The organism is Candidatus Limnocylindrales bacterium, assembly GCA_035571835.1.
Lineage (GTDB): Bacteria > Desulfobacterota > Binatia > UBA1149 > CAITLU01 > DATNBU01.
Map to the genome: position 1 here is coordinate 1 of DATNBU010000027.1, position 57671 is coordinate 57671.

The following is a 57671-nucleotide window of genomic DNA, read 5'->3' on the forward strand; positions in this document are numbered from 1 at the left end:
GCCGCGCGTCCGGCGGGATCTGTGACCTTGCGGAAGTCTGCGACGGCGCAGCCGATGCTTGCCCGGCCGATGCGAAGAGCACGGCCGAGTGCCGCGCGTCCGCCGGCATCTGCGACCTGGCGGAAGTCTGCGACGGCGCGGCCGACGCTTGCCCGAGCGACTCCAAAAGCACCGCCGAGTGCCGCAGCGCTGGTGGGGTTTGCGACGTCGCGGAGGATTGTGACGGCATCGTGAATGGCTGTCCTGCGGACGAATTCGCGTCGTCGACACTGACCTGCCGCGAGTCGTCCACGGTCTGCGACCAGGCCGAAACCTGCACGGGTGCAGGTGCGGATTGTCCCGAGGATGGATTCGCATCGTCGGCGACGGTCTGTCGCGCCGCGATCTCGATCTGTGATGCTGAAGAAAACTGTACCGGTGCCAGTGTCGTATGCCCGGCCGACGCGGCGGCCTCGACCGCCACGGTCTGCCGCAATGCGACCGGCGCCTGCGACGCAACGGAGACCTGCGACGGCGCCGGCTCCTGCCCGGTCGACGGTTTTGCTTCGTCGAGCACGCCGTGTGGCAGCAATACCGAAACCGAGTGCAATCACGCCGACACGTGCGACGGCGCCGGCACCTGTCAACTCAATCTCGAGGCGCCGGCAACTCCATGCGGAAGCAGCATGGACGATTCCTGTACCAATCCGGATACGTGCGATGGTTCGGGAAGCTGCCAGGCGAACAACGAGATCAATGGAACCTCGTGTGATGACGGTGCGTCCTGCAATGGAAGCGATACCTGCGCATCCGGCGCATGCACCGTCCATGCGGGCGATCCATGCGCCGGACCGGACGGAGACAGCAATTGCAGCGAAAGCTGCGACGAGGCTACCGATACATGCACGGCGGCCGACCTGAACGGCAGCACCTGCAACAGCGGCGACGGATGCACGACCGGCGAGACCTGCACGGCCGGCGTCTGCGGTGGCGGCGACTCGAGCGGATGCACGGACCTCTGCGGCGACGCGCCCGCGAGCGGCTGCTTCGTCGCAGGCAAGTTCGGATTCAAAGTGAAGGATGCCGGCGACCCGGCCAAGAACCAGGTCAAATGGAAGTGGAAGAAGGGCGCACCGGTCGATCCCGCCAACCTCGGAACACCGGTATCGACGACGCGCTACGCACTGTGCATCTACGACAGGACGGGTAACATTCCGACGACGGTCGGCTCGTACGACCTGCCGGCCAACGCGATGTGGATCCCGAAAACCGGAGCGATCAGCTACAAGGACAAGAGTGGAACCCGGGACGGCTTCACCCAGGTCAAGGGCAAGGCGAGCCTCGAGGCGGGCAAGTCCTCGATGCAGGCGAAGCTGGCGACGTCGAATCTGACGCTGCCGCCGGCGCTCAACGGGACAAACTACTTCGACGTGGACCCGACGCTCACCGTGCAACTCGTCAACAGCCTGGGTGCGTGCTGGACCACGGACTTCACGGAGCCGGTCAAGAAGAACACCGCGGTGCAGTTCTCGGCAGTCGGCCCATAGCCTGAATCAAACGCCGAGCTGCGCTGCGGCATCGAGCGCTAAGACGAGGCCGGGTACGAACGCGGGTCCGTTCGTACCCGGCACTTCGGTGTGGACGGATCGGACGGCATCGATGCCAACTCCGGCCGGCATGACGAACACAGACCGGTTCTCGCTCAGCGTCTACGGCTAGTCGGCGTTCATGACGGTGGCGCCCGGCAAGATGCGCGGCGACAACGTTAGGGTGACCGGCGGCGTCGCGCCATAACTGGCGTCAGGGTTCTGTAGTCGTTGCCGCGAGCTCGCGGAATCGTGATACGGGAAGATGCAGCACGGCCGAACGCGCGAGCGCGCGTTCGGCCGTTGCTGTTTGCAGGTGATTGAAGGCTTGGCTCAGTGGAAGTAGGCCCGATACCTCTTCGACTGGTTCTTCTTCGGGATGCCGAACTCGGTTGTCCAGCACGCACCGTCGGTGCTGAGGAACTGCGCGATGACGCTCGGATCCGAGTCGAACATCGTGCTGCCCACCGGATCGGGCAGCGCCAGGTAGCTGCCCTGGGCTTTCAGCCGGATCTTCGATCGATTCGGCTTCGACGATGACTGCACGGTGACCCGGCGCATGCCGTCGAAATAGCCCTGGCGGTCCACGTAGCGAAGCTTTCCGGTGCCGCCGCCCGGCTTCCAGAACGTATTCATCGGCGGAATGTTCAGCGACGTCGCGAGCCGCGGATCACCGCCGAGCTGGTCGAAGATGCAGAGCGAGTATCCGGTCGTCGTGCCGGGATTTCCGAAATCCGCGAGCGTGAACGGATCGCCCATCCGCCAGGTCCAGCGGATCGCATCCTTGCGAGTGATGAACCAGTCGTTGACGACCAGAAGGCCGGCCCCGCTCTGATAGCACGTTCCGGGATCGCGAACGTCGGGCGCGTTGACGCAGCCGGTCTCGGTGTCGCAACTGTCGGCGGTGCAGAGGCTGTCGTCGTCGCAGTCGAGCGGTGAGCCCGCGATGCAGTTTCCGCCGAAGCAGTGATCGACGCTGGTGCACGCGTTGCCGTCGCTGCAGACGCTTCCGTTCGAAAGGCCGACGTTCGGCGGACAGGTGGGCGCCGACCCGGAGCACACCTCCGGCGCGTCGCACGCGGCCGCCACCGGGCGGCACACGGTGGCCGATCCTGCGAAACCGTTGACGGGGCAGGCTGCGCTCGCACCGGTACAGTGCTCCGCGACGTCACAGATCTGCGTCGCGTCCCTGCATTCGAGAGTCGACGGCTGGAACGAATCGGACGGGCACGCGGCGCTACTGCCGGTGCAGGTTTCTTCCGCGTCGCAGACGTCGGCCGATTCCCGGCACGCCACGTCCGATGCCTTGAAGTCGTCGTTCGGGCACGCCGGGCTGGTACCGTCGCATGCTTCCGGCGTGTCGCAGATGTCTGCGGACGGACGACACTCGGTCGCAATCGCGACGACATCGTCGGCCGGACAGTCGACCGACGCTCCGGTGCAGTTCTCGACGACGTCGCAGCTTCCGGCGGACGATCGGCAGACGGTCGTCGACGGCTGAAAGCCGATGGCCGGGCAGTCCGCGCTCGTGCCGGTGCACAGTCCGTCGGCTTCGCACACGCCCGACGAGCCGCGGCACAGGACCGTCGATGCCTGGTAGGAATCCTCGGGACACAGCGAAGAAGTCCCGGTGCAGGTCTCTTCGATATCGCAGTTGCCGGCCGACGGCCGGCACGTGGTGGCCGACGACTCGTAGTCGTCGCCCGGACAGTCGGCGGTCAGTCCGTCGCAGCTCTCTGCGATGTCGCAGTTGCTCACCGAGCCGCGGCACTCGGCCGTCGAGAACGAATTGGACGGGCACGTCGGACTGGTTCCGTCGCATTCTTCGGCGGTGTCACAGACGCCTGCCGACGGGCGACACTCGGTCGCGATCGCCAGTACATCGTCGGCCGGACAGTCGACCGATGCTCCGGTGCAGCTCTCGACCACATCGCAGCTTCCGGCCGAGGGTCGACAGACGGTCGTCGACGGCTGGAAGCCGGTGGCCGGACAATCCGCGCTCGTGCCGGTGCACTGCGCGTCGGCTTCGCAAACGCCCGCCGAACCGCGGCAAACGACCGTCGACGCCTGGTAGGAATCCTCGGGACACTCCGACGATGTTCCGGTGCAGACTTCGTCGATGTCGCAGTTGCCCGCCGACGTCCGGCACGTGGTCGCCGACGACGCGTAGTCGTCGCCCGGACAGTCGGCCGTCACTCCGTCGCAGCTCTCGGCAACGTCGCAGATGCTCACCGAGCTGCGGCACTCCGCCGTCGAGAACGAATCGGACGGGCAGCCGGCGGAGCTCCCCGTGCAGCTCTCGGCGAGATCGCAGTCGCCGGCCGCGGGCCGGCACGGCGTCGTCGAAGCTTCGAACGAATTCTCCGGACAGACTCCCGTCGCGCCGTCGCAGAATTCGGCCGTATCGCAGACGTCCGTCGAAGCGCGGCACGCGGTGCTGGAAGGCTCGACGGAATCGGCGGGGCAGCTCGCTGTCGAGCCGGTGCAGTTCTCGACCACGTCGCACGAGCCCGTCGATGCGCGGCATTCGGTCGACGACGGAACGAACGCGTTCTCCGGGCAGTCGGCCGTCGATCCGTCGCACGTCTCGGCTACGTCGCATTCGCCTTCGGAATCCCTGCACGTCGAAGTCAGGAACGAATCGGAAGGACATTCCGGCGTGGACCCGGTGCAGCTTTCTGCGGTGTCACAGACTCCGGCGACCGGCCGGCACACCGTCGTCGAAGGCTCGAGAACCTCCGCCGGGCAGGCCTCGCCCGGATTGCCGGAGCAGACTTCGACCGGATCGCAGGCGCCCGTGCTGGTGCGGCACGGCGTTTCAGCAGGCGAGAACACGTCGGATGGGCAGGTCGCGCTGGTGCCGCTGCAGGTTTCGTCGGGGTCACAAAGGTCGCCCGAGCCCTCGCGGCAGATGGTGCCGGTCTCGTCGAACAGGCAGGTCGACGGATTGCAGCAGTCGCCGAACGGCGTTTCACAGTCCTCGCCGGCGTCGAGGTTGCCGTCGCCGCATTCTCCCACGCCGGTTCCTTCGGCGGCACCGATGTCGCACGTCACGTCCACGGGGCGCGTCACGCCGCGCTGGTCGAGCAGCGTGCAGCGCCTGAGCGAACCGGTGATCCCGCCATCGAAAGGAAGCGCCGGGTTGCCGGCGTCGAGCACGGGGCTGCCGACCGCAGGCAGCATCGTCGTGGTGTTGCCGCCGTTGTTGGCCGGCGCCGTCAGCATCGGATCGAGCGGCGTGGCCGCCGTGCCGACCTGGTTGCCGTTGACGCCGTTGGCGAACGTCAGACAGTTGCCGGACGCCACCGTGCCGCCGACGCCGATGAAGTTGTAGCCGTTGCTGATCACGTCCGAGGTCTGGCCCGTCGAGCAATCCGGATGAATGTTGGATGTGGAGAGATCGAAATTGCCGGCGATGATGCTGTTGGAGACGATGATGTCGCCGTTCTGGCGGCGAATGCCGCCGCCGTCGCCGTTGTTGTTCGCGTCCGAGTCGGCGGTGTTGCCGGTGATCGTGACGTTGTTCATCGTGAGCGTGCCGCTGCCGTTCTTGTGGATCGCTCCTCCGCCGGCCGTCGCGGTGTTGCCATAGAATGTGGAGTTGGTGAGCAGGATATCGGAGGCGGATTCGCGAAGTGCGCCGCCCTCGGCGCCGGTCGCGGTGGCGGCGTTGTTCGAGAACGTGCAGCCGGAGATCGTGCTCGAAACCGTTCCTGCGCCGATGCGCAGCGCGCCGCCTTCGGTGTTGGCCCTGTTTCCGTCGAACGTACAGTCCGTGATCGTCAGGACGTCGGCCTGGATGCTCAGCGCACCGCCGTCCGAGCCGCTGCCGTTGGTGAGATTGTCGAGGAAGTCCACGCGCGTGAACGTGCCGGAATCGACGTTCTGGCCGAGTCGGAAGCCGCCGCCGGAGCCGCGCGCAAAGTTGTCCTCGACGGTGCAGTCCGTGATCGCGAACGAGTTGCTGCCGCTTGCGAGAATACTGCCGGCGCCACCCGACGAACCGCCGCCGAACGCCTGATTTCCGCGAAAGACCGAATTGGTGATGGTGACGGTGAACGCGCCGGCCGTCACGTGCAGGCCTCCGCCATCGCCGGTGGTGCGGTTGTCCTCGAACACGCAGTCGTGGATGCCGAGCGCTTCGCCGTTCGCCGGGTTGAATATCAGGCCGGCGCCGTTCGAGATTCCGCCGCCGTTGCGAATGGTCAGGTTTCCGAGCGTGAGGCTGCCGGCCGAGACGTTGAACAGACGGTACGTCGCCGTGCTGACCGCCGCGTTTGCGCGGATGGTCGTCGTCGCGGCACTTGCCCCGTTCAGCGTCAGATCGTTGTCCGGCAGCGTGATGTCCGCGACCGCGATCTCGGTGCCGACCGTGGAGAGGTCATAGGTTCCGGCGGGAATCACGATCGTGTCGTTGCCGAGCACGCCCGACGGCACGCACGCGTCGACCTGCACATCGCCGTTGGCCGTGGCGACGGCTTCGCGCAGTGAGCAATCGCCGTCGCTGTTGATCTCGTCGCCGGTGGTGTTGACGGTCAGCGTCGCTGCGCCGGAATCGCCGGCTGCCAGAGCAGCCGCCAGCAGCCAGGCGCACAGCGCCCGGTACGTCATCCCCTTGCCGTCGGACATTCGTCGAAATGCGGACATACCGGACTCCTTGCTCGGCGTTTCACTCACGGCGCGCTGGCCTTGAATTGCGTGGTCGTGTTCTTCTTGACGCCGTCGGGCGCGAATTCGCTGGTCCAGCAGGCACCGGCCGAGTTCACGAGCTCGACGACGAGAGAGTTGGCGTGGAGGAAATGTTCTGCGTCGACGGGCGCCGGAAGGTCGAGAGGGATGCCCGCGGCCTTGAGCTTTGCGGAAGACTTTCCGTCGGTATCGCCGGCCTTGACCTGCGCCTGCGACACCCCGTCCGACGCCGCCGACTTGTCGACGTATTTCACGGACGTGGGCTTCGTGGTCCACGGCGGCGTCCCCGGTGGGATCTGCATCGACGCGACGAGAGACGGCGCGCCGCCGTCGGCGTCGTACACGCACAGTGCGTACGTCGTCGTCGAGCCCGGCGTCCCGAGCTCGGTGGCGGGATACGACTGGCCCTTCTGCCAGCCCCACTTCAAGCCGTCCTTGGTATCGTCGGCGTTATCCTTCATCGAGAATTTCGCTTTCGCGGCAACGAAACAGCCGGTAACGATCGGCACCGCGTCGTTCACGCAGCCGTCGACGGCGTCGCAACTGTCGGTGGTGCACAGATTGTCGTCGTCGCAATCGTCCGCGGCGCCGCCGCCGCAGGTGCCCGCCGTACACGTCTCTCCGACCGTACAGATGTCGGCGTCGTTGCAGGCGCTGCCATTCGGATCGTTGCCGGTGCACGCGTCCGCGGTCTCGTCGCAGGTTTCGGAGCAGTCGGCATCGCCGTCGACGCCCGGACATGGATCGCCCGCATGGCTGGTGCAGGTACCGGAAGCGCACGTGTCCGAACCGTTGCAGAAGGCATCGTCGTCGCACGGCGTGCCGTTGTTCTCGTTGTGCGTCAGGCAGGTGCCCGAGCTGTTGCAGCTATCCGGATTGTCGCAGCTGGTGTCGGCCGGATCGCCGCACGGCGTGGCGTTCGGCTTGAAGCTGTTGGCCGGGCAGGATGCGGCGCTGCCGGTGCAGTTTTCGGTAACGTCGCAGTCTCCGGCCGACGGACGGCACACGGTCGAGCTCGAAGCGAGCACGTTCGCGGGGCAGCTCGCGTTCGAGCCGGTGCAGTGCTCCGGCGACGGATCGCAGATGCCCGCCGACGGGCGGCACACGGTAGTACTCGACGAGAGAACGTTGGCCGGACACGTCGCGGTCGTGCCCGTGCATCGTTCCGGCCCCGGATCGCAGACACCGGCGGTCGCGCGGCACACGGTCGCACTCGACGAGAGAACGTTCGCCGGGCACGTTGCAGTCGACCCGGTGCAGTTTTCCGGAGACGGATCGCAGATGCCGGCGGACGCGCGGCAGAGCGTCGCGCTCGACGACACTACGTCGCTCGGACAGTCGGCAGTCGAGCCGGTGCAGTTTTCCGGCGACGGGTCGCAGATACCGGCGGATGCGCGGCACAGGGTGGCACTGGAGGAAAGCACGTCGCTCGGGCAGTCGGCAGTCGAGCCGGTGCAGCTTTCCGGCGACGGGTCGCAGACGCCGGCCGACTCGCGACACAGCGTGGCGCTCGATGACATCACGTCAGCCGGGCAGTCGGCGGTCGAGCCCGTACAGCTCTCCGGCGACGGATCGCAGACGCCTGCCGACTCGCGGCACAACGTCTCGCTCGACGACAGCACATCGGCCGGACAGTCGGCGGTCGAGCCGGTGCAGCTCTCCGGTGACGGATCGCAGACGCCGGCCGATGCGCGGCACAGCGTATCGCTCGGCGACAGCACGTCGGCCGGGCAGGCGGCGTCCGAGCCGGTGCAGCTCTCGGGTGATGGATCGCAGACGCCCGCCGAGGCGCGGCACAACGTATCGCTCGGCGACAGCACGTCGGCCGGGCATTCGGCGTCCGCGCCGGTGCAGTTCTCGGGTGACGGATCGCAGATGCCAGCGGACGCGCGACACACCGTTGCGCTCGATGCCAGCACGTCGCTCGGGCAGTCGGCGTCTGCACCGGTGCAGTTCTCCGGCGACGGATCGCAGACGCCGGCAGACTCGCGGCAGAGCGTTGTGCTCGACGACAGCACGTCGGCCGGACAGTCGGCGTCTGATCCCGTGCAGCTCTCCGGCGACGGATCGCAGACGCCGGCAGAGGCGCGGCACAACGTATCGCTCGGCGAGAGCACGTCGGCGGGACAGTCGGCGTCCGAGCCTGTGCAGCTCTCCGGCGACGGATCGCAGATGCCGGCGGACGCGCGGCACAACGTGTTGCTCGACGACAGCACGTCGGCCGGACAGTCGGCGTCCGAGCCCGTGCAGTTCTCCGGCGACGGGTCGCAGACGCCGGCGGACGCGCGGCACAACGTGTTGCTCGATGACAGGACGTCAGCCGGACAGTCGGCGTCCGATCCCGTGCAGCTCTCCGGCGACGGATCGCAGACGCCGGCGGACGCGCGGCACAACGTGTTGCTCGATGACAGCACGTCGGCGGGACAGTCGGCGTCCGAGCCGGTGCAGCTCTCCGGCGACGGATCGCAGACGCCGGCGGATGCGCGGCAGAGCGTTGCGCTCGATGCGAGCACGTCGGCCGGGCATTCGGCGTCAGCGCCGGTGCAGTTCTCCGGGGACGGATCGCAGACGCCGGCGGACGCGCGGCACAACGTGTTGCTCGATGACAGCACGTCGGCGGGGCAGTCGGCGTCCGAGCCCGTGCAGTTCTCCGGCGACGGGTCGCAGACGCCGGCGGACGCGCGGCACAACGTGTTGCTCGATGACAGGACGTCAGCCGGACAGTCGGCGTCTGATCCCGTGCAGCTCTCCGGCGACGGATCGCAGACGCCGGCGGACGCGCGGCACGGCGTTGCGCTCGAGGACAGCACGTCGGCCGGACAGTCGGCTTCCGAACCAGTGCAGTTCTCCGGGGACGGATCGCAGATCCCGGCGGACGCGCGGCACAGCGTGTTGCTCGATGACAGGACGTCGGCCGGACAGTCGGCGTCCGAGCCCGTGCAGTTCTCCGGCGACGGGTCGCAGACGCCCGCCGACGCGCGGCACAACGTTGCACTCGACGATAGCGTGTCGGCCGGACACGTCGCGGTCGAACCGGTGCAGTTCTCCGGCGACGGATCGCAGACACCGGCAGAGGCGCGGCAAAGTGTTGCACTCGACGACAGCACATCGGTCGGGCAAGTCGCGGTCGATCCCGTGCAGCTCTCCGGTGACGGATCGCAGACGCCTGCAGACGCGCGGCACAGCGTTGCGGAGGGCGACAGCACGTCGGCCGGGCACGTCGCGGTCGACCCCGTGCAGTTCTCGGGCGACGGGTCGCAGACGCCTGCAGACGCGCGGCACAACGTTGCGCTCGAGGAGACGACGTCGGCCGGGCACGTCGCGGTCGATCCCGTGCAGTTTTCCGGTGACGGATCGCAGACGCCGGCGGACGCGCGGCACAGCGTTGCGCTCGATGCCAGCACGTCGGCCGGGCATGTCGCGGTCGATCCGGTGCAGTTTTCGGCTGACGGGTCGCAGACGCCGGCGGACGCGCGGCACACGGTTGCGGAGGACGACAGTGTGTCGGCAGGGCACGTCGCGGTCGACCCGGTGCAGTTTTCCGGCGACGGGTCGCAGACGCCCGCCGATGCGCGGCACACGGTCGCGCTGGACGACAGCACGTCGGCCGGACACGTTGCCGACGATCCCGTGCACGTCTCCGGCGACGGGTCGCAGACACCGGCAGAAGTGCGGCACGTCGTCGCGGCCGTCTTGAACTTGCACGTCGTCTCGTCGCAGCACCCGCCGAACGGCGTCTCGCACTGCTCGCTGCCGCTGAGCACGCCGTCGCCGCACACGCCTTCGACCGCACCGATGTCACAAACCGTCGTAACCGGGCGCGTCACGCCGCGCTGGTCGGTCGACTCGCAGTGCCTGAGCGAGCCCGAGAGCGCACCGTCGGCCGTTCCCGGGTTGCCGTTGTTCAGCACGGGGCTGCCCGCGAGCGGCAGGATCGTCTGGGTCGCGCCGCCGTTGTCGGCGAGGCCGGCTGCGAGCTGAGGCGAAAGCGGACTTGCGGCCGAGCCGATGCGGTCGCCGTCCTCGCCCCCGGCATCGTTCGCGAAGTTCGTGCAGGCGCCGGCATCCTCGACGCCGACCAGGTTGTAACCCTGCGTGACGACCTTGGTGGTGTCGTCGGTCGAGCAGTCCGGGTGTTTGGTCGACGCCGATGCGTCGGTATTGCCGGCGATGATCGAGTTGGCGACGTTGAGCACGGCGCCTTCACGGCGGATTCCGCCACCGTCGCCGGCCGTGCCGCCGTCGACGTCCGCCGTATTGCCCGTCATCGTGACGTTGTTCAGGTTGACGGTGCCGCCGAGCGCGCCGTTCACCATCAGACCGCCGGCGTCCTCGTCGGCCGTGTTGCTGCTCAGCGTGGCATTCTTCAGGCTGACGCTGCCGCCGGAGGCCACGCTGACCCATGCGCCGCCGCCGTTGCGGTTGGCTGCGTTGCCGGTGATCGTGCTGCTCGTGATGGTTACGGCAGCGGTTCCCGAGATCGAGTTGTAAATGCCGCCGCCATCGACACTCGCGGTGTTTCCACTGATCGTCGTATTGCTGATCGTGAAGGATGCGCCGGTACCTTCGTTGTCGATGCCGCCGCCGTTGCCGCCGCCGGCAGCGTTGCCGGAGATCGTGGTATCGCTGAGGCTGAACGTGTACCCGCCTCCGGCAACGTTGTAGATACCGCCACCGTTCGCAGCGGTCGCCGAGTTGCCGGTGAACGTCGAACCGCTGATCGTGATCGACCCGGTGGTTCCGGTGATGTGGAGTCCGCCGCCTCCGCCGCTGCTGCCGGTGTCGACGTTGTTCAGGAACTTGCAGTTGGTGATCGTCAGCGAATGACCGCCTGCGCTCGCAAAACGCATTCCGCCGCCGCTCTGGCTCGACTTGCCGTTCTCGATCGTCACGCCCGAGATCGAGAAGTCTCCATTCGAAACGAGAAGCACGCGGGTGTTGGTACCGGCGACCGCCGCGTGTCCTTGGATGATCGTCGTCGCTGCGCCCGCGCCGGTGATGGTCAGGTCGCGCAGCGTTCCCGTTCCGGTGGTGTCGTTGGCGTCGAGCTGGGTGTCGAGACTCAGCGTGTAAGTCCCGGCCGGCAGCGAGATCGTGTCCGCGCCGGTGCCCGCCGTGCAGCTGTCGGCGTTGGTGGTGGAGTCGTTGTTGGCTGCGTTGAACGCTTCGCGCAGCGAGCAGTCGCCGTCGGTGTTCACCTCGTCGGCCGTCGTGTTGACAGTGATCGTCGCGGCCTCGGTCGCGCGCGGCGCAAGCGCGGCGGAAACGCACATCAGCGCGGAGAGGAACCAAACGGCGGTCGCGCGTCGGAACGCGGTACCATGATCGATCATGCGAACCCCCTCGATCGGGCCGTCACGCTTTCCCCTGTGTGCGTGTGGCCGGTGGGGACTTATAGGCCCCTGAGGGGTGGGTGTCCAACCTGTGGAAAACCAAGTGATGGAAGCGAAAGCCGCCGACCCCGCACTCGGTTCGAAGACCGCGATGGTTCGTTTTCTTCAGCCTGACGGAATCTTCAGCCGTCGCGCCCCGCACGTGCTCCTCAAAGACGGAAAAGTCGTTCGGCATTTCTCCCGAGGAACGCCTCGCGGGTGTCGGCGTCGAGGCCGAGGCCGTCGATCTCGGCGAGGCACGCCGCGGGAGTGATCATCGGATAGTTGGTCCCGAACATCACTTTGCTGCGGCCGTGCGCCTTCATGTACGCGACGAGCTCGGACGGATACCGCTTCGGCTTGTACGCCGACGTGTCGATGTAGACGTTCGGAAATTTGGTCGCGATCGCGATCATCTCGATGTGCCACGGATATCCGATGTGGCCGCAGACGATCTTGAGCTCCGGAAAGTCGAGCGCAATCCGTTCGATCGTAAGCGGACGTCCGGTCTCCGAGCTTCGAAGCGGACCGGTGAGACCCACCTGCAGGCACACCGGAACGTCGAGCTCGACGCACGCCGCAAGAAGCGGGTAGTAGAGCGCCTGCGTGCACGGCAGCTCCCACAGCCACTGCACGATGCGGAGCGCCTTGAAGCCATGGCGCGTGACGTACTCGCGCAGCACTCTGGTGCTTTCGACCGGAGTGCGAAGATCGACCGACGCGATGCCGGCGAACAGATCGGGATGCCTGGTGACCGCATCGAGCACGTCTTCGTTGCGGATGAGCGCGCCGCCGGGTCCGTGCCATGCCGACAGCAGCGCCTTGTCGATGCCTGCCGACCGCATGAGCTCGACGGTCATCTCGAGCGGAATGTCTTCGTGGAGCGTCTGGCCTGTCCAGCGGCGAAGCGAATCCAGGAACGGCTGCGCGAGGAAAAGCGAAGTCGGATGCTGCGCCCATGCGTCGACGATTCTCATTGCAGGCAGCGCTCAGCGTCCTTTGGCGATCATGCCGGAAACCTCGAACTCGGCTTCCGTCGTCCCGCCCTCGTCGCCCTCGTTGAAATACCATCCGCGCTCGCCGGTGGCGGCGGCGGCCGGAAGCTCGCAACGTGTGACGTGGTCGAGCTGCATGTCGAAGAGCGAAATGCTTGCCATGCGCGGCGGATCGTCGGTCACCGGCGCGGCGGCCCTGACGACACCGTCGCCGACCGTCCAGGTCTGAAGCATTCCCTTCCATAGTCCGCCGTTCATGTCGTAGAGCTCGACGAGCGGGATCAGCAGCGATTCGCGATCGACGTACAGCACGCGCCGGCTGAACGAATTGCCGACGAGCAGCGAAGTACCGACGATCACGTGCACCTCGCGCGGCTCCCAGTCTTCGTCCGGGAAGTAGTCTACGGGAGAGGCCTGGAATTTGACCGGAACGTTGCGGGCGTGCATCGGGGCGAGGATCGTCTTCTCGCCGAGATACTTCCATTCGGTCCACGCCGGGTTCCCCGCGAAGCCCGCGAAGCTGTCGAGGTCGATATCCTGCCCGAAGACTCCCTCGGATCGTTGCGCCGTGCTGAGGCGCCTTACGCGGCGGCTCGACGGGTAGTACACCCACGAATCATCCTGGCGCGCGGGATCGAGGTAGCGTGCGTACGTATAGCCTGCGCCTTTCAGGTCGAACGGTTCCGAGAGCGGCCCGGCGACTTCGCGGTAGCGGACGCCATCGACTGTTTTCCACGTCGGCATCGGCTCGTGAAAGAGCCGGCTCACGTAGAAGAGCCTGCGGAAGTGCTCCGGCTCGTAATGCTTCTCGATGTGGAAGCCTTGTTCGGCGCTCAGACCTCCGGTGTCGCAAACCGACCGGCGCAGGTCGACGTCGTCGGCAACCAGTCGCGACTCGTAGTTGAACATCAGCTTGATGACGAGGTCGGGGTCATCCTTTGTCACCAGCGGGAACGGAATCCCCGCGACATAGTTGGTCATCGACAGCTTGTTCGCGGCGAGCCGGACCTGCGCATGGTAGCGCTGCGTCGCCTGCTCGCGACGCGGCTCGATCGGCATCGGTTTTCGTGCGGCCACGTCGAGAGTCGCACCGCGTTCGACGCTCCACTGGATGGAAGGACCGAGAAGATGTTTCCATTGCTCCAGGTTGCTTCGGGAAATCACCGTGCCGACGGGCGGCACCGCGACCTGCGGCGCCGCTGCTGCCGAAGTTGCGCTGCCCTTTTCAGCAGGCATTCGCATCGGGGCCGGCGCGCTGTCGACCGGCGCCGGCGCCGCTTCGATTGCGGGAGCCGATAGCGCCTTGGCCGCCGATGGCGGCCTGGTCAAGCTGCGCGGCGCTCGGCGTGGTGCGGCAGGTCTTGCGGCGGGCACGGGTTTTTCCGCGCGCGGCGCGGAAGTCGGAACTGCGACCGGTTCTGCTTCAGGAATCGCAGGCGGCGTCTGCACTGCGGCTGGCGCAGCAGAGGAGTCATGCGTGTCGCCTCTGGCTGCGGGCGACGGAAGACCGAGAAGCCGGCGAAGCGTTTCGTAGTCCTGTTCGGTCGAACCCGCCCTGGAAACCGGGATCGCATCGCCGTCGGCGGCATCGTTCTGCGCGAACAGCGCAGAGGCTGTCAGCAGCGACGCCGAAATCGATGCGGCAACGAGCGAGCGGCTGGTGGCTGACCTCACGCCGGGTGGCCTCCTGCGGGATGGACGGATTCGCGATTACCGTCCGGCCCGCACTGTGTCCACCACCACACCTCCGCCGGTTTTCGTGGAGCACGACGATGCGAGCGCGTCAGGTCGTACTGCGCAGCGCGTCACCTTCGCGTGCGGCGGGAAGCCAGGCTGCAAAAGCGCGGCGGAAGACGGCGCGTGCATCGACGTCGACCGGGTCGCCGTGTGCCACGAGAATTCTTTGGAACGGCCATTCGGCGATCCGGCGCAGGAACGGTTCCGACAATCGGCGGTCGCGAAGCAGCAGCATTCGCGCGGTGCGGCTCGGGCCGAATGCCGGTGGAACGCCCGAGAGCAGCCACAGCAGCTTCTCGCCGACTCCGGAAAACCGCACCATGTGAAACGCAAGATCGGTAAGCACCAGCGTCGCGCTTTTGCGATGGAACAGCGCGACTTCCGAAACCTCGCTGGTCGGTTGCAGGATCGCGAGCTCGACGGCGCCCGACCATTCGCGCGGTGCGGATTCGGTAATCTCGCTGCCGGCCGGAAGGCCGGGCACGCGCGAAAAGAGTCCCGGTGCAGCCCAGAACGATGCGTCCGGATAGTGGCTCATGAAGCGGCCGGCATTCAGGTGATGGAAACTGTTCGGAACCAGCACGTGCCGAACCGGACCGATTGCATCGAGTGCTTCGAGTCCTCCGGCCTCTACCGGCGGCGGTGAAATGACGAGAAGCCCTCCATCATCGAGAACGACGATCGTCGTCCTGGTCGGAAGGATCGGACCGCCCGGCATGCGAAGACGGCGATCGATCGTCCACAGATTCGTCGCGAGCTGCGTGGGAGGCGGTGCGAAGCCGGCGAGCAGCGCCGGCCGCACCAGCCGGATCATACGATCGAAGATGGAGCGCCTGGTCTTCACGGATCTGCGGTTGTTCTTGCCACGTCGCGCGCGCCGACCATAGCGGCGCGCGAGAGCCTACGGCGCGGCCGTCCCGTCGTAGTACGTACGCGCCTTGTCGTACGCGTCGTTGCCGATCGTGGACCCGAGGATGCGGCCCTGGAAATCGTCGGCGGTGATGTGGATGCCGCCCCAGATCCGCGACTGTCCGGCCTGATCGGCGGCGTCGTAGTAGCTGGCCCACTCGAGCGTAACGGAAGTCGACGGGCCGATCTCGAACGCGAGGAAATCGTCCTGCGGCGCGGTGAATTCGCCGAGGCCGCCCGGGAAGTACGGCGAACCGGTCAGTCGTGTCAGCACTTCGGCCGCCGAGCGGCTGAACGTGCTGTGGCCGGAGATGTAGCCGGCGAACGGCGGCGTAACGAACGTCTTCCTCTGGTACGGCACCCACGTCTTTGCGCGGACCCAGCGTACGCCGCTGTATTCGGTAGCCGGATCAGCGGGATCGCCCGGCCACGCGAGGATCGCGATCTCTCCGACGAATGCGCTCAGCGCTTCGTGACGCTCGCCGGCCATGCTCGACGCGCTCGTGATCACCTCGACCAGCCCAGGCTCGAGCGGCAGACCGTCGGCGTTGAACGACGCACCGAGCGAATCGGACGACTGGCCGAGTCCGCCCATGTAGCGGATCATCGAGACCGGACGCACCGAATCGTACACACGCTTGGTGCCCCATGCGCCGATGGCTGCATCGTGAACCGCACCGTTGAGCGCCAGGTACATCTTGACGTCCCACTCGAGCGCATCGACGACCGGGCCTGTTCCTTCGAATCGCCGTTCGAACAGCGGATGGTCGACGACGTAGTTGGCGATCGTGTTCCAGTGTCCCGGCGGCGTCTCGGATGTCGGACCGTCGGCCCAGAACTCGGCGAGCACGCGACCGAAGTCGCCGCGTTTGACCATCTGCGGAGCGTAAGGATTTCCGGTAACCGGATTGACCGCGTAGCCGCTTCCGCTGTTGCTGCCGAGCGGGTTGTTGCCGAGCGACGCGGGCGAGATGTCGATCGTGGTCGGATCGTCGGGCGTAAGCTCGCTCGACAGCCGGATGACGTCGAGCGCCTGCGCCTTGAAGTCGTCGTCGGTGTCCGGATCGTGAAGCCGCGGCGGCGGGCCCGGCAGCACCGACGGCAGATCGACCGCGAACGGGGAAACGTCGCCCCAGTGTGGCCCGACGAAGACCTGGATTTTGCCGGGAATCGGGATGCCGTTCTGGCCGACGATCGAGTCGAGCGCGAGCGGCTGCCAGCGGTTCGGGTCCGCCATCGTCGTGCCGGCCAGCTTTACGATCATCGGCTCGTTGACCGGCGAATAGGTCGGGTCGGCGTAGTTGATGCTCTCATTGGAGCCGTCGGCGAGGCCGTAGGCGAGAACGGCGGCGGCGATGCGGTTACCGAACGCTGCCGGAGCATTTCCGGTTGCGAGCACGTAGCCGGGATCGTATCCGAGCTCGTTCATGCGAAACCGGACCGCCGTCGAAGTGGCGGCCGCGCTCGGCGAGATCGCGTAGCGGCTCGCGATCACGCGATACGCGGCAAAGCTGATGGCCGCGTCGCGCGCTGCCGAGATGTCGGGTGCGGTTTGTTTTTCGGTGACGAGGTAGCCGTCGGATACCGGATCGTACGCCGCCCACGCATCCCACATCGCGACCGACAGATGGAACAGGTTGCGTGCGTGGATCGGCGGGCGAGGGAAGTCGATGCGGATCGCGCCGAGGATCTCTTCGTCCCACTGGCGTGCGACCGAATGCGTGCCCGCCGGCGGAGCGCCGCAGTAGCGCGTCGCCACGCCGTCGGCGTAGCGATGCGGCCGCAGCGTGCGCAGGCCGCCTGCCGCTTCGGTGGCGAGCGCGGCATCGCACTCGACGAGCTCGTCGATGCATTCCGCGAGGGTGGCGACCGGTTCGGACGCGCACTCGCCGGGAAAAACGCTCGCTATATTGGTCGTCGCGCACTGCTCGGCGAGCGTATCTGCTCCGCCGAGAGTCGGCTCGCCGCGATCGCCTTTGGTTGCGGCGAAACATGCGCCGAGCTGCGCTGCGCTCGTGATCGTTCCTTTGGAGAGCCCGCGCTTCGCGCAAGCGTTCAGCAGCTTGAGCCGCGCCACCAGCACCTTGGAGATGCGTTTGGCGACGACCGCCTGGCATCTGCTCGCGTCGGTGCCGGCGCCTGCTGCGGCGATGGCCGCATCGAGGTCCGCGCCGAACACCAACCCGGCGTGCGCGAGCGCCGTGAACGCCGCATTGACCGCCGTCGAATCGGATGCGCCGAAATCGGGCAGGACCGTACACGATTCAATTTCGGCTTCGAGCGTGCGCGCAGTCGCGTCGGCGATGCGTCCGTCGTTGTCGGCGTCGAGGCACTGCTCGGCTGTCTGCCCGGGAGGCAGCGTGCCGGCCTGCGCGGCGTGCATGCAGTCGAACAGGTTGCGGGCAACCGCCCTGGCAACGCCCGCTCCGCTCTTTGCGAGAGCATTGATGCACGAGCGCTGCTCGGCAGTTTGTGCAGCGGCGTTCGCGGGTGCCGGGAGCGCGAGAAGGATCGCGAGCGCAGCGGCGCGTACCGGTGCACCTGTCATCACCCCGTACGCCACGCTGCTGCTAGTTTCCGAAATCCCACCCATCCCCGTCACGATACTTCTTCAGGATGTTCTTCGCGATGAGGATTTTGTGGACCTCGTCTGGCCCGTCGGCGATGCGCAGCGTCCTTGCGGCCTGGTACATCTCCGACAGCGGAAGGTCGCCCGACACGCCGGCGCCGCCCCAGACCTGGATCGCGCGGTCGACGACGCGATGGTACGCAGCCGGCACGAAGATCTTGATCGCCGAGATGTCGGTGCGCGGGTCGCCGCCGTTTTCCATCTTCTCGGCGCAATGCAGCGTCATCAGGCGCGCGGCCTGGATGTCGATGTAGCTGTCGGCGATGAAGCCCTGCACGAACTGCTTCGATTCGAGCTTGCCGCCGTGGACCTCGCGCATCATCGCGCGCTCGACCATGAGGTCGAATGCGCGCCACATCTGGCCGATCGAATTCATGCAGTGGTAGATGCGCCCGGCGCCGAGGCGATCCTGCGCGGCCTGGTGGCCGGAGCCGGCGCGGCCGAGCGCGTTGCCGAGCGGCACGCGGACGTCGTCGTAATAGATCTCGCAGTGATCGCTGTCGCGGCCCCAGACCGTGATGCCGCGCGCGATGCGGACGCCCGGCGTATCCGACGGCACGATGATCTGCGTCATCTTGCCGTTGCGGTCGGCCGGTCCGTTCGGATCTTCGGTGCGGCACATCACGATGAAGAAGTCGGCGCGCTTGCCGTTGCTCGTGAACCACTTGTGGCCGTTGATTACCCAGTCGTCGCCGTCGCGCTTCGCGGTCGTGCGGATCGAGCGCGGATCGGATCCGGGATTTTCCGGCTCGGTCATCGAGAAGCCCGACTCCATGCCGTTTTCGATCATCGGCACGAGCCATTTCTTCTTCTGCTCTTCGGTGCCGTACTTGACGAGGATCGACTGGTTGCCGGAATTCGGCGCGACGACGCCGAACAGCGCCGCTGCGCCGGTCGCGTACGCCAGCACCTCGTTCATGTACGCATGCTCGAGGAAGCCGAGACCGGCGCCGCCGTATTCCTTCGGAAGATGAGGCGCCCACAGGCCGGCCTGTTTCACCTTGTCGCGGACATGGGCGCGCAGGTCGTGCGCTCTGGCGCGCGCGGCGTCATTGGTGTCGCCGCCGCGGCGGCCGACCCAGAGGTCGTTCTCGTGCGGCAGGATCTCGTGGTTGACGATGGTGGCGGTCAGGTCGCGAATCTTGTTGATGCGTTCCGACGCGGTCGGAATCGGGCGAACGTTCATGCGCATGTCGTAGTCTCCTTGCCACTGCCCGACCTTTTCCGTGGAGGAACGGGGTGGCGGGGGAAGCCTTATCAAAACCCGGGACGGGTCCAAGAAAATCGGGGACAGACACTGATTTCCCGAAATCAGTGTCTGTCCCCGATTTCCGCCACCGCTTTTGCGCACCCGTGCAGCGTGGTAGCCGTGCAGGATGCTGTTCCGCCAACTTTTCGATCCGGCATCGTCCACCTACACCTATCTTCTGGCCGATGAGGCGACCCGCGGCGCGATCCTCATCGACACCGTCTTCGAACAGTTCGAGCGCGACCGCGCGCTTCTGAACGAGCTCGGGCTCCGGCTCACGCACACGCTCGAAACCCATGTTCACGCCGATCATGTCACGGCCGCGTGGCGCTTCCGCACGGCGCTGGGATCGAAGATCGTGCTGTCGAAAACGAGCGAGGCGGTCGGCGCGGACATCTATGTGAGCGACGGCGACCTGATCGAAGCCGGCGCCGCTACGCTCATCGTGCGCACCACGCCCGGCCACACCGCCGGCTGCGTCACGTACGTGACCAAGGACTATCGCATGGCGTTCACCGGCGACGCGCTGCTGATCCGCAGCGCCGGGCGCACCGACTTCCAGCACGGCGACGCCGGCCTGCTGTTCCGCTCGATCAAGGAGCGCATCTTCTCTCTGCCGGAAAACTGTCTTCTCTATCCGGCGCACGACTACGCCGGCCGCACCGTGACGACGGTCGGAGAGGAGAAGCGCTGGAATCCGCGCATCGGCGGCGAAGCGAGCGAGAGCGACTTCGTCGGGTACATGTCGAACCTCGGCCTGCCGCATCCGAAACAGATCGACGTTGCGCTTCCGGCCAATCTCAAATGCGGAAAGCCAGCGACCGACGCTACGTCAGGACATCCGGCGTGGGGCCCGGTGGTCCGAACGTTTGCCGGCGTGCACGAAATCGATCCGGTCTGGGTCGCCGAGCGCCGCTCGATGCTGACCATCGTCGACGTGCGTGAGCCGGCCGAGCTCACCGGCGATCTCGGCCGCATCGAGACGAGCATTCACATTCCGCTTGGTGCGCTGCGCGAGCGCGCGGGCGAAGTGCCGCGCGACAAGCCGGTGGTCTGCGTGTGCCGCTCGGGCCGCCGCTCGGCGCAGGCGTGCGCGATTCTGGAGAGCGCGGGCATCAAGGATGTGGCTAATTCGGCGGGCGGAATGATTCGCTGGCGTGCGCTCGGGCTCTAGCACGAAGCTGCCGCCTGGTTGCCGCGGCGCGATCGATGAGGTTCCCCGCTTGTCACGGAAATGCGGGCAGACACGAGCGTCGGAGTTTACTGTGCGACGATCGTCCGGCCCGGGGTGATGTCGAAGTCATTCCGGACGCGACCCGCAGTGATTCGCGTCACGGCGGTATCGATCACGTGTTGCCGGAGGGAGTCAGGAAGATTCGCGCCGTTTGTGACGACCACGTTGCACGCCGCGCGGAAACAGCAGCGCAGCAGATTCGCCTCGCGCCTTGCCTCAATGCCGGGAAGGCGCGTACAGTCGCCGCGTGCGAACCTGCCCATGTCTTCTCGTGCTGGCAATCCTGACCGTTGCGATACCGGCGCGAGCGCTGCTCATCGAAAAGCCAGATGACCTGTGCAGCCCCGGCGCAGATCCGTGCGTCGTCCGGCAGCCCGTCGACGTGAGCTCGTTGCATCCACTCGATTTCGGGCTGCGGGTGGTGCGGATCGAAGGCGAAGGTCGCTTCAACGGCACCGTCGATCTCCGCTGTGGCCGCTTCGAGACCGATGTCGACGGCTACTGGATGGATGTTGCGGCGCCTGTCCTGCCGTACGACGAAGATTCGACCCGGGTCGTCCGGATCGAGGCGCGCCGCGGCTGCTCCGGAAACGCCGGCTGGCCGTGTCTGACCGACTTCGACTGCGAAGAGGTGGAGCTCGGCTCATGCGCGGGAGGCGACGGAGAGATCCGGCTCGCCGGCGACCTCTATGCCATTGCGCCGCTCATCGATCTTCGAGCCCGAGGCAACGTGACTCTTGGCGGCAGGATTCGCGCATCGGGAGCGTATCCGGCCGGCGACGGCGGAGTGGTGCTCGTGGAATCGACGGCCGGCTCGATCGACGTGAACGGCGTCGCCAGCGCGAACGCGGGTCTCCGGGCCGAATCGTTCATTCCTGGTCGCGCGGGAACGATCGCGTTCGTTGCGCACGATGACATCCGCGTTGCCGAGCGCGTGCGCGGAATTGGCGGAGGCGGCGAGATTTCGTTTCATGCCGGCGGCGACATCGACATCAACGCGTCCATCGTCGGGCGTGGCAATCGCCGGCGTAACTATGATGGAGATTCCGTCGAGATGAGCGCTGGCGGTGACATCCGCATTGCGACCGCTCCCGGCCGGAGCTCGCCTCTACTGAACGTGCGAGGGGGAGAGGCGTATATCGACGACTGCCTTTTCACAGGGTCGGGTGGCGACGCCGATCTCGAAGCCGGCGGCGACCTCGTCATCGCAGACGGTGTCCGCATCGTTGCCGACAGTGGCCGCAGCCCGGGTGACGTGATGGACCACCCGACGGGAGGCGACTGGTCGCTGCGCGCCGGACGCGGTCTCCTGTTCGGCGCGACGATGACGGCAAGCGGCCGGGGACCGGACGGCTATGGGCCGCACATCAAGATCGCCGCATCCCATGCCGTGTCGCTCAGCGCAGCATCGTCGCTGATCCTGAGCTCGCGCTATGGCCCTGAGCTCACGATCGAAAGTGAGAGCCTCGGGCCCGTCTCGCTCGACGGCCTGATCGATGTCGGTGGCGGGACCCACGAAGACGGCGAGCTCATCGGGTCCGGAGGCGATCTGGACGTTCGAGGCGGCAACGTCACGGTCGGCGGCACGATCGAAAACGGCGGCGGCTACAGCGGTGGGTCGATCTTCTTTGATGCCTGCCGACTGCACCTGATGTCCGGTGCGCGTATCGACGGAAGTCTCGATGCCCAGACCGATTCCACCGGTGAGAACGAATTCCGGATCCGCGAGACCATGGTGGCCGACGCCGGAAGCGTGATTGCGGGAAAGCCCGACTCGCAGAACACGATTCGATATCGCGACGCAGCCAAACCTCCGGTGCTCAGCGGCAGCATCGATCCGGCGGCGACCCTGGTCGAAGACGTCACGCTCGAAGGCTGCCCGGTCTGCGGCAATGACGAGATCGACGAAGGAGAAACCTGCGACGACGGCAACCTCGCCGCCGGTGACGGCTGCGACGCGGCCTGCCAGAACGAACAGTAGTTGATCGCAATCACTCTTGCGGAGCGGGGTGCGTTCTAGTAGCGGGGACGTGTCGGTTTCCTGGGGGGCAGGAGGCCATTGCCGGAATACGGGGGGATACCATGAAAGCGATCCGGATTGCCGCGATTGCACTGACGATCGCGCTCACGGCGCTGCACGCGTCGGCACAGACCTGCGGGGATGGACTGGTGACGGGCGGCGAAGCCTGCGACGTCGCGGCCACGACGTCCGGGGCCGACGAGTGCGACGGCTGCGGCAAGGACTGCACGCTCAGCGAAGAGTGCGGAGTGGCGAGCTGCGAGGACGGACTCGACAACGACTCCGACGGCCTGACCGACTCCGAAGACCCCGAGTGCACGACGCTCGTGGAGCTTCAGCCGCTGGCAGTAGTCGGCACGAACGCAACGGCAAGAAGCGCATTCATGGGACTGATGTCGCAGGTCGAGTCCTGTGACGCCCTCGGAAACTGCGGCGTCCTCACCGGCCGGACACTCGACACCACCGACCCGTATCCGTTCGGCGATTCCAAGGCGGATGTCTGCGTGACGCAGGTCAAGATGCAGCACGCGGTGGTCGAAGGCGCGCTGACCGTGGTCGGAAGCGCGTTGTTCCTCGGCCCGCAGGGATATTCGGGATTCGGTTCCACCTACGTTGCCGACGACGGAATGCTGCCGCAGATGCGCGACGGCTTTCCTCCCAGGGTCGGACTGCCTCCCGGGCTCTGCCTCGACGGCGTGACGCCGTGCCTGGTGGACGATCATTGTCCTCCACCAGTCGGCTGCGAAAACAGGCTGACGCTCGACGATCCGATGAATACCGCCGTGGATCTTACTGGTACCGGTGTCGGCGCCCCGTACCTCGCCGAGTGCAACACCGCTCTGGCGGTCCTCAACGATCTGGCGGCTGAAGTCGGTTCCATCGTAAGCGGCTCCGGCACGAACATCCGGGTGAAAACGAAGCAGTCTCTCACCGTCGGCCCGCTTTCGCCTGGTCCGAACGTGTTCAACTACGGTGTGGTGCGAGTTGCCAAGCTCGGAAAAATCACGATCGATGGACCGGCCGATTCGTCGTTCGTCGCAGTAGTGTCGCGCGGAATGAAGATCGGCCGCGACGCCGACATCGAGCTGACCGGCGGAATCGAGCCGCGCAACGTGCTGTTCGCGATGGTCGGCAATCAAGGCGGCATCACGGTCGCGCGCGAAGCCAGCACGGCGGGCACGCTGCTCGCGCCGGCGCGGCCGCGCATCAAGCTGGGATGGGAGTCCGAGGTCGAAGGCGCACTGTTCGGTCGTTACGTTCAAATGAAGGAACGAAGCCGCGTGCTCCACACTCCGTTCACGGGGCTTCTGCCGACGAATCTCGAGATCGACGCGTCGGACTCGCCGGATCCGGTGACGGCGGGAAACCAGCTCACATACTCGCTTACTGTGCGCAACAACGGCATCGCGTGGGCGCCGGCGGTGACGGTGACCGATACGCTCGACGGCGGCGTCAAGTTCGTCAGCGTCAGCTCGAGCCAGGGATCCTGCGTGCACGACGGCAGTGCCACCGGCGGCGACGTCACCTGCTTTCTCGGCGCGCTCCCCGACAGCGACGCTGCGCCGGCCAACGAAGCGACGATCAACATCACTGTCCAGGTCAACTGCGACACGCGCACCAGCGTAGGCAACACGGCCACCGTTGCGGCCCAGACGGCCGAGCTCGATCCGGCGGACAATACGGTGATCGAGACGACGACCGTCACCGAAGATGCGACGCTCGTCGTGCTGGAAAGCGACAGCGTCGATCCAGTCGAAGAGGGCACGGCACTCGCGTACACGATCACCGTACAGAACACCGGCGCGGCGAGCTGTGCGCGAAGCGTGAACATCGCCGACACGCTGCCGGCGGCACTCGTCGGAGAAACGGTTTCGATCGCTCCGGGGTCGGTGCCGGGTTGTCCGGCGCATCTGACGTGTACGGCAAGCTGTCCCGGAAACGTCTTCCCGTGCGGCGTGACCGCGCTTCCGGCCGGACAGACCGTGACGATTCAGGTGACCGGCGGAACGGTCGCCGATGGCACGGCGATCCTCGGCAATACGGCGGAGCTCAGCAATCCGGTGACGGCCACGTCCGCCGACGGCAGCGACTCCGAACCGGAGACGACCGACGTCGTTCGCAACCAGGGTGACAGCTGCGCGGGCGGCACCGGCGCGGACTGCACGACGTCGAGCTGTGTCGACGGCTTCTGCTGCGGCGGCGGCTGCTCCGGCACGTGCGAGGCCTGCAACGTCAGCGGCAGCGAAGGAACCTGCACCGGGATTGCGGCCAACACCGATCCCGCGAGCGAATGCGGCGCACTGTGCTCGGTATGCGACGGTAACGGCGGCTCGGGCGGCGGGGCGTGCACGCCGGCGACGAACGGAACCGATCCGAACAACGACTGCGCCGCTGCCAGCCAGGACAGCTGCGATTTCGACGGACAGTGCAACGGCTCCGGAGCGTGTCGCTTCTACGCTGCCGGCACGGCGTGCCTGAGCCAGCTCGATACGCCGTGCAGCAATCCGAACACGTGCGACGGCTCCGGCACCTGCCTCGAAAACCACGAACCGGCGACGACGCTCTGCACCGGTTCGTCGCAAGGCGGCGCCTGTGACGACGATACGTCAGACCACTGCGCCGGCTCTTCGGACTCGTGCATCGACGTATACGAGCCGACGAGCGTCATCTGCCGAAGCGACGCGGGGGAATGCGATATCGCCGAAACGTGCACGGGCGCTTCCGGGTCCTGTCCGGCGGACGCCTTCGAGCCCAACGGAACGCCGTGCTCGGGCGGCGCCTGCGATGGAGCCGGCATCTGCCAGTGACGGCGGTGACCGACTTGCTCGTTTGACACGATGGCGTGAGCGCAGTGATGCCTCACGCCGTCGTCGGTCTGGAGGCCGATCCACCCTGCGACACCGGTCGTGGCCTGTGAATCAGCCCGGCGACGCACGGACAATCGCATGCGCGGCTCAGTGGTCGAGCGACACCGACCGCAGCCGCAGCGCGTTGGCAATCACGCTCACCGACGACAGCGACATCGCGGCTGCCGCGAGCACCGGTGACGGCCGCAGGCCGAACCACGGATAGAGAAGCCCCGCCGCCACGCCGACGGCGACGACGTTGTAGAAGAACGCAAAGAACAGGTTCTGGCGGATGTTCTGCATCGTCGCCTGCGAGAGCCGCCTCGCGCGCGCGATGCCGCGAAGGTCGCCGCGCACGAGCGTGACGGCGGCGCTCTCGATCGCGATGTCGGTGCCGGTTCCCATCGCGATGCCGACGTCGGCTGCGGCGAGCGCCGGCGCATCGTTGACGCCGTCGCCGGCCATTGCGACGACCTTGCCGCGGCGGCGCAGATCCTCGATCACCTGCTGCTTGCGGTCGGGAAGAACACCGGCCTCGACGTTGTCGATCCCGAGCCGCCTTGCGATCGCTTCGGCCGTGCGCGGATTGTCGCCGGTCAGCATGACGACCTCGAGATGCTGCGCACGCAGCGAAGCCAGCGCGGCCGGAGTCGATGCCTTGACCGGATCGGCAATCGCGATGACACCGGCCAGCGACTTTTCGATTCCGACGAAGATCACCGTGTTTCCGTCGCTGCGGAGCTGGTCGGCCCGTTCGCGCATCATCGAGACGTCGATGCCTTCCGCGGCCTGAAGCTCTGCGCTGCCGACGACGATGCGCCTGCCGCCGGCGAGCGCGCGGGTGCCCTTGCCGGCGAAGCTCTCGAAATCTTCGGCTTGCGCGATCGCGAGCGCGCGATCCGCCGCGGCTCGAACGACTGCATTCGCAAGCGGATGCTCGCTTCCGCGTTCGACGCTCGCCGCAGCGGCGAGGACATCGGCGTCGGCGTACTGGCTCGCCGCAATGATCGTGACGACGGCGGGCCGTCCTTCGGTCAGCGTGCCGGTCTTGTCGACGACGATCGTCGTCACCTTCTCCATCCGCTCGAGCGCATCGGCGCTGCGCACGAGGATCCCGGCCGTCGCGCCGCGACCGATCCCGACCATCACCGACATCGGAGTCGCCAGGCCGAGCGCACACGGGCACGCGATGATCAGCACGCTGACGGCGGCGACGAGCGCGTTGGCGAAGCGGGGCTCCGGGCCGAGTGCAGCCCACGCCACGAACGAAAGGGCGGCCACCGCGATCACGGCCGGCACGAACAGCGCGGAGATGCGGTCGACGAGGCGCTGCACCGGCGCGCGGCTCCGCTGCGCATCGCTGACCATCTTGACGATGCGCGCGAGCACCGAGTCGCGCCCGAGCTTTTCGGCGCGAAGCACGAACGATCCCGACAGGTTGATGGTTCCACCGATGACGGCGTCGCCGGCGGCTTTGGCGACCGGCATCGATTCACCGGTCAGAAGCGATTCATCGATCGATGACGCGCCTTCGACGACGGTGCCGTCGGCGGGAATCTTTTCGCCCGGCCGCACGCGCAGCCGGTCGCCGGCCGACACGAGCTCGAGCGCAACTTCCTCGTCGCTGCCGTCGTCACGGATGCGGCGCGCCGTTGGAGGAGCAAGACGCAGCAGCGCGCGGATGGCACCGGAAGTTCGATCGCGCGCGCGCAGCTCGAGCACCTGGCCGGCAAGCGCGAGCGCCGTGATGACCGCAGCCGCTTCGAAGTAGACCGGTACCGCACCGTCGTGCTCGCGCATCGCGGGCGGGAACAGGTCCGGAAAGAAAAGGGCGACCACGCTGTAGATCCACGCGACGCCCGTCCCGAGAGCGAGCAGCGTGAACATGTTGAGGCTGCGATGGACGATCGAATCGAGCCCGCGCCGGAAGAACACCGAGCCTGCAAACAGGACGGCTGGAGTCGCGAGGACTCCCTGCACCCACGACGACGCACGCGGCGAAAGCCATACCGAATGGCCCGCCGCATGCGTGGCCATCTCGAGCACGAACACCGGAAGCGCCAGCACGGCGGCGAACCAGAGCCGCTTCGTCATCTCCGCAAGCTCGGGATTCGGCGCGTCGTCGGCGGTCAGCACTTCGGGTTCGAGGGCCATTCCGCAGATCGGACACGAGCCGGGCCCGATCCGGCGTACCTCCGGGTGCATCGGGCACGTATAGACAGCGGCGGGATCGAGCGCTGCGGCCGGCGCGTGCGTCGCGGCCGACGTGTAGCGGCCAGGGTCGGCGGCGAACTTCGCGTGGCAGCGCGGATTGCAGAACCAGTACGTGCGCCCGTCGTGCTCGCTGTGCGGCTTGGTCGCCGCCGGCTCGACGGCCATACCGCAGACAGGATCGATCTCGGTCGCCATGGAAGCGTTGTTGCAGCAGACGCGCTGCGTGGGAAATCGGGGACAGACACCGATTAGCGGAAATCGGTGTCTGTCCCCGATTACGCAAAATCGGTGTCTGTCCCGGTTTTACGGGTTGCTAGTTGATCTTGAGCAGCTCGACGTCGAAGACGAGCGTCGCGTTGGGCGGGATCTTGCCGCCCGCACCGGCGGCGCCGTAGCCGAGCTCGGGCGGAATCGTGAAGCGGTACTTCGATCCGACGCTCATCAGCTGAACGCCTTCGGTCCAGCCTTTGATCACGCGATTGAGCGGAAACGTTGCCGGCTGCCCGCGGTCGTACGAGCTGTCGAACACCGTGCCGTCGGTCAGCGTACCTTTGTAGTTGACCGTGACGCTGTCGGTCGCCGACGGCTTCGGGCCGCTGCCTTCGGTCAGCACTTCATATTTCAGGCCACTAGCTGTGGTGATCACCTTGCCGGTCTCCTTGGGGGGCGTGGCGACCTTCGTGTCCTTCGTGTCGCCGGTTGCCGGAGCGGTGGCCGGTTTGGCGGCCTGCTCCGGGGTTTTGCTGCTTTTTGCGCAGGCCGTGAGGGTGCATGTAAGCGCGACCGCAAGGGTCATGGTCGTAAACAGGATTCTCATCGTGATTGTGCTCCAGGGGATCTTCGGGCTCTTCGGACGAATGGACGGACCGGTGATTCTAGTCAAAAACGCTGCGGCATTCCCACTGGACTCGCGCAATCGCGGACACGTTCGGGGACCGTCCAGCTGGGACGCACTGCGTGCGGCTCGCGTTGCTTTTGCAGCCTCCGCCCCATAGTCAGGTCGGCTTCGTTAATTGCCGAGACGCCCCCTCACGGGACCGGTCCTCTTCGAGGCGGTGCCAATCGGGAGCCATCGCTTCCGCATTCGAGGGGAAAACATGATGAAACGCTTCGAGCCGGCTTCCGGCGCGACTGATCTATCTTTGCCGGACGACTTCTCCGCCCCTGCGGGCGCCGGCGACTGCCTGCATCCGGCTATTGCCGAACCGCTGCTCGAGGCCCTCATCGGCCGCGGCATCACTGCATTGACCGCGGTCCAGACCGCGGTGCTCGAGGCCGGAATCACCGGGCGCGATCTCAAGATTTCGTCCCAGACCGGCTCCGGCAAGACCATCGCGATCGGCCTCGTGCTTGCGCCTCCGCTGCTCGAAGCCGCGGCGACGTCGGCACCTCGGGCGCTCAAAACGCTCAAGGCGCTGGTTGTCGTGCCGACGCGCGAGCTGGCCGTGCAGGTGAGCGCCGAGCTCGAATGGCTGTACGCGGGCGTCCCCGGCATCGAGGTCGAATGCGTGACCGGCGGGACCAGCGTGTCCAACGAGCGCCGCCGCCTGGTGCGCAAGCCCGCCATCGTCGTCGGCACTCCGGGCCGCATGCTCGATCACATCCGGACCAATGCGCTCGACTGCACGTCGATTGCCGAAGTCGTTCTCGACGAAGCCGACCGCATGCTCGACATGGGCTTCCGCGAGGAGCTCGAAGCGATCCTCGACGCGACGCCGAAAGAGCGCCTGACCCATCTCGTCTCGGCGACTTTTCCGCCGGAGATCCAGAAGCTCGCGCGCAAGTACCAGAACGATCCGGTGACCGTCGAAGGCACGCGGCTCGGCGCGGCCAACCAGGACATCGAGCACATCGGCCATCTTGTGCGGCTTCACGATCGCTACGCTGCGATCGTCAACCTGCTTCTGCTTGGCGGCGACGAGCGCACGCTCGTGTTCGTCAATACGAGGGCGCAGGCGGCCGAGCTTGCCGACCAGCTCGCGGCCGACGGTTTCTCGTCCGCGTCGCTCAGCGGCGAGCTCGAGCAGAACCAGCGCACGCGCACGCTCGAAGCGTTTCGCACCGGCCTCGTCGGCGTGCTGGTCGCGACCGACGTTGCCGCGCGCGGCCTCGACGTTCCCGACGTGACGATGGTGATTCACACCGACGCTCCGTTCGATTCGGAAAGCTACACGCATCGCGCCGGCCGCACCGGCCGCGCAGGAAAGAAAGGCCGCAGCGTGCTGCTCGCGCCGCCGCAGCGCCAGCAGAAGATTGAGTACCTGCTGTCGCGCGCGAAGGTGAAGCTCGAGTGGCGCGACGTGCCGGGCGCGGCGCAGGTCGAAAAAGCGCTCGCCAAGCGCGAACGCCGCCGGCTTCGGATGGCGCTCGAGGAAGCACCGGCGCCGCCGGCTTCCGAGCTCGTCTATGCGGCAACGCTGCTCGAAGAGCTCGACGAAGGCGGCGCAGCGACGCTCGTCGCGCGCCTGATCGACCTTTGCCGAAACCGTGGGATCGCCGAGCCGCGACAGGTCGAGCCGGTCCGCCCGGGTTCTGCCGGACGCTCGCGCGTCGGCGACCTGAATGATCGCGCGCCGTGGCAGCGTCCCGCTCCGCGCGCACGAACGAACGAATCGAGGAGCGCCGAGAGAACCCGACCGGCCGATCTTTCGGAAGCCCGTGAGCGCAGCCGCCGCACCGACGACGATCGTCCGATGCATCGCGAGAGCGAAGGTCCCCGCGGACGCGACCGGCGCGCCGAGCAGTTCGAGATCAATCTGGGGCACAAAGGCGGCGCCACTCCCCAGCGCCTGCTTGCGATGCTGTGCCGGCGCGGCGACGTTTCCGGCCGCATGATCGGTTCGATCGAGATCGACTCGCACATGGCGAGCTTCGAAGTCTGCGGCGACGTGGCGCGTGAATTCGAGCACAACGCGTCGATGCCCGACTCCCGCGATCCGCACGTGCTGATCCGCCGCGCACGGCCGTCGAGGCGCTAGCTCAGGCTTACGCCGCGGCGGGTCTTCCCGGCCGCGGACCGTGGAACTGATAGTACGTGCATTCGATCTGCGCGTTGTAGAGCTTGCGGCGCCGGTCGGCGCGCCTTCCGATCACGCGCTCGAAATCCGGCCACGACGTCAGAACGAAAAATGACCACGTCGCAAGGCGCGAGAACACGGCGGGCATCGATTCGTACAGCTCGAGGACGTCTCGCCGTTCTTCCAGGCGCACGCCATACGGCGGATTCGTCACGATGCATCCGTACTGCTGGCTGGAGGAGACTTCCGAAAACGGTAGCCGCTGGAAGTGAATGTCGGCCGCGACGCCGGCGCGCTCGGCGTGCCGCCTCGCCAGCGACAACGCCTCGTTGTCGATATCGGTCGCGAGGATCCGTTCGCCGAGGTCGGGAAGCTCGAGGTCGCGCGCCTCTTCGTGCGCGCGCGTCCAGATGTCCTCGTCGAACATCGGCCAGTCCTCGGCGATGAACGATCTCGATACACCGGGCGCGATGTTGCGGCCGAGCATGGCCGCTTCGATCGCAATCGTACCGCTGCCGCAGAACGGATCGATGAGCGGCTTGCCGCGTTTCCAGAACGAAAGGTCGACGAGCCCCGCCGCCAGCGTCTCGCGCAGCGGCGCGGCGCCGACGAGATCACGATAGCCGCGCTTGTGCAGGCCGTCGCCGCTGGTGTCGAGAAGAAGTGTCGCGGTGTCCTTGAGCAGCGCGACCTCGATCGGGAATGTCGCGCCCGTCTCCGGAAGGCTCGACGCGCCGTACGCGTCGAGAAGCCGCTCGACGATCGCCTTCTTCACGGTGCGCTGCACCGCGGGCACGCTCGACAGCGTGCTTTTGACGGATCGGCCCGAGACCGGGAACGCGTCGGCGGGCCCGATCCAGTCCTCCCACTCGATAGCCTGGACACTGTCGAACAGCGCATCGAAGTCCGCGGCCGGAAACTGTGCGATCCGCACGAGCACGCGGTCGGCCGAGCGAAGCCGCAGGTTGGCTCGCGCGACGGCGTGCTCGTCGCCGCGGAACTCGATGCGGCCGGTCTGCGTCGAAGTCGCCGGGTAGCCGAGCGCCTCGAGCTCGCGCATCACGACGGCTTCGAGGCCGAACGTGGACGTCGCGACGAGATCGAGCTGCATGGCGCAAGGTTATGGACGCGAAGCTATGCGGGCGCCAGAAGCGAGGGTTTCGTCGCATGTTGCGCGGGCGATGTTCATGCGCGTGGCGGCTGCGCGCAGCATGGCGCGCGCCGTCGATCGTCAGCGGGAGGGTTGCGGCAGGTAGGCCGCGACAAGCGCGCGGCATTCTTGCTGGCACTCGGGAAATCGCATCAGAAACGTGGCCTCGTCGCGGCAGCGGACGGCGAGAGGCTCCGGCATGTCGGGAAGTCCACAGAGAGCAGCCATGTCGTCGAAGCTGCGGTGGTAGATTCGCTCGCGCGAGTCCGCCGGTAGCGCCAGGAGCGCGCGCTGCTCGCTGTCGCCCCACCACTCGGCTGCCGCGACGCTCAGCAGCACGGCGGCAGCGACCACCGTCAGCCCCACGGTCGTGGAGATCGGCGAACGATAAGCGGTACGGTTGACCGAGAACTCGACCATGTCCGTCACCGTGGACATAGTGCGCCGCGGCGGAGTCGAAGAAAAGCCGTCGACCGTCGCCGCCCCTTGTGGGCATCGATGCCGCTACCGTACGACGACACATTCATCCGGCGCGCGCTGGGATCGGCGTCACACCCGTGATCGGATCGGGTCCGGATCGCGAACGATTGCGCGGTCACTGGAGAAGCATCGATGAAGATCGCCATGGTCGGTCTTGGACGAATGGGCGCCAACATGAGCCGCCGCCTGATGCGCGGCGGTCACTCGGTGATCGCATACGATCGCGACGCGCGCGCGGTTTCGGCACTGTCGACCGAGGGTGCCGCAGGCGCCGGCTCGCTCGCGGACGTGGTCTCGAAGCTCGAAGCTCCGCGCGTCGTGTGGGTCATGGTGCCGGCGGGGCCGGCAACCGACGCGGTGTTCACCGAGCTCAAGGGGTTGCTCTCGCCCGGCGACATCGCGATCGACGGCGGCAACTCGCACTTCAAGGACGACATCCGCCGCGCCGCGATGCTCGCCGAGAAAGGCATCCGCTTCGTCGACGTCGGCACCAGCGGCGGAGTCTGGGGTCTCGAGCGCGGTTACTGCCTGATGATCGGCGCCGACGACGAAGCGTTCCGCATCGTCGAGCCGGTTCTTCGGACCCTGGCTCCCGGTCCTTCGGGAATCGCGCCGTCGGAAGGACGAACCGAAGGCGCGAGCACTGCCGAGCAGGGCTATCTGCACTGCGGCAGCGTCGGCGCCGGGCATTTCGTCAAGATGATTCACAACGGAATCGAGTACGGCCTGATGCAGGCCTACGCCGAGGGTTTCGACATCATGGCGGGCGCAGCCGCTGCGACGCCGGGGCTCGGCTATCGCTACGACATCAACCTTGCCGACGTCGCGGAAGTCTGGCGGCGCGGGTCGGTCGTCACGTCGTGGCTGCTCGATCTTACCGCGGCGGCGCTTGCGAAGAACGCGTCGCTGTCGGAGTTCTCCGGCGTCGTCGAGGATTCGGGCGAAGGACGCTGGACCGTCGAAACCGCGGTCGAGCAGGCGGTGCCGGCCGAAGTGCTGACGGCATCGCTCTACGCCCGGTTCCGCTCGCGCAAGGACCACACGTTCGCCGAAAAGATCCTGTCGGCGATGCGGCGCGGGTTCGGCGGACACGTCGAGCCGGGCAGCGGTGCGAAGGCGGCCGATCAGAAGAAGCCCGCAGCAAAGGAATAGACGATGAACGTGGAGCAACTCGACGGCCACGTCGCCAAAGCCGGTCCGTGCATTCTCGTCCTGTTCGGTGCGTCGGGCGACCTCGTCAAGCGCAAGCTGATTCCGGCGCTGTACAACCTGGTGCGCGAGAAGCTTCTCCCGGATGAGTTCGCCGTGGTCGGATTCGCGCGCCGCGATACGAGCTCCGATGACTTTCGCGAACAGATGCGCCGCAATCTCATGGAGTATGCGACCGACGAATTCAGCGACGACGACTGGAAGTGGCTCGAGAGCCGCCTCTACTTCGTGGCCGGATCGTTCGACGACGCCGATGCGTACCGCCAGCTCGACGAGAAGCTTACCGAGGTCGATACTACCTGGCATACCGGCGGCAACGTGCTGTTCTATCTTGCCGCTTCTCCAGAATACTTCGGCGTGATCGTCGAGAAGCTCTCGGCGGCCGGCATGGTCAAGCAGGTGAACGGTCGCTGGCGGCGCGTCGTGATCGAAAAGCCGTTCGGACGCGATCTCGCGTCTGCGCGCGAGCTCAACAAGAAGCTTCTCGGCTTTCTCGAAGAAGGCCAGATCTATCGCATCGATCATTACCTCGGCAAGGAGACCGTCCAGAACATCCTCGTGTTCCGTTTCGCGAACGGGATCTTCGAGCCGATCTGGAACCGGCGTTACGTCGACCACGTGCAGATCACCGTGGCCGAGGCGATCGGGGTCGAGGGACGCGGCGGCTACTACGAACAGGCCGGCGCCCTTCGCGACATGGTGCCGAATCATATCTTCCAGCTGATCTCGCTGGTCGCGCTCGAGCCGCCGATCTCGTTCGATGCCGATGCCGTGCGCGACGAGCAGTCGAAGGTGCTGCGCGCGATCCAGCCGATGGCGCCGGAGGACGTGCTGACCAAAGCCGTTCGCGGCCAGTACGGCGCGGGGCGGATCGGCGAGCGCCACCTGGTGGACTACCGCCAGGAAGACCGCGTCGATTCGCTGTCGAAAGTCGAGACGTTCGTCGCAATGAAGGTCGAGATCGACAACTGGCGCTGGAAGGACGTGCCGTTCTACCTTCGCGTCGGAAAAGCGCTGCCGCAGCGGCTGACGGAGATCGTCGTGCAGTTCCGGCGTCCGCCGTTCGCGCTGTTCCGCGACACGACGATCATGGACCTCGATCCCAATCAGCTGGTGATCCGCGTGCAGCCGGACGAAGGCATCTCGCTCAGCTTCGGCGCGAAGATTCCCGGCGCGACGATGCGCATCGGAAGCGTCGACATGGACTTCGATTATTCCGACCATTTCGGCAGCGAGGTCGCCACCGGTTACGAGCGCCTGCTGCACGACGCGTTTCTCGGCGACCAGACGCTGTTCCAGCGCGCCGACATGGTCGAAGCCGGCTGGGATGTCGTCCAGCCCGTGCTCGACGTCTGGGGAGCTCTGGCTGCACGCGACTTTCCGAACTACGCAGCCGGAACCTGGGGACCGAAGGAATCCGTCGACCTGCTCGCACGCGACGGCCGTCGCTGGCGGCTGCCGGCAGACTGATGGCGTACTCTTCCGCCGAAGTGCTCGTGGCCGAAGGCCCGGGCGATGTTGCCTCCGCGGCCTGCCGCCTCGTGCTCGATGCCGAGCGCGCGGCCATCGAAGATCACGGCACGTTCTCGATCGCGCTCGCGGGCGGTTCGACGCCGAAGCGGCTCTACGAGCTTCTCGCCACCAGCGAGACCGCGACGTTTCCGCGCTGGAAAGTGTTTTTCGGCGACGAACGCTGGGTGCCGGCGAACGATCCGGACAGCAACTGGCGCATGGCGCGCGAAGCGCTGCTCGATCACGTGCCGATCCCGCGTAACCAGATCCATCCGATCGACACCGGAGCCGGAACGCCGGCCAAGGCGGCAATGCTGTATTCGCTCGTCATCGACCGCACGGTGGCGCGCGCGGACGGCGGGTGTCCCCGCTTCGACGTCGTGCTGCTCGGGCTCGGCGCCGACGGGCACACGGCATCGTTGTTTCCCGGATCGAGCGCGCTCGTTGCCGCGCCGAACGAAATCGCCGTCGCGACGTGGGCACCGTCCCAGCGTGCGTGGCGCGTGACGCTGACTGCGGGCGTGCTGAGCGCTGCGCGGTCGATCGTGTTTCTCGTCAGCGGTGAGGAAAAAGCCGAAGCGCTCTCGCGCGTGCTCGACGGCGCGCCGTCCGTCGCGGGCGCCGCGCCACCCGTGCAACAGGCTGCGCCGCCGGCTGCGCTCATCCGTCCGCACGATGATGCGTCGCTCGCGTTCGTGGTCGATCGCGCGGCAGCTCGGCAGCTCAGGAATCTCTGACCGAAGTGGAGACGCGGTGACAGGCAAACCGGAGTCCGAGCGCAAGCGGCGCGCGATCGAGCTGTGCCGCGAATACCTGATGCCCGGCCGGGTCGCGACGTGGGAGAGCATCGGCATCCCTCTCGTCATCGGCAGCCGCGACGGTTACCGCATCCGCGACCTCGACGGCCATGAGCTCATCGACGTCCATCTGAACGGCGGCACCTACAACCTCGGCCATCGTCCGCCCGAGCTCGTCGAGCTTCTGCGCGACAGCTTCGACGACCTCGACATCGGCAATCATCACTTCCCATCCGAAGCGCGTGGCGAGCTCGCCGAGAAACTCGCGCAGAAGACACCCGGCGACCTGCACTACTCGGTGCTACTGCCGTCGGCGAGCGAGGCCAACGACCTCGCCATCCGCGTCGCGCGGCGCGCGACCGGGCGGCGCCGCATCGTCGCGCTCGAAGCGGCGTTCCACGGACGCACCGGTCTTGCCGCCGCAGCCGGCCGCGACGACATGGCGAAGTACTTTCATTCGGACTATCCGGCCGAGTTCGCGACCGTCCCGTTCGACGATCTCGCGGCGATGGAGGAGGTGCTGTCGGCCGGAGACGTGGCCGCGGTACTGATGGAAACGATGCCGGCGACGTACGGCTTTCCGGTTCCGCCCGCCGGCTATCTGCCTGGCGTCAAGCGCCTCTGCGAGCAGTACGGCTCCCTGTACGTTGCCGACGAGGTCCAGACCGGGCTCGGCCGCACGGGCGAGATGTGGGGAGTCGAAAGCTTCGGCGTCGAGCCCGACATCCTGGTCACGGGCAAGGGACTGTCAGGCGGCCTGTATCCGATCTCGGCCATCGTCATGACGAAGACAGTCGGTGCGTGGCTGTCGGACCAGGGCTGGGCCTACGTATCGACGTTCGGCGGCGCCGAGCCCGGATGCCGGATCGCTTCGCGGGTGCTCGACATCTGCTCGCGGCCGGACGTGCTCGCCGGCGGGCGCCGCCTGGCCGCCCGCCTCGCCGACGGGCTGGCGACGATTCGCGAGCGACATCGCTTCGTTGCGGGCGTTCGTCAGAAAGGGCTCGTGATCGGGATCGAGACGGCAGGCGAGATGGGCGGGCTGGCGCTGTCGCGTGCGCTTTACCCGCGCGGCGTCTGGGCGATGTTTTCGGCCTTTGCGCCGTCGGTTTTGCAGTTCAAGGTGGGACTGCTCGTGGATGATGCGACCTGCGACCTCGTTCTCGAACGCCTCGAGGCCGCGGTCGCGGACGTGGAGCGGGGCGCTTGCGAATGAATTTCGCTTACGTTTTCCGGATTTTTGACTAGGGCCGGGCGACGGCCCATATTCCGCCGATCGTTGGTGTGTTTGGGTCTGGGGAGACCGGAATGAGCTCGCAGGAAACTTTTACCGACTTCTACGAGGTGCTGGAGATCAGCCCCAACGCGCATCCCGATACCGTCGCGCGCGTCTACCGGATCCTCGCCCAGCGCTTTCATCCCGACAATCACGAGACCGGAGATGCCACCCGGTTCACAATGATCCTCCAGGCATATAAGGTCCTCGGTGATCCGGAGCTTCGCGCCCAGTTCGACGTTCACTACCAGCAGCACAAGGCCGTCAAGTGGCGGCTGTTCGATGCGAAAGAGGCCTCTGGCGGAGTGAGCTCGGATAAGGAGATCCGGTTCGGAATCCTCAGCCTGCTCTACAACAAGCGTCGTCGCGATCCTGAGCGACCGTCGATTGCGATGTATGAAATCGAGGGCTTACTGGGAATTCCTCGCGAACATCTTGAATTCAGTTTCTGGTATCTCCGCGAGAAATCGCTGATCGCCAGGACCGATGGCGGAGGGTGTTCGATCACGGCGGCAGGAGTCGAATACCTGGACGCCAACGGGCTCAAGGAGCGCGCAGAGATCGCGGCGGGACTGCCCGCCGGCGGACGCGCGGCCCGGCTCGGATCCTGATCGAGAACGAACGCCCCGGGGACGGGACGATTCGGAGTGTAAACTGGCGGCTTGTCCCGTAACCTCTTGCGGGTGGGACGATCCGGCCGTCATGGTTGGAAAGCTTTTAAGAGGCAGGCGGATAAACGGCGGAGGGGCCGCCGGCTGCCGGGGGATGGATGGGCAAGATTCTCGGCATCGATCTCGGCACCACCAATTCGGTGATGGCCGTGTGGGACGGGCGTGAACCACGCCTGATCGCCAGCGAGCAGGGCACGCGCCTTACTCCGTCCGTTGTGGCGTTCGGAGCCAACGGCGACGTGTTCGTCGGCGAAGTCGCCCGCCGCCAGGCGGTTGCCAACGCCCGCTGCACGATTTTCTCGGCCAAGCGTTTCGTCGGCCAGCAGTTCGATGCTGTGGCCGCCGATCGCGAATCGGTTCCCTATAACGTCGTTGCCGGAGACCGCGGCCAGGCGCTGATCGAGGTCGGCAGCACGCGGTACAGTCCCGAGGAAATCTCCGCCCACGTGCTCCGCGAGCTCAAGAGATCGGCCGAGGCCTTCCTCGGCGAGCCGGTCGACGGCGCCGTGATCACGGTGCCGGCCTACTTCAACGACGCCCAGCGCACGGCGACCAAGGAGGCGGGCCGCCTCGCCGGCCTCGACGTCCGGCGCATTATCAACGAGCCGACCGCGGCCGCGCTCGCATACGGGCTCGACAAGGACCGCGAGAAGCTCGTCGCGGTCTACGACTTCGGCGGCGGCACGTTCGACGTATCGATTCTCTCGGTCGGCGAAGATGTGATCGAGGTGATCTCGACCCACGGCGACACGCACCTCGGCGGCGACGACATCGATGCGCGCATCGTCTCGTGGCTGCTCGAGAACTTCCAAGCCGAGAAGGGGATCCACGTCAACGGCGACGCCGCGGCCCACCAGCGGCTGCGCGAAGCCGCGCAGGCCGCCAAGATCGACCTTTCGAGCCGCACGTCGACGGACATCAACCTGCCGTTCCTCGCGTCCGATGAGCGCGGTCCGCAGCATCTGCAGATCTCGATGACCCGTGCGCGGCTCGAGGAGATGATGTCGGATCTGGTCGATCGCACGCTCGCATCGTGCGTGCAGGCGCTTTCCGACGCCGGCAGGCAGACCACGGACATCGACGAAGTGGTCCTCGTCGGCGGCTCGTCGCGGATCCCGCTCGTGCAGCGGCGCGTGAGCGCGTTCTTCCGCAAGGAGCCTCGCCGCACCGTCAATCCCGACGAAGTCGTCGCGCTCGGCGCGGCCGTGCAGGCCGGAGTGCTCAGCGGCGAGATCAAGGGACTGGTGCTTCTCGACGTGACGTCGCTGTCGCTCGGCGTCGAGACGCACGACGGCCACACCGCCGTCGTCATCCCGCGCAACACGACGATTCCGACCGAATCGATGCGCACGTTCACGACTGCCGCCGACGGCCAGACCAGCGTCGAGGTGCACGTGGTGCAGGGCGAGTCCGAAACGGCGCGCACCAACGACTCGCTCGGGCGTTTCGATCTCGACGGAATCAAGGCGCAGGCCGCCGGTGTTCCGCAGATCGACGTGACGTTCGCGATCGACCTCAACGGCATGGTCAAGGTGAGCGCGCGCGATCGCGCAACCGGACGTTCGCAGACCGTTTCAGTCTCGGCGCGTACGGCGGTTGCGAGCGAGCCGAAGCTCGGCGGCGCCAAGGCGCGCGCCGAGATGGGCGATCCGCCTGCGCACTTTACTGCGCAGACTCCCGCACAGCCCGAAGCACCTTCGCATGCATCGTCGCATGCATCTTCGCACGCACCTGCGCACGCAGCTTCGCATGCGCCTTCGCATGCACCTGCGCATGCAGCTTCGCAGGCACCTTCGCATGCACCTGCGCATGCACCTGCGCATGGAACTGCGCATGGAACTGCGCATGGAACTGCGCACGACGGCCGCGACAGCAGTCTGCCGTCGGCTGCGGATGCTACGCTTCAGGAAGCCGAACGGCTTCTCGGCCAGGTTCGCGACTCCATCGCCGCCACCGACAAGGCCGATCTCGAACGCAACGCGCAGGCACTGCGTGCGCTGATGGGCAATGACTCGCAGGGCGAAGAAATCGAACGCATGCGCCTGTCGCTGCGCCAGGTCACGACGCGTATCAAGGAAGCCGTGCTTGCGCGGCGCGCCCGATAGCCGGCGCACTCACGTCCTTTCCGATCGCGCTCAGGTATTCCCATGACGTCCGGCGATCACGACGGGCAGCAAACCGAAACCTTCCCTGATTTCCACGCGCTCGACGAGCCGCAGCAGGTCGCGCGCATCGAGCGGCTCGCGGCGTGCGCGCTGGCCGCCTGGGATCTGCCCGATCCGCACGTCGAGTCGATCAAGTATCGTGAGAACGCGGTCTTCGCCGTCCGCGCCGCGAACGGCCGTCGCGCGGTGCTTCGCGTGCACCGGCCGGGCTACCGCTCGGATCTCGACATCGCGTGCGAGCTGGCGTGGATGAGCGCGCTCGGCTCGGCAGGCGTCGATGCGCCGGCCGCAATCGCAACGCGCGGCGACGAGCTGATTACGACGGCATCGCATCCCGCGGTTCCCGAGCCGCGCCAGTGCGATCTTCTCGACTGGGTCGAAGGCTCGTCGCCGGGCACTCTCGAAGCCGGCGTCTTCGCGTCCGACGAATCGGTTCGCGAGCTCTATCGATCGGTCGGATCGATCGCGGCACGCATGCACGTGCACGCCAAGGGATGGAAGCGGCCTGAGCCGTTTTCGCGTCCATCGTGGAACGTCGAGACGCTCGCCGGCGAGCATCCGACGTTCGGCCGGTTCTGGGAGCTCGGCGAGCTCGAGCCTCCGCAGCTCGAGGTGCTCATGCGCGCGCGAGATCGCGTGCGAAGCCGTCTCGATGATCTCGGTCCGGTTACCAGGCTGATCCACGGCGACCTCGTCCCCGACAACATCCTCGTCGACGGCGCGCGCCAGCGCATCATCGACTTCGACGATTTCGGATGGTCGTGGATCGGGTTCGAGATGGCGACGTCGCTGTTTCCGCTGCAGCTGAGCGGCGGTTTCGACGCCGGGCTCGAAGGTTATCTTGAAGGCTATCGCGGCATCACGGCCTTCCCCGACGAAGAGCTCGAGCTGCTGCCGGAAATGCTGCTCGCGCGCGGACTCAGCTATCTCGGCTGGCCGCTCGGCCGCCCGGAGATCCGTTCGGCGCGCATGCTGGTGCCGATGTTCGCCGCGGTACTGAGTGACGCGGCCGCCGAGTACCTGGCGCGAGATTGAACGCAGGTCTTCGTGCATTCGTGTGGGCCCCTGTTTCGGGTTTTTTGATCAAACGGGTCCGTCGGATTGGCGGCAGCATTATCGTCGGAAACTTCAGCCTGAGTTATTGATCGTCGCGTATACCGCAGGTTACGGCGCCGGACGATCGTGTGGCCTGGTTCGCGTCGAGCGTTGATTCCGCTACGCGCGGTGGACTTGTTGTTGCGATACGCAGCACGGCCGAATGCTGCACGGGCATTCCGCGGGGCACGAGCATTCCGCGGGGAATGTCGGCGATGGCGACGGGGCATGCTGCAGGAACATTCCGCGGGGAATGTCGGCGATGGCGACGGGTCGTGCTGCAGAAACATTCCGCGGGGAATGTCGGCGTTGGCGACGGGTCAGCTGCAGGAACATTCCCCGGGGAATGTCGGCGATCCGAAAGGTTTCGTCGGATCATACGCGCGGTGTCGGGCGTGGATACGTGCGGGGTCGGCGCGGATCACGGCCGGCTATGCCATTTTTGTTATGGAAGCGTCGTCGCGATGTCGATTTCGCTTGACGCCGATTTTTCGCCGCTCCACGTCGCGTATAGCGAAGCGAAACGGAGCGCTCTGCTTTTTTCGCGGCTTCGCGCGTTGCGCCGCTCAGACTTCGCGCCTTGTCGCGAGAGGCGCATGTCTCTGGCCGGTCGCATCCTTACGGCGAACGACGTCTGAAAAACCCGTGTTATAAGCGTCGTCATGACGACATCCTTCGACAGCATTGCAAGACTCTCCGAACAGGAACTGCTCGATCACTTCGAGTGCCTCGTCGCACGCGACCGTCGTACGACGGCGGCGCTTCTCGTCGCGATCGCCGAGATCGACGAGCGCAAGCTCTGGGCCAGGCATGCCTGCTCCTCCATGTTCAGCTTCTGCATGGAGCGCTTCCACATGTCGGAGCAGGTTACTGCCAAGCGGATCTGGGCTGCGCGTACCGCGCGCCGCTTCCCGGTCATACTCGACCTCGTCGCACGCGGCGAGCTTCATCTCAGCGCGATCCATCTGCTGGCCAGGCATCTGACGGCCGATAATCACCTGCAAGTGCTCGAGCGCGCCCGGCACAAGAGCTCGCGTGAGGTGGAGCGGCTGGTTGCCGAGCTGGCGCCGCGAGCGGATGTGGCGTCGCGTGTTCGGGCGATGCCCGGGCGTCGCGCAGGGGGCGCGGTGAACGAGTCGGTGGCGGCGGACGCGACTTCGATGGGTCGCGAACGGGCCGGTGCGAGCGATCGGTGCGCTTCGACAGGCCGCGAGTCTGTCGGCGGTGCGAGCGATCAGCGCACTTCGACAGACCGCGAGTCCGTCGGCTGCTTGGGCAATCGGCCGGCCTCCACACACTCCGAGGTCATCGGCGCTGCGATCGCTCCGCGGTCAGCGCAGCCAAAGCCGATCGTTCCGCTCAGCCCGCGCCGTTACAAGATCGAGATCACCGTAGTCGAAGCCACGCACGACAAGCTTCGGTCGCTGCAGGATCTGCTGGGCCGGTCGGCGACTGGTCGCGACGCAGCCGCGATCATCAGTTGTGCGATCGACTTGCTGCTCGTCCGGACACTCGCACGCAAGGCCGGTTGCACCGATCGACCGAAGTCGACGGCGCCGACGAAAGAAAAATGCACCGATCGACCGGCGTCGACCACGTCGACGAACGCGGAATGCACCGATCGACCCGCCACAACGCCCACCGCCGATACAGCTGCTTCGCAGCGAGCACAGCGATCTCGGACCATCCCTGCGGCGGTGCGGCGCGACGTATGGCGACGCGACTCGGGACGCTGCTGCTACGTAGACGGCCGAGGACGTCGCTGCCGCGAGACGGGCAACATCGAGTTCCACCACAAAGCTCCCTTCGCGATGGGCGGACCTCCTACGCCCGAGAACATCGAGCTGCGCTGCGCGGCACACAACCAGTATCAGGCCGACCTCGACTTCGGCCGCGCCTTCATGGATGCGAGGCGCGGCAATCTCGCCGACGCGCGAACATTCCGCGGGGAATGTCGTGCCGTCGAACGTGAGGCGATGGCGTCCGCGCCGTGAAGACGTCGTCGGTGTTCGGATCTTGTCGATGTGGATGGTCCTGGTCGGGCCTGAAATCAGGCGGATTGCGCGCGGCCCGGGACCTCGAAGCCCGCGAAGAGCCAAAAACGGACAGTATCCGCTTCGCTGAGGGTCCGGCAGCAGATACCTTTGTCCGCCGGAGGGGGGACAATGATCGTACGTAGGATTCTTCCGTTACTCCTGGTTGTGCTTGCCGCCGCCGGCGGTGTCACCGCGGCGCCGCAGTCGATCGCCGTACCCGCGTATTTTTATCCGGTCTATCCCGATCCGTTGTGGACGCAGATGCAGGACGCGGCGCCGGTCGTCTCGGTTGCGATCATGAATCCGGGCAGCGGCCCGGGCGCGTCGCCCGATTCGAACTACACCGCGCAGGTTGCGGCGACGCGCGCGGCCGGTGTCAAGGTCCTCGGCTACGTCACGTCGAGCTATGCCACGCGTGACCCCGCGGACGTCAAGGCGGAGATCGACGAGTACTATCTCTGGTACGGGGTCGACGGCATCTTCATCGACGAAGCCGACAACAACTGCGCGAGCGCGCCGTATTATTCCGACCTCGACGTCTACACGAAGACCAAGGGCGGGCTCGGCCTGACCGTGATCAATCCGGGCACAGTAACTCCGGAATGTTTCGTGACGGCGGCCGACGTGATCCTCAACTTCGAAGGATCCTACTCGCAGTACCAGTCGTACGCGCCGCTCGGCTGGGAGTCGGGCTACGAACCGGGTCATTTCTGGCATCTCGTCTACGCAACCGCGGAGGTCGACATGCCATCGGCGGTCCTGCTCAGCCAGGCGCGCGGTGCGGGGTATGTGTACGTGACGCCGGATACGCTGGTGCCGAATCCGTGGGATTCGCTGCCGCAGGGCTCGTACTGGACGAGCGAGCTCGCCTACGTGCAGCCGACCGAAGGAGCATGCGCGGCGCCGGTTTCGAAGCCGAAGCTCCAGGTGCGCGGGATCTTTTCGGCGGAGGCCGACGACTCGCTCACGTTTGCCGGCGGCTTCGCGCTCGCGGGGACTCCGGTGATCGATCCGGTCGCAAACGGGCTGCGCTTCGTCGTCGGCGACGCGACGGGTGCGAAGGTCGATATCCGGCTTCCGGGCGGAGGTTACGACGACATGACGTCGGTCGGATGGATCGGCGGCGGCAGCAAGTGGACGTATCGCGACGATCGCGATCCTGCGGACGACGGGATCTTCAAGGCGACCGTCAAGACGAAGACCGACGGCGTGACGACCACCGTCACGTTCCGCGTGTTCGGCCGCGACGGATCCTACCCGGTCAGTGCCGACGAGATTCCACTGACCGCCGTGCTCGGCCTGCTGCCGGACGAACCGACCGAGAGCTGCGCGACGGCGTCGTTCCCGGGCCCGAAGCCGGTCTGCGTTGCGACGTCGAGCGGCGTGCGCTGCAAGTAGCGCCGCCGCGGCATCGTCGTCGCGCGGTGCTTTTCCGCTGCAGCGCGGCGGTCCGGCTCAGCCCTTCGCTTCGGCGAACGCCCAGTCGAGCCACGGCAGAAGCGCTTCGATGTCTTCGCGGTCGACGGTCGCGCCGCCCCAGATCCGTAGTCCGGCGGGTGCGTCGCGGTATCCGGCGATGTCGTACGCGACGCCTTCCTTCTCGAGCAGAGAGACGATCTTCTTGACCGCGGCGGCACGCTCGTCGCCGCCGAGCGCCTCGAACCATGGATCGACGATCTTGAGGCAGATCGACGTGCACGAGCGCACCTTCGGATCCGAAGCGAGAAACGCGAACGTCTTCGACTGGCCGATCCAGGCTGCGATCGCGGCAAGGTTGGACTCCGAGCGCGCGATCAGACCCTTGATGCCGCCGATCTTCTCGGCCCATGCAAGCGAGTCGAGCGCGTCCTCGACGCACAGCATCGACGGGGTGTTGATGGTCGAGCCCTGGAAGATTTCCTCGTCGAGCTTTCCCTTCTTCGTCATGCGGAAGATCTTCGGCATCGGCCACGGCGGCGTGTAGCTCTGCAGCCGCTCGACCGCGCGCGGCGACAGCGCGAGCATGCCGTGCCCGCCTTCGCCGCCGAGCACTTTCTGCCAGGACCACGTCGCGACATCGATCTTGTCCCACGCCAGATCCATCGCGAAGACTGCGGACGTCGCATCGCACAGCGTCAGTCCCTTGCGGTCGGCAGGGATCCAGTCGCCGTTCGGGACGCGCACGCCCGAGGTCGTGCCGTTCCACGTGAAGACCACGTCGTTGTCGAAGTTGACGCTCGCGAGGTCGCAGATCTCGCCGTAGTCGGCGCGCTGGATGCGCGGCTCGAGCTTCAGCTGCTTGGTGATGTCGGTGATCCAGCCTTCGCCGAAGCTTTCCCACGCCATTGCGTCGATGCCGCGCGCTCCGAGCAGCGACCACATGGCCATCTCGAACGCACCGGTGTCCGAGCCGGCCACGATGCCGAGCCGGTAGTCCTTCGGCATGCCGAGCACCGACTTGCTGCGCTCGATCACGCCGGCGAGTTTCTCCTTCCCGACTTTCGCGCGATGCGAGCGGCCGAGGGCAGCACCGCCGAGAGCCTCGAAGCTCCATCCGGGACGTTTGGCGCAAGGGCCGGAAGAAAACTGCGGACGGGCAGGCTTCGTGGCGGGCTTCATCGACATGGCAACCTCTCGGAAAAAAGTAAGCCGGTTACATGGCCTCGGCGGCGTGCGGATTCAATGCGCCTCGGCATGTGGACATTCCGAACGCTGTTCGTGTGCTTCACGCGTGCTGATGACGGCGGGCGCGGCCCGGACTGGCCCCGCGACGCATTCTCGGCTACAGATCGGCTCATGCTTCAGCACAACAGCTACTTCGACGGTCTGGTTCAGAGCATCGGTTTCGAGCGCAACGGACGCCGCTATACGGCCGGCGTATTCGGGATCGGCGCGTTTCATTTCAATACCGATACGCCCGAGCGCATGACGATCCTGAGCGGCGAGCTGCGCGTGCGACTGCCGGGCGAAGTCTCGCGGGTGTATCCGACCGGAACGTCGTTCGAGGTTCCTGCCCGAAGCGGCTTCGACGTCGAAGCCGCGGCGCCAGCAGCGTATCTCTGCGAGTTTCTCTGACAGTTTCTCTGACCCGTTGCCTGCGACCGCCGGCATGACGCACGCGCGAACCGTCGCCGTGGTGCTCGCGTGGAACGACGGTCCGCACGTCGTCCGCCTTCTGGAAAGGCTGCGTTCGTCGAGCCCGCCGCCGGCAAGCGTCGTGATCGTCGACAACGGATCGACGGATGGTACGGCGGCAGCGATCGAGCGCGAGTATCCGCAGCACGAAATGATCGCGCTGCCCGGCAACGCCGGCTTCGCGCGCGCGGCCAACGCCGGCATCCGGCGCGCGCTCGAGCTCGATGCCGAGTGGGTATGGCTGCTCAACACCGACATCGATCTGCCCGGCGATGCACTGCTGCGGCTGCAGCGCGCCGCGCAAGCAGCCGCCACAGAGCCCGTCGCCGAAACCAGCGGAAGACTTCGGGTGACCGGCGAGAAAGGCCGGTGCGGAATGGTCGGCGCAATTCTGCTGGAATCCGACGGCAGCGTGCAGGCCTGCGGCGGCGGCCGCGTCAGCCTCTGGACCGGAATCGCCAGACACGAGCGCACGGGTCGCGGCCGGTGCGACTATCTTTCCGGTGCGTGCCTTCTGCTGCGCGCAGACATGTTGCGCGAGATCGGACTGTTCGATGAGGCGTACTTCTTCTACTGGGAAGACATCGATCTCGGCTTTCGTGCGCGCGAGCGCGGCTGGACGCTTCGTACAGCGGCCGATTGCCGGGTCGTGCACCGCGAAGGGTCGAGCCTCGGACGCTGGAGCGAGGAGCGCTGGTATCACCTGTTCCGCGGGATGATCCGTTTTCTCGACTCGCGCGCGCCTTTTCCCCGCGTCGCTGCTGCGGCGCGCCTGCTGCACCACACGGCGACGATGCTCAGGCGCGGGAGGTACGCGGCGATCGCGGGCGCCTGGAGTGCGTTCGGTTCGCAGAGGCGGTTGCCGCAGAGTCCTGCGGCTCCATGCGACCCGGCTGGGGCCGAGAGGGAGGACGCCCGTGCGGAGTGTCATGCAAAGTCTCGTGCGTCCGCGCACCCCGGCGCGGCTCGTGCCCGAAAATTTTATGACACCAGTGGCATGCACCGCTCTTCCATCGGCACGGACACGAAGCCATTGTGCGCATCATGAATCTGCTCGAGCTGTACAAGGCGTACGAGGCCGACTTCGAGAAGACCTACGTCGATGACCGCTGGTCGCGGCTCGAGCGATACTTCACCGAAGACGCGGTTTATCAGACGTACGGCGCGGCCGGGCGGCGCACGAAAGGACGCGAGAAGGTTTTCCGCCGCCTCCAGAAAGAGCTCGACGCGCTTCCGCGGCGCTGCAACTGGCGCCGCGTGGTCACGACCAGCGGCCCGGAGGTCGACGAGAACCGCGTGCTGCGAAGCTGGGTCATGACGTTTCACATCGAAGGCGCCGCCGACCTGATGATCGAAGGATCCGAACGGATCACGTTCGACGGCGATCGCATCGCGATGCTCGAAGAAGAGCCGTCCGAGACGGCCGAGCGTCACCTGCTGGCCTGGATGAAGCTCAACCCCCAGGTGTTCGGCAAGGATCAGGAAACCGTCATCGCGACGATCTGATGATCTGACGACCCTTACGATCTGATCCCGGCTGTCGCGCGGCCGGCGTTCTGCACGCGCTCGGTTCTTCACGCATCCTGAATACGTAGTCACTGGTCTTTGACGGACTGGTACGCACGCTTGCGCTTCGAATGGCCTTGTTGGGGCCGTCGTCGCGTGGTTGGGTGGGTCAAGGGGGAGGGGATCCGATGGAAGACTTTCGTTGCGGGGCGCTGCTCCGTGTTGCGTCCGCGGTGGCGCTCGCCGTGATGCTCTGTTTTCCGGCGACGGCCGCCGCGGTCGACTACGACATCGTCTACGTTCGCCAGCCTCGTTACGGCGATCACACCAACACGATCTGGCCGGAGGTTTTCCATCCGGCCCGCATCGATCCGGGCGCCGACCTGATGCTGCTTCATCCGGACGGCAGCGAAGAGCTGCTCGTCGAAGGTGGAAACGGCGCGGTCACCGATCCGTTCGTGTCGTTCGACGCCGAGTGGGTTTACTACAGCTACTTCCCGGACGTGCGCGCCGCCGCCATCAACAACCAGCGTGGTCTTCCGTACGCCGGCTCCGACATCTATCGCATCCATCTGCAGAGCCGCACGATCGAGCAGCTCACGCACGGCGAGTTCACGCCGAACACGGGCGCTGCGCACTGGTACCGCGATCCCGGCGGCAACTATCAGCCGGTCGACACGCCGAACCAGTACGAATGGGATCATCTCGGCTACGGCATTCTCAATCTCGGGCCGGCGCCGATTGCGGGCGGACGCATCGTGTTCGCGAGCAACCGCAACGGATTTCTTCCGCCCAAGGGTTACACCAACCCAAGCCTGCAGCTGTACGTGATGGACGCCGACGGGCGCAACGTTCGCGAGATCGCGCCGATGAACATCAGCAGCGCGCTGCACCCGACGCCGCTCGTCGACGGCCGCGTGGTCTTCAGCTCGCACGAGTCGCAGGGAATCCGCGACACGCGGCTGTGGGGGCTGTGGTCGATCGATCCCGACGGCCGGCACTGGGGTCCCGTCGTGAGCGCGTTCCACGATGCGCAGGCGTTCCACTTCGTCACGCAGCTTTCCAATACCGATCTCGTGCTCGTCGACTACTACAACCTGAACAACAACGGCTTCGGCGCGCTCTATCGCATGCCGATCTCGCCGCCTCCCGGCCAGCCTCCGTTCTATTCGGCGTTCGTCGACGAGAACCCGTCCATCGATCAGACGGTCGGCGCCGGGTTCCATTATCCGTTCCGCATGCCGTTCACGCCGCGCGGAATGTATTCGATCACGCCGTTCACGACCGGGCAGGACGAGGCCGCTCCGGTCGGCACGAGCGGCGTACGCGTCGGCAAGTTCACGCATCCGTCGGCGGCGCCCGCGGGCGATCTTCTCGTCGTATGGACGCCCGGTCCGGCCAACGACCTCAACCGGCCGTCGCCCGAGCCGTACTACGACGCGGGCCTGTACGTGATTCCCGGCGGCGACATCGTCACGTCTCCATCCGGCCTCGTGCTGATCAAGAACGATCCCGCTTTCAACGAAGCGTGGCCGCGGGCCGTGGTTCCGTATTCGGCAGTGCACGGAGTTTCCGAGCCGGCCGAGCTTCCGTGGCTGCCGAACGACGGCAGCGAGCATCCGGGCGAGCTTCCCGCCGGAACGCCGTTCGGCCTGGTCGGCACCAGCAGCGTCTACAAACGCGAGAGCTTCCCCGGATACGCAACCAGCGGAAGCGAGAGCTACGACGGGCTCGACGTGTTCAACACCGCCGAGAACGGCCAGAGCACGAACTGGGTCACGCAGGGCGCCGAAGACGGCTACTACGGGAACGACGACATCTGGGCGATCCGTCTGCTTGCGATGGAGCCCGGCACGCACCGCAGCTACGGCCCGAACGGCGGACCGAGCGGAGGGCAGCTGTTCTCGAGTCATGCGATGGAGCGCCTTCGCATCCTCGGTGAGATCCCGCTGCGCAAGACTGCGCCGGGCGGCGGCGTGCTTCTCGATCCCGAGGGAAATCCCGACACGAGCTTTCTCGCGAAGATTCCCGCCGACACGCCGTTCACGTTCCAGCTGCTCGATCGCAACGGCCTGTCGCTGACGATGGCGCAGACCTGGCATCAGGTGCGCCCCGGCGAATCGCGCTACGACTGCGGCGGCTGTCATGCGCACAGCTCGCAGCCGCTCGATTTCGAACAGACCGCGGCCGACCAGCCGGGCTATCCGGTCTACGATCTGTCCGAGATCACGCCGCTCGTCAGCCACGACGGCTCCGGAAATCCGAGCCTTCGCACGGTGGCGAGCGGTGTCGTCGACGTCGAGTTCTACCGCGACATCCGCCCGCTGCTGCAGCGAAGCTGCGTCGCGTGCCACAGCCGGCTCAACGCATCGCCCGGCGGCGACCTCGTGCTCGACGACTACACGGACTACGGCGGCGTGCCCGGCGACTACGCGCGGCTTGCCGACGATCGCGACGCGACCTGGGGTTATGCGCCGGTCATCGGCTACGGCTGGCGCCAGACCAATGCGAGCCGCTACATCCGCAGCTTCCAGAGCCGGCGCAGTCTTCTCGTGTGGAAGATCTTCGGCCAGCGTCTCGACGGGTGGACGAACGCCGACCATCCGACCGAGACCGTGCCGGGCGTCGCATCGACGCTTCCGTCGGGTGCGTCGACGAATCTCGCCGACCTCGACTACACCGGCACGATCATGCCGCCGGCCGGCAGCGGAGTGCCGGCACTGACGATCGACGAGAAGATGACGATCGCACGCTGGATCGACCTCGGCTGCCCGATCAACAACGGAGACGGCGGTGCGACCGCGTACGGCTGGTTCCTCGACGAGATCCGGCCGACTCTCGAGGTGAGCGTGCCGCGCGAAGGGCGCTCGATGGACAACCTGACCGAGCTCGTCATCGGCATTGCCGATGCCAACAGCGGCATCGAGCCCGGATCGCTCTCGGTGGTGGCGAACTTCGCGCTTGCCGGCCGCGGTGCCGGCGCCGAGCTTGCGGACCTTGCAACCGGGATCGGCGAAGGCATCTGGCGCATCGCGCTCGGCGCTCCGGCCGCCGTCCCGGAAGACGGCGAGATCCGTTTCGAAGTGCGCGACCGCCAGGGCAACACGACGTGGGTCACGCGCCAGCGTTCGGCTGCGCCGTTCGTTCCGCCGCCGCCGTTCGCGTGCGACGCGGCGCCGCGCACCGGATGTCGCGAGACGCTCGACGCGAAGCTGTCGATGCGGCTCTCCGATCCGCTGCGGAAATCGCTCACGTGGAAATGGAAGAGCGGAGATGCGACCGACTTCTCCGACCTCGGCCACCCGCTGTCGACGACGTCGCACACGCTCTGCCTCTACGCCGACAACGGAAGCGGACCCGCGCTCGTCGCCGACCTCGGCATTGCGCCGGGTGCATACTGGAGCGCGCGCGGCACGACCGGCTTCCAGTACAAGGACAAGCAGGCGCGCGCCGACGGCGTGACGAAAATCAAGATCGCTGCCAAGTCTGGCGAGCGCGGTGCCGTCATGGTCAAGGCTGCCGGTGCGTCTGTACCGCTCGCCGCAGCCGATGTGCCGGAAGGGGCCGTGCTTACGACGCAATGGGTGAACTCGGATCTTCAGTGCTGGGAAGGCCGATAAGCCCCGAGCCAGACTGTTAGTCAGCTCACAACGAGCGGAATGGACAGGTACGCTTTTCGGATAAAAGTGTACCTGTCCTCATTTTGTCTCTCGTAAGCAGCACGCGCGTAGTTTACTCTCCGCAGCGCTGAGGAATGGCGGGCATTCCTCACTGTGATCCGGCGCTCGAACGAGAGGTGTCTATGGCTTCGTGGTTCCGTTTGCTGTGCAACGGCGCTTTCGGCCTCGGTGTGTGCCTGCTTCTTGTCAGTTGCGATGATGGAAACAGCGGCGGCCCGCCGCCGGTCCGGCTCTTCTTCAGTCAGGACAACTTCGGGTCCTGCGAGAGCCTCGTTACGGATATCGATCTCCAGGATGCGAACTCGGTTCTGGCCCACAGAAGCGATGGATCCGCCGATTGTGCGATCGATCCGGCCCTGTCGGATTGCGACGTGACGTTTACCGAGCTCGACGACGGCGCGTCGCTGCGGGTTTCGATCACGGGCTGCGAGATTCCGGCCGTCGCGCGCGCGTTCAGCTGCAGCTTCAAAAAGGCCGATCTCGTCGCCCTGGACCAGCAGACGCATTCCGGCTGCACGTGCTCGGACGAACCCATCTGCTTCTACAATTCGACGTGTCTTCAGCTTCCAGCCCTCTGCATCAACTCGGATCCTGATCGCGACTGCGAGCTGTGCTCGAACGGAATCGATGACGACGGCAACGGCAAGGCCGATTGCGACGACTCCAAGTGCGACGCCGAATGCGGCGTCGGCCAGACCACGATTACATGCCCGGGGTCCTCGTCGACCACGACGACGACGACGACCTCGATCACGGACTCGACGGAACCTCCGACGACCACCACGCTTCCTGTCGAATCGGTCTACGTTCTGTTCCACCTGGACAGCGCGAGCGGTGCGGTCGGCGCACTGCAGTGGAACGTCGACTATGCCGGCGCAGACGGCGAGTTTGTCGGCAGCGGCGGCCAGGTCCAGTGCGCCAGTCTGGTCACCGGCGCATTGTTCGCTCCGAACGACCTCGATGCCCAGCGGTCGCTGAAGCTCGGAATCATCTCGCTCGACACGTTCGCGGCGCCTGCCGACCTCGTGCAGTGCATCTTCGCGGCCGCGTCACCGCCGGTGCCGGAGGATTTCTCCGTGACGGTCGAAGACGCGACTGACGGCGACGGTGCCCCGATCACGGTGGCGATCAGCGTGACGGTTCCGACGCCTTAGGAGCTGGCAGGCAGGTGGAAGCCCTCAGTGTGATCCGACGCTCGAACGCGAGGTGTATATGACTTCTTGGTTTCGTTTGCTGTGCAACGGTGCTTTCGGCCTCAGTGCGTGCCTGCTTCTTGTCAGTTGCGATGACGGAAGCAGCGGCGGTGGTCCGCCGCCGGTCCGTCTGTTCTTCAGTCAGAACAACTTCGGGTCCTGCGAGAGCCTGGTTACGGAGATCGATCTCCAGGACGCGAACGCGGTGCTGGCCCACAAGGGCGACGGGTCGCCCGATTGCGCGATCAACGCGGCCCTTTCGGATTGCGACGTCAGTTTTACCGAGATCAACGACGGCTCCACTCTTCGAGTGGCGATCGCCGACTGCAGGATTCCGGCTATCGCGACGATTTTCGATTGCAGCTTCAAAAAAGCGAACCTCGTTGCCCTCGACGAGCAGACTCACTCCGACTGCTCGTGCAACGCCGATCCGGTCTGCATCTTCAATTCGACCTGTCTCGAGCTCCCCGCGCTCTGCATCAACGCCGATCCGGATCACGACTGCGAGTTGTGCTTCAACGACATCGACGACGACGGCAACGGCAAGGTCGATTGCGCTGATCCGAAATGCGACGCCGACTGCGGCGTAGGCCAGTCCACGCTCACGTGCCCGGCGTCGTCGACGACCACCACGACCACGTCCTCCTCGACGATCACAGACTCGACGGAGCCGCCGACGACGACTACGACGCTTCCCGAGGAGTCCATCCTCGTCCAGTTCCATCTCGACAGCGCCAGCGGCGAGGTCGGCGCGCTTCAGTGGAACGTCGACTACGCCAACGCGCCCGGCCAGTTCCTGGGGAGCGGCGCCACGGTGCAGTGCACCAGTCTCGTCAGCGGAGCGCTGTTTGCTCCGAACGACGTCGAGGCCGAACATTCGCTGCACCTCGGAGTCATTTCGCTCAGCACGTTCCCGGCGCCTGCCGACCTGGTGCAGTGCAGCTTCGCCGCGACCGGCGCTCCGGTGCCGGCGGATTTCCCGGTGACGATCGTCGATGCGACCGACGGGGACGGCAATCCGATCACGGCGACAATCAGCGTGTCGATCCCGGTCCCCTAGGAGATCGCAGGCGTCGCAGCACGTCGGCGAGCAGAGCGACCTGCTCCTCGTGCGAGAGGCCGAGGTCGGAAAGCTCTCCGTCGGCGGCAGCGTCGGCCAGGCGCTCGGTGCAGAAGAGCAATGCGATGCGCAGCGCGGTCTCGCGCTTGTGCCCGCGCAGCTTGTCCTCGGCATCGACGAGCTCGAGCTGATGGCGACGGCTCGCGGTTCTTGCCGCACGCACAGTCTCATCGGTAACCGTCAGGCGGCGAAGGCTGCGGCGGAACTCGCGGTGGCGTGCATGGTGGTCGAGCAGTACTCGCGCCGCGCCGTCCGCTCCTTTGCCGTGCGCCTTCTCGAGGTCCTTCCACTCGTCCTCGAACCATTTGTTGTAGATCTCGACGAAGATCGCGGTCTTGTCGTGGAAGTGCCGGTAGAACGTCTGCGGCGCGTAGCCTGCGCGGCGCGCGATGCGGTTGGTGTCGGTGCCTTCGAAGCCCGCTTCGTCGAACTCCTTGCGTGCGGCGGCCAGCAGCGCGTCGCGCGCGGCGCCGCGCTCCGGTGCGGTGGTTGCACGCTGCCGCGGCGCTGCCGCCGAACGCTTCCCGCGGGTCGCCGCGCGCCGGCTGCGCGGCGGGGTCGAAAGTCCTTGACTCATGGCCAATGACTCTATAGTTTCCATTGTGATATGTATATCACAACAATGCACAATTCTTCTCCTCGCGCCGCGTCCGCAGTGAATCTCCGCTCTGCAGCAGGGGCGTGGGATCCCGTGGAATTTCATGACGTTGCCGGAACGCGCGTGGCCGTTTCGCGAAGCGGCCGGGGGCCGGCCGTCGTGTGTCTTCATGCGACCGGTCATGGCGCGCGCGACTACGAGCCGCTGGCCGCGCGCATCGGCGGCAGTTTCGAGGTCATCGCCGTCGACTGGCCGGGGCAGGGTCGCAGCGCGCCCGACGCCGCACCGGCAAGCGCGAGCCGCTATGCCCGCGTTCTCGAAGAGCTGCTTCCGCTCGTCACTTCCGGGCCGGCGATCCTGATCGGATGCTCGATCGGCGGCGCCGCAGCGATCGAAGTTGCCGCGCGCCGGCCGGATCTGGTTCGCGCGATGGTCCTTTGCGACACCGGTGGCCTCGTCGAGATCGACCGCATGACGCGCTTTGCGATCCTGCGCATGCATTCGTTCTTCGCGGCCGGCGCACGCGGCGCGTGGTGGTTCGGCGCGGCGTTCGCGATGTACTACCGGATGGTGCTGCCGTCGAAGGCGGCGCGCGGCCAGCGCGACCGCATCGTCGCATCGGCACGCGAGATCGCGCCGGTCCTTGCCGAAGCGTGGAAGAGCTTCGCCGAGCCGCAAGCCGACCTGCGGTGGCTGATATCGCAGATCCATTGTCCGGTGCTGTTCGCATGGGCCGGCAAAGACCGCATTCTTCCATGGGCGCGCACGCGGCCGGCAGCCGAGACGTTCGAGGATTACCGCGTGGAGATGTTCCGTGCGGGCCATGCGGCTTTTCTCGAAGACCCCGATCGCTTCGCCGATTCGTTCCGTCGTTTCGCGCACAAAATTCCGGCCCGGACCCCGGCGCAGCCGGCGGGAATCTCGGCCGGCCGCCCGGCCGAATCGCGCCCGGCTGCGATGCCTGGTGCTGCAGCCGCAAATGGCCCCCGCGATGCAGCCGCGATTGGCACTTGGAAACAGGCAGGTGCCGCGTAGAACATCGCGACAGCCTCAGTGATGAGGGAGGCGCGCGATGACGATCAAACTGTATTCCGGACCCGTCAGCATGTTCGGTGCGAAGGCCGAGATCGGCGTGCTCGAAAAGGGTATCGCGTGCGATCGCGAGTTCGTGCCGTTTTCGATCGCGACGCTCTACGAGCCGAAGCATCCGGTGGTCGCGCGCGTGAACCCGAAGGCGCAGGTGCCGGTTCTCGTCGACGGCGACCTCGAGCTTTACGATTCGACGCAGATCTTCGAATACCTGGAAGACATCTGTCCCGAGCCGGCACTGTGGCCGCATGACCCGCGGCAGCGGGCACGCGCGCGCCTTGCCGAGCTCGAATCGGACGAAGTGTTCTTCCCGAATGTCATCACGCTGATGCCGCGCGCGCGTGCGGCTGCGGGCGACGACGCCGTCGCTGCCGCGCTCGAAGTGATCGAGCGCTACTATCGCACGATCGACGCCCGCATCGCCGACCGCGATTATCTTGCCGGGACCTTCAGCTACGCCGACATCGCGTTCTTCATGGCGCAGTTCTTCGCGAGCTTCCTCGGCGCGCCGCCGCCGGCTTCACTAGCCAGCGTCTCGGCGTGGCGTGCCCGTGTCGGACGACGCGACAGCGTAAGGAAGGTCGCCGGCGCGATGGCCGACTACCTGCGTGCTCAGGGCCTCGAGCTTCCGCCGCTCTAAAACGGCGCGACACTCCCCGGGGAATGCTCGCGCAGAGCGGCGGCGGTTTTTCCTGTCGCGGGGATCCACTTACGATGGCCGCATGAGCTCCAGACCCTACGCCGTCATCACGTCGGACGCGCATGCCGGTGCGAGCATCGCCAGCTACCGCGAATACCTCGATGCCACGCATCAGAAGATGTTCGACGAGTGGCGCGGCTCGTACAAAAACCCGCAGCGCGAGCACATCGGCTCGAAGAAGCACAAGAACTGGGACGACGCCGAGCGCATCGCCGACATGGATCGCGAGGGCGTGGCGGGGGAGATCCTGTTCCCGAACACCGTGCCGCCGTTTTTCCGCTCGAGCGTCCTGATCTGCGGCAATCCGTCGAAAGAAAACTATCCGCTGTGGCTCGAGGGCATCCGCGCGCACAACCGCTGGCTCCTCGACTTCCAGAACGAGCAGCCCGATCGCCGCGCAGGCGTCGGCATCGTCTATTTGAACGACATCGACGAGGCCATCCGCGACGTCCAGTGGATTGCGAAGAACGGCCTGAAGGGCGGCATCCTGCTTCCGCACGTGCCGGACGACTGCACGCACATCGTTCCGCTGTACGCTCCGGACTATGACCGGTTCTGGCAGGTGTGCGAGGACCTCGGCGTGGTCGTCAATCATCACGGTGGAACCGGTTCGCCCGATTACGGCAACTACCCGATCTCGCTTCCGATCCGCTTTCTCGAAACGCCGTTCTTCTCGACGCGCAGCTACTCGCACCTGCTTCTCGCCGGCGTGTTCCATCGCTTTCCGAAGCTGCGTTACATCGTCACCGAGTCCGGCTGCGGCTGGGTTCCTGCGACCCTCGAGCAGCTCGACCGCATCTGGAGTTTCGTGCGCAAAGGCTTCGTCGGCGAGTTCCAGTTCAATACCGACGCCGTTACGCCGGAGCCGCCGAGCTTCTATGCGAAGCGCAACGTCTGGTACGGAGCGAGCGCCGCGTCGCCGGCCGAGATCCGCGACCGCCATGCCGTCGGCGTCGAGCGCCTGTGCTGGGGCACCGACTATCCGCACTACGAAGGAACGTACCCGTACACGCGCGAGGCGCTTCGTCACACGTTCCACGACGTTCCCGAAGATGAAGCGCGGATGATGCTCGGCGCCAACGCGGCGTCGCTGTTCGGATTCGATCTCGAGCGCCTGTCGCCGCTCGTCGAGCGCATCGGCCCGCGGCCCCAGGACGTCGCGATGCCGCTCGCACCGGCGGAGTTCCCGAAGGATTCCATGTCGATGGCGTTCTCGAAGTAGAGCCGCGGCTCAGGTCCCGAGCGGACGTGCTCGGCGATGCACGGGCCGCCGCCCGTCGACCCGGGTCAACCTGCTCATCGCACTTACACCTCTGTTCACGTCTGCCGGCGGGCGACGTTGCCGAAAGCGTCCCAGCCAGGACAGGTCTTCCATTGTGCGGCTCGAGACAGTAGGTGTCCGGGGTCTACTCCAGGAGGGCCGTATGCTCCGACGTGCGCTCGAGTCGATTGTTTCCATTTCATTGGTCGCAGCCGCTCCGGTGCTGGCCGTAGCCGACGTGCAGGTCACGACATGCGGCGCGTCGGTTCCGATGAACACGACGGGGTTTCTCGGAGCCGATCTCGATTGCTCGGCATCGCCGGGCATCGGTGTGTCGCTCGGGAGCGGTGCGGCGCTCGAGCTCAGGGGGTTCAGCCTGATCGGCAATCCGGGCGCTACCAACGCGGACGGCGTCGTCTGCGACGGCGGCTGCACGGTGCTCGGTCCGGGAACGATCCGTGACTTCTCCGGAAACGGCGTCGTGTCGCCCGGGCATCTGACGATTACCGGCGCCACGATCCAGAATATCGCCGGCCAGGGTGT

General features: G+C 66.4%; 37 protein-coding genes (1 of these 37 running past the window's edge). 24 read left to right on the top strand and 13 right to left on the bottom strand.

All coding sequences use genetic code 11. The annotated features are described in order from the left end of the window. Nucleotides 1-1526, top strand: a 1526-nt coding sequence (locus VN634_10760; protein HXC51355.1) for a hypothetical protein, incomplete at its 5' end; no start/stop codon positions are given. A gap of 372 nt (nucleotides 1527-1898) precedes the next feature. Here the strand turns inward: VN634_10760 and VN634_10765 are convergent. The 7 genes from VN634_10765 to VN634_10795 all read right to left on the bottom strand — a co-directional run bounded on the left by VN634_10765 (nucleotide 1899) and on the right by VN634_10795 (nucleotide 19088). After that, the gene (locus tag VN634_10765; GenBank protein HXC51356.1) at nucleotides 1899-6212 is read right to left on the bottom strand and encodes a choice-of-anchor Q domain-containing protein; all 4314 of its coding nucleotides are present in this window, start codon (nucleotides 6210-6212) and stop codon (nucleotides 1899-1901) included. Nucleotides 6213-6238: 26 nt separating this feature from the next. Beyond that, nucleotides 6239-11587 (bottom strand): choice-of-anchor Q domain-containing protein, encoded by a 5349-nt coding sequence (locus VN634_10770; protein ID HXC51357.1) that lies wholly within the window; start codon nucleotides 11585-11587, stop codon nucleotides 6239-6241. A gap of 209 nt (nucleotides 11588-11796) precedes the next feature. Continuing rightward, nucleotides 11797-12603 carry an amidohydrolase family protein gene (locus VN634_10775; protein HXC51358.1) on the bottom strand — a complete coding sequence of 269 codons (807 nt, stop codon included), beginning with the start codon at nucleotides 12601-12603 and terminating at the stop codon, nucleotides 11797-11799. 12 nt (nucleotides 12604-12615) lie between these two features. Further along, the gene (locus VN634_10780) at nucleotides 12616-14295 is read right to left on the bottom strand and encodes a DUF1329 domain-containing protein (protein ID HXC51359.1); all 1680 of its coding nucleotides are present in this window, start codon (nucleotides 14293-14295) and stop codon (nucleotides 12616-12618) included. A 109-nt stretch (nucleotides 14296-14404) separates the two neighbouring features. Continuing rightward, nucleotides 14405-15202, bottom strand: a complete 798-nt coding sequence (locus VN634_10785; GenBank protein HXC51360.1) for a DUF4336 domain-containing protein — start codon at nucleotides 15200-15202, stop codon at nucleotides 14405-14407. 57 nt (nucleotides 15203-15259) lie between these two features. After that, complete coding sequence (locus VN634_10790) at nucleotides 15260-17815, bottom strand: vanadium-dependent haloperoxidase (GenBank protein ID HXC51361.1); 2556 nt, start codon at nucleotides 17813-17815, stop codon at nucleotides 15260-15262. A 22-nt stretch (nucleotides 17816-17837) separates the two neighbouring features. Beyond that, on the bottom strand, nucleotides 17838-19088 hold the full coding sequence (locus VN634_10795; GenBank protein ID HXC51362.1) for an acyl-CoA dehydrogenase family protein: 1251 nt from the start codon (nucleotides 19086-19088) through the stop codon (nucleotides 17838-17840). Between the two features lie 184 nt (nucleotides 19089-19272). Here VN634_10795 and VN634_10800 point away from each other — a divergent pair, with 184 nt between their 5' ends. The 3 genes from VN634_10800 to VN634_10810 all read left to right on the top strand — a co-directional run bounded on the left by VN634_10800 (nucleotide 19273) and on the right by VN634_10810 (nucleotide 25206). Next, a complete protein-coding gene (locus VN634_10800) occupies nucleotides 19273-20319 on the top strand; it encodes an MBL fold metallo-hydrolase (protein ID HXC51363.1) in 1047 nt (348 codons plus the stop codon). 307 nt (nucleotides 20320-20626) lie between these two features. After that, nucleotides 20627-22360 (top strand): hypothetical protein, encoded by a 1734-nt coding sequence (locus tag VN634_10805; protein HXC51364.1) that lies wholly within the window; start codon nucleotides 20627-20629, stop codon nucleotides 22358-22360. Between the two features lie 101 nt (nucleotides 22361-22461). Continuing rightward, nucleotides 22462-25206, top strand: a complete 2745-nt coding sequence (locus VN634_10810) for a hypothetical protein (GenBank protein ID HXC51365.1) — start codon at nucleotides 22462-22464, stop codon at nucleotides 25204-25206. 147 nt (nucleotides 25207-25353) lie between these two features. On the opposite strand, the gene VN634_10815 is transcribed toward VN634_10810, so the two are convergent. Further along, nucleotides 25354-27654: a heavy metal translocating P-type ATPase gene (locus VN634_10815; protein HXC51366.1), complete on the bottom strand. Its 2301-nt coding sequence runs from the start codon at nucleotides 27652-27654 to the stop codon at nucleotides 25354-25356. A gap of 118 nt (nucleotides 27655-27772) precedes the next feature. Continuing rightward, a complete protein-coding gene (locus tag VN634_10820; protein ID HXC51367.1) occupies nucleotides 27773-28276 on the bottom strand; it encodes an FKBP-type peptidyl-prolyl cis-trans isomerase in 504 nt (167 codons plus the stop codon). Between the two features lie 280 nt (nucleotides 28277-28556). On the opposite strand from VN634_10820, the gene VN634_10825 reads away from it, so the two are divergent. Next, on the top strand, nucleotides 28557-30437 hold the full coding sequence (locus VN634_10825; GenBank protein ID HXC51368.1) for a DEAD/DEAH box helicase: 1881 nt from the start codon (nucleotides 28557-28559) through the stop codon (nucleotides 30435-30437). A 7-nt stretch (nucleotides 30438-30444) separates the two neighbouring features. Here VN634_10825 and VN634_10830 read toward each other — a convergent pair whose 3' ends face one another. Together VN634_10830 and VN634_10835 are read right to left on the bottom strand one after the other, a co-directional pair. After that, nucleotides 30445-31587 carry a class I SAM-dependent RNA methyltransferase gene (locus tag VN634_10830; GenBank protein HXC51369.1) on the bottom strand — a complete coding sequence of 381 codons (1143 nt, stop codon included), beginning with the start codon at nucleotides 31585-31587 and terminating at the stop codon, nucleotides 30445-30447. A gap of 120 nt (nucleotides 31588-31707) precedes the next feature. Next, a complete protein-coding gene (locus tag VN634_10835; GenBank protein ID HXC51370.1) occupies nucleotides 31708-32046 on the bottom strand; it encodes a hypothetical protein in 339 nt (112 codons plus the stop codon). 192 nt (nucleotides 32047-32238) lie between these two features. On the opposite strand from VN634_10835, the gene gnd reads away from it, so the two are divergent. The 9 genes from gnd (at nucleotide 32239) to VN634_10880 (ending at nucleotide 44265) form a co-directional block, all read left to right on the top strand. Further along, nucleotides 32239-33258, top strand: coding sequence for a decarboxylating 6-phosphogluconate dehydrogenase (gene gnd / locus VN634_10840; GenBank protein ID HXC51371.1), 1020 nt, complete (start codon nucleotides 32239-32241; stop codon nucleotides 33256-33258). A gap of 3 nt (nucleotides 33259-33261) precedes the next feature. Further along, nucleotides 33262-34785, top strand: coding sequence for a glucose-6-phosphate dehydrogenase (gene zwf, locus VN634_10845; GenBank protein HXC51372.1), 1524 nt, complete (start codon nucleotides 33262-33264; stop codon nucleotides 34783-34785). Beyond that, nucleotides 34785-35564, top strand: a complete 780-nt coding sequence (pgl, locus tag VN634_10850; GenBank protein HXC51373.1) for a 6-phosphogluconolactonase — start codon at nucleotides 34785-34787, stop codon at nucleotides 35562-35564. The genes zwf and pgl overlap by 1 nt, the downstream gene beginning before the upstream one ends. Nucleotides 35565-35580: 16 nt before the next feature. Beyond that, entirely contained in the window at nucleotides 35581-36840 is a 1260-nt protein-coding gene (locus VN634_10855) for an aminotransferase class III-fold pyridoxal phosphate-dependent enzyme (GenBank protein ID HXC51374.1), read from the top strand. Between the two features lie 92 nt (nucleotides 36841-36932). Beyond that, nucleotides 36933-37511: a J domain-containing protein gene (locus VN634_10860; protein ID HXC51375.1), complete on the top strand. Its 579-nt coding sequence runs from the start codon at nucleotides 36933-36935 to the stop codon at nucleotides 37509-37511. A 158-nt stretch (nucleotides 37512-37669) separates the two neighbouring features. Next, nucleotides 37670-39676: a molecular chaperone DnaK gene (gene dnaK / locus VN634_10865; protein ID HXC51376.1), complete on the top strand. Its 2007-nt coding sequence runs from the start codon at nucleotides 37670-37672 to the stop codon at nucleotides 39674-39676. Between the two features lie 42 nt (nucleotides 39677-39718). Continuing rightward, complete coding sequence (locus tag VN634_10870) at nucleotides 39719-40771, top strand: phosphotransferase (GenBank protein ID HXC51377.1); 1053 nt, start codon at nucleotides 39719-39721, stop codon at nucleotides 40769-40771. A gap of 722 nt (nucleotides 40772-41493) precedes the next feature. Next, complete coding sequence (locus VN634_10875; protein HXC51378.1) at nucleotides 41494-42825, top strand: hypothetical protein; 1332 nt, start codon at nucleotides 41494-41496, stop codon at nucleotides 42823-42825. Between the two features lie 171 nt (nucleotides 42826-42996). Beyond that, on the top strand, nucleotides 42997-44265 hold the full coding sequence (locus VN634_10880) for a spherulation-specific family 4 protein (GenBank protein HXC51379.1): 1269 nt from the start codon (nucleotides 42997-42999) through the stop codon (nucleotides 44263-44265). A gap of 57 nt (nucleotides 44266-44322) precedes the next feature. Here VN634_10880 and VN634_10885 read toward each other — a convergent pair whose 3' ends face one another. Then, on the bottom strand, nucleotides 44323-45465 hold the full coding sequence (locus tag VN634_10885; GenBank protein HXC51380.1) for a phosphoserine transaminase: 1143 nt from the start codon (nucleotides 45463-45465) through the stop codon (nucleotides 44323-44325). Between the two features lie 177 nt (nucleotides 45466-45642). Here VN634_10885 and VN634_10890 point away from each other — a divergent pair, with 177 nt between their 5' ends. The 6 genes from VN634_10890 (at nucleotide 45643) to VN634_10915 (ending at nucleotide 53420) form a co-directional block, all read left to right on the top strand. After that, on the top strand, nucleotides 45643-45921 hold the full coding sequence (locus VN634_10890) for a pyrimidine/purine nucleoside phosphorylase (GenBank protein ID HXC51381.1): 279 nt from the start codon (nucleotides 45643-45645) through the stop codon (nucleotides 45919-45921). A 34-nt stretch (nucleotides 45922-45955) separates the two neighbouring features. Continuing rightward, complete coding sequence (locus VN634_10895) at nucleotides 45956-47029, top strand: glycosyltransferase family 2 protein (GenBank protein HXC51382.1); 1074 nt, start codon at nucleotides 45956-45958, stop codon at nucleotides 47027-47029. Beyond that, on the top strand, nucleotides 47017-47487 hold the full coding sequence (locus VN634_10900; GenBank protein HXC51383.1) for a hypothetical protein: 471 nt from the start codon (nucleotides 47017-47019) through the stop codon (nucleotides 47485-47487). Before VN634_10895 ends, VN634_10900 begins: the two co-directional genes overlap by 13 nt. A 188-nt stretch (nucleotides 47488-47675) precedes the next feature. Further along, a complete protein-coding gene (locus tag VN634_10905) occupies nucleotides 47676-51107 on the top strand; it encodes a hypothetical protein (protein HXC51384.1) in 3432 nt (1143 codons plus the stop codon). 182 nt (nucleotides 51108-51289) lie between these two features. After that, a complete protein-coding gene (locus VN634_10910; protein ID HXC51385.1) occupies nucleotides 51290-52321 on the top strand; it encodes a hypothetical protein in 1032 nt (343 codons plus the stop codon). 58 nt (nucleotides 52322-52379) lie between these two features. Beyond that, the gene (locus tag VN634_10915) at nucleotides 52380-53420 is read left to right on the top strand and encodes a hypothetical protein (protein ID HXC51386.1); all 1041 of its coding nucleotides are present in this window, start codon (nucleotides 52380-52382) and stop codon (nucleotides 53418-53420) included. On the opposite strand, the gene VN634_10920 is transcribed toward VN634_10915, so the two are convergent. Beyond that, nucleotides 53395-54057 (bottom strand): helix-turn-helix domain-containing protein, encoded by a 663-nt coding sequence (locus VN634_10920; GenBank protein ID HXC51387.1) that lies wholly within the window; start codon nucleotides 54055-54057, stop codon nucleotides 53395-53397. The two genes, VN634_10915 and VN634_10920, sit on opposite strands and share 26 nt — an antisense overlap. A gap of 114 nt (nucleotides 54058-54171) precedes the next feature. Here VN634_10920 and VN634_10925 point away from each other — a divergent pair, with 114 nt between their 5' ends. From VN634_10925 to VN634_10940, 4 genes are all read left to right on the top strand, one after another. Continuing rightward, complete coding sequence (locus VN634_10925; protein HXC51388.1) at nucleotides 54172-55113, top strand: alpha/beta hydrolase; 942 nt, start codon at nucleotides 54172-54174, stop codon at nucleotides 55111-55113. A 37-nt stretch (nucleotides 55114-55150) separates the two neighbouring features. Then, a complete protein-coding gene (locus VN634_10930) occupies nucleotides 55151-55807 on the top strand; it encodes a glutathione S-transferase family protein (protein ID HXC51389.1) in 657 nt (218 codons plus the stop codon). Nucleotides 55808-55889: 82 nt separating this feature from the next. Continuing rightward, nucleotides 55890-57089 carry an amidohydrolase family protein gene (locus VN634_10935; GenBank protein ID HXC51390.1) on the top strand — a complete coding sequence of 400 codons (1200 nt, stop codon included), beginning with the start codon at nucleotides 55890-55892 and terminating at the stop codon, nucleotides 57087-57089. Between the two features lie 202 nt (nucleotides 57090-57291). Beyond that, nucleotides 57292-57671: the beginning of a right-handed parallel beta-helix repeat-containing protein gene (locus VN634_10940; GenBank protein HXC51391.1), read on the top strand. It continues 913 nt past the right edge of the window; 380 of the gene's 1293 nt are visible here — the first part of the coding sequence; it begins with the start codon at nucleotides 57292-57294; the stop codon falls past the right edge of the window.

Coding starts and splice junctions, on each gene's coding strand:
- VN634_10765 (HXC51356.1), bottom strand. CDS start 6,212: ATGTCCGCATTTCGACGAATGTCCGACGGCAAGGGGATGACGTACCGG.
- VN634_10770 (HXC51357.1), bottom strand. CDS start 11,587: ATGATCGATCATGGTACCGCGTTCCGACGCGCGACCGCCGTTTGGTTC.
- VN634_10775 (HXC51358.1), bottom strand. CDS start 12,603: ATGAGAATCGTCGACGCATGGGCGCAGCATCCGACTTCGCTTTTCCTC.
- VN634_10790 (HXC51361.1), bottom strand. CDS start 17,815: ATGACAGGTGCACCGGTACGCGCCGCTGCGCTCGCGATCCTTCTCGCG.
- VN634_10795 (HXC51362.1), bottom strand. CDS start 19,088: ATGCGCATGAACGTTCGCCCGATTCCGACCGCGTCGGAACGCATCAAC.
- VN634_10800 (HXC51363.1), top strand. CDS start 19,273: ATGCTGTTCCGCCAACTTTTCGATCCGGCATCGTCCACCTACACCTAT.
- VN634_10810 (HXC51365.1), top strand. CDS start 22,462: ATGAAAGCGATCCGGATTGCCGCGATTGCACTGACGATCGCGCTCACG.
- VN634_10815 (HXC51366.1), bottom strand. CDS start 27,654: ATGGCGACCGAGATCGATCCTGTCTGCGGTATGGCCGTCGAGCCGGCG.
- VN634_10820 (HXC51367.1), bottom strand. CDS start 28,276: ATGAGAATCCTGTTTACGACCATGACCCTTGCGGTCGCGCTTACATGC.
- VN634_10825 (HXC51368.1), top strand. CDS start 28,557: ATGATGAAACGCTTCGAGCCGGCTTCCGGCGCGACTGATCTATCTTTG.
- VN634_10830 (HXC51369.1), bottom strand. CDS start 31,587: ATGCAGCTCGATCTCGTCGCGACGTCCACGTTCGGCCTCGAAGCCGTC.
- VN634_10835 (HXC51370.1), bottom strand. CDS start 32,046: ATGGTCGAGTTCTCGGTCAACCGTACCGCTTATCGTTCGCCGATCTCC.
- gnd (HXC51371.1), top strand. CDS start 32,239: ATGAAGATCGCCATGGTCGGTCTTGGACGAATGGGCGCCAACATGAGC.
- zwf (HXC51372.1), top strand. CDS start 33,262: ATGAACGTGGAGCAACTCGACGGCCACGTCGCCAAAGCCGGTCCGTGC.
- pgl (HXC51373.1), top strand. CDS start 34,785: ATGGCGTACTCTTCCGCCGAAGTGCTCGTGGCCGAAGGCCCGGGCGAT.
- VN634_10860 (HXC51375.1), top strand. CDS start 36,933: ATGAGCTCGCAGGAAACTTTTACCGACTTCTACGAGGTGCTGGAGATC.
- dnaK (HXC51376.1), top strand. CDS start 37,670: ATGGGCAAGATTCTCGGCATCGATCTCGGCACCACCAATTCGGTGATG.
- VN634_10870 (HXC51377.1), top strand. CDS start 39,719: ATGACGTCCGGCGATCACGACGGGCAGCAAACCGAAACCTTCCCTGAT.
- VN634_10875 (HXC51378.1), top strand. CDS start 41,494: ATGACGACATCCTTCGACAGCATTGCAAGACTCTCCGAACAGGAACTG.
- VN634_10880 (HXC51379.1), top strand. CDS start 42,997: ATGATCGTACGTAGGATTCTTCCGTTACTCCTGGTTGTGCTTGCCGCC.
- VN634_10885 (HXC51380.1), bottom strand. CDS start 45,465: ATGAAGCCCGCCACGAAGCCTGCCCGTCCGCAGTTTTCTTCCGGCCCT.
- VN634_10890 (HXC51381.1), top strand. CDS start 45,643: ATGCTTCAGCACAACAGCTACTTCGACGGTCTGGTTCAGAGCATCGGT.
- VN634_10895 (HXC51382.1), top strand. CDS start 45,956: ATGACGCACGCGCGAACCGTCGCCGTGGTGCTCGCGTGGAACGACGGT.
- VN634_10905 (HXC51384.1), top strand. CDS start 47,676: ATGGAAGACTTTCGTTGCGGGGCGCTGCTCCGTGTTGCGTCCGCGGTG.
- VN634_10910 (HXC51385.1), top strand. CDS start 51,290: ATGGCTTCGTGGTTCCGTTTGCTGTGCAACGGCGCTTTCGGCCTCGGT.
- VN634_10915 (HXC51386.1), top strand. CDS start 52,380: ATGACTTCTTGGTTTCGTTTGCTGTGCAACGGTGCTTTCGGCCTCAGT.
- VN634_10920 (HXC51387.1), bottom strand. CDS start 54,057: ATGAGTCAAGGACTTTCGACCCCGCCGCGCAGCCGGCGCGCGGCGACC.
- VN634_10930 (HXC51389.1), top strand. CDS start 55,151: ATGACGATCAAACTGTATTCCGGACCCGTCAGCATGTTCGGTGCGAAG.
- VN634_10935 (HXC51390.1), top strand. CDS start 55,890: ATGAGCTCCAGACCCTACGCCGTCATCACGTCGGACGCGCATGCCGGT.